This window comes from Roseinatronobacter sp., from assembly GCF_051859525.1.
Taxonomy (GTDB): Bacteria; Pseudomonadota; Alphaproteobacteria; order Rhodobacterales; family Rhodobacteraceae; genus Roseinatronobacter.
In genome coordinates, this window is record NZ_JBHYFM010000012.1 from 1 (window position 1) to 53115 (window position 53115).

Annotated in this window: 64 protein-coding genes and 1 pseudogene (1 of these 65 only partly in view); 49 read left to right on the forward strand and 16 right to left on the reverse strand. The window is 59.4% G+C overall.

Features of this window, described 5'->3' with window-relative positions; translation table 11 throughout:
* The 21 genes and pseudogenes from tuf to rpmD all read left to right on the forward strand — a co-directional run.
* Positions 1–156: pseudogene (gene tuf / locus ACTIE1_RS10500) on the forward strand (elongation factor Tu); the annotation flags it as partial.
* Positions 157–213: 57 nt separating this feature from the next.
* A complete protein-coding gene (gene rpsJ, locus ACTIE1_RS10505; RefSeq protein WP_071469578.1) occupies positions 214–522 on the forward strand; it encodes a 30S ribosomal protein S10 in 309 nt (102 codons plus the stop codon).
* Between the two features lie 12 nt (positions 523–534).
* On the forward strand, positions 535–1371 hold the full coding sequence (gene rplC / locus ACTIE1_RS10510; protein ID WP_439561274.1) for a 50S ribosomal protein L3: 837 nt from the start codon (positions 535–537) through the stop codon (positions 1369–1371).
* 1 nt (position 1372) lies between these two features.
* Positions 1373–1993, forward strand: a complete 621-nt coding sequence (rplD, locus tag ACTIE1_RS10515) for a 50S ribosomal protein L4 (RefSeq protein ID WP_439561273.1) — start codon at positions 1373–1375, stop codon at positions 1991–1993.
* A complete protein-coding gene (locus ACTIE1_RS10520; protein WP_274349941.1) occupies positions 1990–2286 on the forward strand; it encodes a 50S ribosomal protein L23 in 297 nt (98 codons plus the stop codon). The genes rplD and ACTIE1_RS10520 overlap by 4 nt, the downstream gene beginning before the upstream one ends.
* Positions 2287–2409: 123 nt before the next feature.
* Positions 2410–3249 (forward strand): 50S ribosomal protein L2, encoded by an 840-nt coding sequence (rplB, locus tag ACTIE1_RS10525; RefSeq protein ID WP_439561272.1) that lies wholly within the window; start codon positions 2410–2412, stop codon positions 3247–3249.
* A gap of 3 nt (positions 3250–3252) precedes the next feature.
* Positions 3253–3531, forward strand: coding sequence for a 30S ribosomal protein S19 (gene rpsS / locus ACTIE1_RS10530; protein WP_071469573.1), 279 nt, complete (start codon positions 3253–3255; stop codon positions 3529–3531).
* A gap of 3 nt (positions 3532–3534) precedes the next feature.
* Positions 3535–3915: a 50S ribosomal protein L22 gene (gene rplV / locus ACTIE1_RS10535; protein ID WP_277805805.1), complete on the forward strand. Its 381-nt coding sequence runs from the start codon at positions 3535–3537 to the stop codon at positions 3913–3915.
* Positions 3915–4616, forward strand: coding sequence for a 30S ribosomal protein S3 (gene rpsC / locus ACTIE1_RS10540; RefSeq protein WP_439561271.1), 702 nt, complete (start codon positions 3915–3917; stop codon positions 4614–4616). Before rplV ends, rpsC begins: the two co-directional genes overlap by 1 nt.
* Positions 4617–4637: 21 nt before the next feature.
* Positions 4638–5051: a 50S ribosomal protein L16 gene (gene rplP / locus ACTIE1_RS10545; protein ID WP_439561270.1), complete on the forward strand. Its 414-nt coding sequence runs from the start codon at positions 4638–4640 to the stop codon at positions 5049–5051.
* Between the two features lie 202 nt (positions 5052–5253).
* Entirely contained in the window at positions 5254–5457 is a 204-nt protein-coding gene (rpmC, locus tag ACTIE1_RS10550; RefSeq protein ID WP_439561269.1) for a 50S ribosomal protein L29, read from the forward strand.
* Between the two features lie 11 nt (positions 5458–5468).
* On the forward strand, positions 5469–5708 hold the full coding sequence (gene rpsQ, locus ACTIE1_RS10555; RefSeq protein ID WP_439561268.1) for a 30S ribosomal protein S17: 240 nt from the start codon (positions 5469–5471) through the stop codon (positions 5706–5708).
* A gap of 62 nt (positions 5709–5770) precedes the next feature.
* Positions 5771–6139 (forward strand): 50S ribosomal protein L14, encoded by a 369-nt coding sequence (gene rplN, locus ACTIE1_RS10560; RefSeq protein ID WP_439561267.1) that lies wholly within the window; start codon positions 5771–5773, stop codon positions 6137–6139.
* On the forward strand, positions 6139–6444 hold the full coding sequence (rplX, locus tag ACTIE1_RS10565) for a 50S ribosomal protein L24 (protein WP_439561266.1): 306 nt from the start codon (positions 6139–6141) through the stop codon (positions 6442–6444). The genes rplN and rplX overlap by 1 nt, the downstream gene beginning before the upstream one ends.
* Entirely contained in the window at positions 6444–7004 is a 561-nt protein-coding gene (gene rplE, locus ACTIE1_RS10570) for a 50S ribosomal protein L5 (protein WP_439561265.1), read from the forward strand. Before rplX ends, rplE begins: the two co-directional genes overlap by 1 nt.
* A gap of 19 nt (positions 7005–7023) precedes the next feature.
* Positions 7024–7329, forward strand: a complete 306-nt coding sequence (gene rpsN / locus ACTIE1_RS10575; RefSeq protein ID WP_439561264.1) for a 30S ribosomal protein S14 — start codon at positions 7024–7026, stop codon at positions 7327–7329.
* 12 nt (positions 7330–7341) lie between these two features.
* The gene (gene rpsH, locus ACTIE1_RS10580; protein WP_439561263.1) at positions 7342–7740 is read left to right on the forward strand and encodes a 30S ribosomal protein S8; all 399 of its coding nucleotides are present in this window, start codon (positions 7342–7344) and stop codon (positions 7738–7740) included.
* An 11-nt stretch (positions 7741–7751) separates the two neighbouring features.
* Positions 7752–8285 carry a 50S ribosomal protein L6 gene (rplF, locus tag ACTIE1_RS10585; protein WP_439561262.1) on the forward strand — a complete coding sequence of 178 codons (534 nt, stop codon included), beginning with the start codon at positions 7752–7754 and terminating at the stop codon, positions 8283–8285.
* Between the two features lie 11 nt (positions 8286–8296).
* Positions 8297–8656 (forward strand): 50S ribosomal protein L18, encoded by a 360-nt coding sequence (gene rplR, locus ACTIE1_RS10590; RefSeq protein ID WP_439561261.1) that lies wholly within the window; start codon positions 8297–8299, stop codon positions 8654–8656.
* A 10-nt stretch (positions 8657–8666) separates the two neighbouring features.
* On the forward strand, positions 8667–9221 hold the full coding sequence (gene rpsE, locus ACTIE1_RS10595) for a 30S ribosomal protein S5 (RefSeq protein WP_439561260.1): 555 nt from the start codon (positions 8667–8669) through the stop codon (positions 9219–9221).
* Between the two features lie 14 nt (positions 9222–9235).
* The gene (gene rpmD / locus ACTIE1_RS10600) at positions 9236–9424 is read left to right on the forward strand and encodes a 50S ribosomal protein L30 (protein WP_274349956.1); all 189 of its coding nucleotides are present in this window, start codon (positions 9236–9238) and stop codon (positions 9422–9424) included.
* An 87-nt stretch (positions 9425–9511) separates the two neighbouring features.
* On the opposite strand, the gene ACTIE1_RS10605 is transcribed toward rpmD, so the two are convergent.
* The 3 genes from ACTIE1_RS10605 to ACTIE1_RS10615 form a co-directional block, all read right to left on the reverse strand.
* Entirely contained in the window at positions 9512–10045 is a 534-nt protein-coding gene (locus ACTIE1_RS10605; RefSeq protein ID WP_439561259.1) for an acyl-CoA thioesterase, read from the reverse strand.
* Positions 10046–10111: 66 nt separating this feature from the next.
* On the reverse strand, positions 10112–12172 hold the full coding sequence (gene recQ / locus ACTIE1_RS10610; protein ID WP_439561258.1) for a DNA helicase RecQ: 2061 nt from the start codon (positions 12170–12172) through the stop codon (positions 10112–10114).
* Positions 12173–12177: 5 nt separating this feature from the next.
* Entirely contained in the window at positions 12178–12465 is a 288-nt protein-coding gene (locus ACTIE1_RS10615) for a YggT family protein (protein ID WP_439561257.1), read from the reverse strand.
* A 134-nt stretch (positions 12466–12599) separates the two neighbouring features.
* Between ACTIE1_RS10615 and yaaA the strand changes: the two genes are divergently transcribed.
* Positions 12600–13373, forward strand: coding sequence for a peroxide stress protein YaaA (yaaA, locus tag ACTIE1_RS10620; RefSeq protein ID WP_439561256.1), 774 nt, complete (start codon positions 12600–12602; stop codon positions 13371–13373).
* Here yaaA and ACTIE1_RS10625 read toward each other — a convergent pair.
* The gene (locus ACTIE1_RS10625) at positions 13313–15544 is read right to left on the reverse strand and encodes a response regulator (protein ID WP_439561255.1); all 2232 of its coding nucleotides are present in this window, start codon (positions 15542–15544) and stop codon (positions 13313–13315) included. The genes yaaA and ACTIE1_RS10625 overlap by 61 nt on opposite strands.
* Before the next feature lie 194 nt (positions 15545–15738).
* Here ACTIE1_RS10625 and ACTIE1_RS10630 point away from each other — a divergent pair, with 194 nt between their 5' ends.
* Entirely contained in the window at positions 15739–16878 is a 1140-nt protein-coding gene (locus ACTIE1_RS10630; protein ID WP_439561254.1) for an amidohydrolase, read from the forward strand.
* A gap of 64 nt (positions 16879–16942) precedes the next feature.
* On the opposite strand, the gene ACTIE1_RS10635 is transcribed toward ACTIE1_RS10630, so the two are convergent.
* Complete coding sequence (locus ACTIE1_RS10635; RefSeq protein ID WP_439561253.1) at positions 16943–17902, reverse strand: L-threonylcarbamoyladenylate synthase; 960 nt, start codon at positions 17900–17902, stop codon at positions 16943–16945.
* Between the two features lie 129 nt (positions 17903–18031).
* On the opposite strand from ACTIE1_RS10635, the gene ACTIE1_RS10640 reads away from it, so the two are divergent.
* From ACTIE1_RS10640 to ACTIE1_RS10655, 4 genes are all read left to right on the forward strand, one after another.
* Positions 18032–19738: an acyl-CoA dehydrogenase gene (locus tag ACTIE1_RS10640; protein ID WP_439561252.1), complete on the forward strand. Its 1707-nt coding sequence runs from the start codon at positions 18032–18034 to the stop codon at positions 19736–19738.
* On the forward strand, positions 19738–20778 hold the full coding sequence (locus tag ACTIE1_RS10645) for an MBL fold metallo-hydrolase (protein ID WP_439561251.1): 1041 nt from the start codon (positions 19738–19740) through the stop codon (positions 20776–20778). Before ACTIE1_RS10640 ends, ACTIE1_RS10645 begins: the two co-directional genes overlap by 1 nt.
* A 90-nt stretch (positions 20779–20868) precedes the next feature.
* A complete protein-coding gene (locus tag ACTIE1_RS10650) occupies positions 20869–21003 on the forward strand; it encodes an aa3-type cytochrome c oxidase subunit IV (protein ID WP_439561250.1) in 135 nt (44 codons plus the stop codon).
* A gap of 52 nt (positions 21004–21055) precedes the next feature.
* The gene (locus tag ACTIE1_RS10655) at positions 21056–21694 is read left to right on the forward strand and encodes a hypothetical protein (RefSeq protein WP_439561249.1); all 639 of its coding nucleotides are present in this window, start codon (positions 21056–21058) and stop codon (positions 21692–21694) included.
* Here ACTIE1_RS10655 and ACTIE1_RS10660 read toward each other — a convergent pair.
* Entirely contained in the window at positions 21691–22200 is a 510-nt protein-coding gene (locus tag ACTIE1_RS10660; protein ID WP_439561248.1) for a L,D-transpeptidase family protein, read from the reverse strand. The two genes, ACTIE1_RS10655 and ACTIE1_RS10660, sit on opposite strands and share 4 nt — an antisense overlap.
* Positions 22197–23285, reverse strand: a complete 1089-nt coding sequence (gene ribA / locus ACTIE1_RS10665) for a GTP cyclohydrolase II (RefSeq protein ID WP_439561247.1) — start codon at positions 23283–23285, stop codon at positions 22197–22199. Before ribA ends, ACTIE1_RS10660 begins: the two co-directional genes overlap by 4 nt.
* Before the next feature lie 163 nt (positions 23286–23448).
* On the opposite strand from ribA, the gene ACTIE1_RS10670 reads away from it, so the two are divergent.
* Together ACTIE1_RS10670 and ACTIE1_RS10675 are read left to right on the forward strand one after the other, a co-directional pair.
* The gene (locus tag ACTIE1_RS10670) at positions 23449–24135 is read left to right on the forward strand and encodes a response regulator transcription factor (protein ID WP_439561246.1); all 687 of its coding nucleotides are present in this window, start codon (positions 23449–23451) and stop codon (positions 24133–24135) included.
* A gap of 184 nt (positions 24136–24319) precedes the next feature.
* Positions 24320–25108, forward strand: a complete 789-nt coding sequence (locus ACTIE1_RS10675) for an exodeoxyribonuclease III (RefSeq protein WP_439561245.1) — start codon at positions 24320–24322, stop codon at positions 25106–25108.
* A 57-nt stretch (positions 25109–25165) separates the two neighbouring features.
* Here ACTIE1_RS10675 and ACTIE1_RS10680 read toward each other — a convergent pair whose 3' ends face one another.
* The gene (locus tag ACTIE1_RS10680) at positions 25166–25636 is read right to left on the reverse strand and encodes a YbjN domain-containing protein (protein ID WP_439561244.1); all 471 of its coding nucleotides are present in this window, start codon (positions 25634–25636) and stop codon (positions 25166–25168) included.
* Positions 25637–25768: 132 nt separating this feature from the next.
* Here ACTIE1_RS10680 and ACTIE1_RS10685 point away from each other — a divergent pair, with 132 nt between their 5' ends.
* A complete protein-coding gene (locus ACTIE1_RS10685) occupies positions 25769–26419 on the forward strand; it encodes a pseudouridine synthase (protein ID WP_439561243.1) in 651 nt (216 codons plus the stop codon).
* A gap of 89 nt (positions 26420–26508) precedes the next feature.
* Here the strand turns inward: ACTIE1_RS10685 and ACTIE1_RS10690 are convergent, their stop codons facing one another.
* Positions 26509–27846 (reverse strand): DEAD/DEAH box helicase, encoded by a 1338-nt coding sequence (locus ACTIE1_RS10690; RefSeq protein WP_439561242.1) that lies wholly within the window; start codon positions 27844–27846, stop codon positions 26509–26511.
* A gap of 229 nt (positions 27847–28075) precedes the next feature.
* Entirely contained in the window at positions 28076–28432 is a 357-nt protein-coding gene (locus ACTIE1_RS10695; protein ID WP_439561549.1) for a hypothetical protein, read from the reverse strand.
* Positions 28433–28643: 211 nt separating this feature from the next.
* On the opposite strand from ACTIE1_RS10695, the gene ACTIE1_RS10700 reads away from it, so the two are divergent.
* The gene (locus tag ACTIE1_RS10700; protein ID WP_439561241.1) at positions 28644–28850 is read left to right on the forward strand and encodes a cold-shock protein; all 207 of its coding nucleotides are present in this window, start codon (positions 28644–28646) and stop codon (positions 28848–28850) included.
* 45 nt (positions 28851–28895) lie between these two features.
* Here the strand turns inward: ACTIE1_RS10700 and ACTIE1_RS10705 are convergent, their stop codons facing one another.
* The 3 genes from ACTIE1_RS10705 to ACTIE1_RS10715 all read right to left on the reverse strand — a co-directional run bounded on the left by ACTIE1_RS10705 (position 28896) and on the right by ACTIE1_RS10715 (position 30505).
* Positions 28896–29216 (reverse strand): ArsC/Spx/MgsR family protein, encoded by a 321-nt coding sequence (locus ACTIE1_RS10705; RefSeq protein ID WP_439561240.1) that lies wholly within the window; start codon positions 29214–29216, stop codon positions 28896–28898.
* A gap of 62 nt (positions 29217–29278) precedes the next feature.
* Positions 29279–30214, reverse strand: a complete 936-nt coding sequence (locus ACTIE1_RS10710; RefSeq protein WP_439561239.1) for an alpha/beta fold hydrolase — start codon at positions 30212–30214, stop codon at positions 29279–29281.
* Between the two features lie 3 nt (positions 30215–30217).
* Positions 30218–30505, reverse strand: coding sequence for an SCP2 sterol-binding domain-containing protein (locus tag ACTIE1_RS10715; RefSeq protein WP_439561238.1), 288 nt, complete (start codon positions 30503–30505; stop codon positions 30218–30220).
* Positions 30506–30570: 65 nt separating this feature from the next.
* On the opposite strand from ACTIE1_RS10715, the gene ACTIE1_RS10720 reads away from it, so the two are divergent.
* The 6 genes from ACTIE1_RS10720 to ACTIE1_RS10745 all read left to right on the forward strand — a co-directional run bounded on the left by ACTIE1_RS10720 (position 30571) and on the right by ACTIE1_RS10745 (position 36432).
* A complete protein-coding gene (locus tag ACTIE1_RS10720) occupies positions 30571–31128 on the forward strand; it encodes a tetratricopeptide repeat protein (RefSeq protein WP_439563374.1) in 558 nt (185 codons plus the stop codon).
* A 24-nt stretch (positions 31129–31152) separates the two neighbouring features.
* Positions 31153–33993 (forward strand): helicase-related protein, encoded by a 2841-nt coding sequence (locus ACTIE1_RS10725; protein WP_439561236.1) that lies wholly within the window; start codon positions 31153–31155, stop codon positions 33991–33993.
* A gap of 6 nt (positions 33994–33999) precedes the next feature.
* Entirely contained in the window at positions 34000–34383 is a 384-nt protein-coding gene (locus ACTIE1_RS10730) for an RNA-binding S4 domain-containing protein (protein WP_439561235.1), read from the forward strand.
* An 84-nt stretch (positions 34384–34467) separates the two neighbouring features.
* Positions 34468–34806, forward strand: a complete 339-nt coding sequence (gene fdxA, locus ACTIE1_RS10735) for a ferredoxin FdxA (protein ID WP_439561234.1) — start codon at positions 34468–34470, stop codon at positions 34804–34806.
* Between the two features lie 229 nt (positions 34807–35035).
* On the forward strand, positions 35036–35545 hold the full coding sequence (locus tag ACTIE1_RS10740) for a CarD family transcriptional regulator (RefSeq protein WP_277805847.1): 510 nt from the start codon (positions 35036–35038) through the stop codon (positions 35543–35545).
* 146 nt (positions 35546–35691) lie between these two features.
* On the forward strand, positions 35692–36432 hold the full coding sequence (locus ACTIE1_RS10745) for a YebC/PmpR family DNA-binding transcriptional regulator (protein WP_439561233.1): 741 nt from the start codon (positions 35692–35694) through the stop codon (positions 36430–36432).
* Positions 36433–36434: 2 nt separating this feature from the next.
* Here ACTIE1_RS10745 and ACTIE1_RS10750 read toward each other — a convergent pair whose 3' ends face one another.
* Complete coding sequence (locus tag ACTIE1_RS10750) at positions 36435–37358, reverse strand: DMT family transporter (protein WP_439561232.1); 924 nt, start codon at positions 37356–37358, stop codon at positions 36435–36437.
* A gap of 81 nt (positions 37359–37439) precedes the next feature.
* The gene (locus ACTIE1_RS10755; protein WP_439561231.1) at positions 37440–39113 is read right to left on the reverse strand and encodes a cation:proton antiporter; all 1674 of its coding nucleotides are present in this window, start codon (positions 39111–39113) and stop codon (positions 37440–37442) included.
* Positions 39114–39373: 260 nt separating this feature from the next.
* Between ACTIE1_RS10755 and ACTIE1_RS10760 the strand changes: the two genes are divergently transcribed.
* From ACTIE1_RS10760 to ACTIE1_RS10815, 12 genes are all read left to right on the forward strand, one after another.
* Positions 39374–40207, forward strand: a complete 834-nt coding sequence (locus tag ACTIE1_RS10760) for an alpha/beta hydrolase (RefSeq protein ID WP_439561230.1) — start codon at positions 39374–39376, stop codon at positions 40205–40207.
* 106 nt (positions 40208–40313) lie between these two features.
* Positions 40314–41456 carry an ABC transporter substrate-binding protein gene (locus ACTIE1_RS10765; protein WP_439561229.1) on the forward strand — a complete coding sequence of 381 codons (1143 nt, stop codon included), beginning with the start codon at positions 40314–40316 and terminating at the stop codon, positions 41454–41456.
* Positions 41457–41516: 60 nt separating this feature from the next.
* Positions 41517–42434: a branched-chain amino acid ABC transporter permease gene (locus tag ACTIE1_RS10770; RefSeq protein WP_439561228.1), complete on the forward strand. Its 918-nt coding sequence runs from the start codon at positions 41517–41519 to the stop codon at positions 42432–42434.
* Positions 42427–43404, forward strand: a complete 978-nt coding sequence (locus ACTIE1_RS10775) for a branched-chain amino acid ABC transporter permease (RefSeq protein WP_439561227.1) — start codon at positions 42427–42429, stop codon at positions 43402–43404. The genes ACTIE1_RS10770 and ACTIE1_RS10775 overlap by 8 nt, the downstream gene beginning before the upstream one ends.
* Entirely contained in the window at positions 43397–44152 is a 756-nt protein-coding gene (locus ACTIE1_RS10780) for an ABC transporter ATP-binding protein (RefSeq protein WP_439561226.1), read from the forward strand. The genes ACTIE1_RS10775 and ACTIE1_RS10780 overlap by 8 nt, the downstream gene beginning before the upstream one ends.
* Positions 44149–44838: an ABC transporter ATP-binding protein gene (locus ACTIE1_RS10785; protein WP_439561225.1), complete on the forward strand. Its 690-nt coding sequence runs from the start codon at positions 44149–44151 to the stop codon at positions 44836–44838. Before ACTIE1_RS10780 ends, ACTIE1_RS10785 begins: the two co-directional genes overlap by 4 nt.
* 160 nt (positions 44839–44998) lie before the next feature.
* The gene (locus ACTIE1_RS10790; protein ID WP_439561224.1) at positions 44999–46525 is read left to right on the forward strand and encodes an ABC transporter ATP-binding protein; all 1527 of its coding nucleotides are present in this window, start codon (positions 44999–45001) and stop codon (positions 46523–46525) included.
* Positions 46522–47607, forward strand: a complete 1086-nt coding sequence (locus tag ACTIE1_RS10795) for an ABC transporter permease (RefSeq protein WP_439561223.1) — start codon at positions 46522–46524, stop codon at positions 47605–47607. Before ACTIE1_RS10790 ends, ACTIE1_RS10795 begins: the two co-directional genes overlap by 4 nt.
* Positions 47604–48536, forward strand: a complete 933-nt coding sequence (locus ACTIE1_RS10800; RefSeq protein WP_439561222.1) for an ABC transporter permease — start codon at positions 47604–47606, stop codon at positions 48534–48536. The genes ACTIE1_RS10795 and ACTIE1_RS10800 overlap by 4 nt, the downstream gene beginning before the upstream one ends.
* A gap of 36 nt (positions 48537–48572) precedes the next feature.
* Positions 48573–49637 (forward strand): BMP family ABC transporter substrate-binding protein, encoded by a 1065-nt coding sequence (locus ACTIE1_RS10805; protein ID WP_439561221.1) that lies wholly within the window; start codon positions 48573–48575, stop codon positions 49635–49637.
* 203 nt (positions 49638–49840) lie between these two features.
* Positions 49841–50608, forward strand: coding sequence for an SDR family NAD(P)-dependent oxidoreductase (locus ACTIE1_RS10810; RefSeq protein WP_439561220.1), 768 nt, complete (start codon positions 49841–49843; stop codon positions 50606–50608).
* 11 nt (positions 50609–50619) lie between these two features.
* Positions 50620–52224 (forward strand): acyl-CoA dehydrogenase family protein, encoded by a 1605-nt coding sequence (locus ACTIE1_RS10815; RefSeq protein WP_439561219.1) that lies wholly within the window; start codon positions 50620–50622, stop codon positions 52222–52224.
* Positions 52225–52285: 61 nt separating this feature from the next.
* Here the strand turns inward: ACTIE1_RS10815 and pcaQ are convergent, their stop codons facing one another.
* Positions 52286–53115, reverse strand: partial view of a pca operon transcription factor PcaQ gene (gene pcaQ / locus ACTIE1_RS10820; RefSeq protein ID WP_439561218.1) — the 3' portion only. 91 nt of this gene lie beyond the right edge of the window; only the last 830 of its 921 coding nucleotides appear in the window; its start codon lies off the right edge, out of view — the gene reads right to left on this strand; it ends in the stop codon at positions 52286–52288.

Consider the following 53115-nt stretch of genomic DNA (forward strand, 5'->3'; position numbering starts at 1 on the left):
CTGCCCGAAGGCACCGAGATGGTGATGCCCGGCGACAACCTGAAATTCACGGTTGAGCTGATCGCACCGATCGCCATGGAAGAGAAACTGCGCTTCGCCATCCGCGAAGGCGGCCGCACCGTCGGCGCCGGCGTCGTTGCAAAAATCATCGAGTAATCGAAACGCAGGCAGGGTGCACGGGTGACCGTGCCCCTCCCAGCCGAGGACAAGACAATGCAAGGTCAGAATATTCGCATCCGGCTTAAGGCATTCGATTACCGTGTTCTGGACGCCAGCACACAGGAAATCGTCAACACTGCCAAGCGCACGGGCGCACAGGTTCGCGGGCCCATCCCGCTGCCGAACAAGATTGAGAAGTTCACGGTTCTTCGTGGTCCGCATATCGACAAGAAATCGCGCGACCAGTGGGAGATCCGCACACATAAACGTTTGCTCGACATCGTCGATCCGACCCCGCAAACCGTGGACGCGCTGATGAAGCTCGACCTCGCTGCTGGTGTCGATGTCGAGATCAAAGTGTAAGGAGCCAGGACAATGCGCTCTGGAGTTATCGCGAAGAAGCTGGGTATGACCCGGTTGTTTCTGGAGGACGGGCGGCAAGTTCCGGTGACCGTTCTCCAGCTAGACGGTTTGCAAGTGGTGTCACAACGCACCGCTGACAAGGATGGCTATACTGCTGTTCAGCTTGGTGCTGGCGCAGCGAAAGCCAAGCGTGTTTCCGCGCCCATGCGCGGTCATTACGCGAAAGCCAATGTTGCGCCAAAGCGCAAACTGGCCGAGTTCCGTGTCAGTCCCGAGAACTTGATCGAGATCGGTGAGGAGATCACCGCGGATCATTATTTCGAGGGTCAGTTTGTTGACATCGCAGGCACATCGATTGGTAAGGGCTTTGCCGGTGCGATGAAGCGCCACAACTTTGGCGGTCTGCGGGCCAGCCACGGTGTGTCGATCAGTCACCGTTCGCACGGGTCTACCGGTCAGTGTCAGGACCCTGGCAAGGTGTTCAAAGGCAAGAAAATGGCCGGTCACATGGGGGCGGCGCGGATCACCACGCAGAACCTTCAGGTCGTCAAGACCGACAGTGACCGCGGCCTGATCATGGTCAAGGGCGCTGTTCCCGGGTCAAAAGGCGGTTGGGTTACGATCAAGGATGCGGTCAAGAAACCGTTCCCCGAGAACGCAATTCTGCCCGCGGCACTGAAATCAGCCGCTGATGCTGCCCGCAAGGCCGCAGAAGAAGCTGCCGCTGCTGCCGCAGCCGAGGAAGAAGCTGCACGCAAGGCCGCGTTGGAAGCTGAAGCCGCAGAGCAGGAAGCTGCTTTGGAACAGGCTGAAGCTTCTATTGATGCCGATAAGAAGGAAGGCGAGTGAGATGAAACTCGACGTTGTCAATCTGCAGGCAGGCACTGCCGGCGAGGTTGAGCTCAATGAGGCCATTTTTGGCCTGGAGCCACGCGCCGATATCCTGCACCGTGTGGTGCGCTGGCAGCGGGCGAAAGCCCAGGCTGGCACCCACAAGGTCAAAACCCGTTCGGAGACCAGCTACTCCACCAAGAAGATCTATCGCCAGAAGGGCACCGGCGGCGCACGCCACGGTGACCGTAATGCGCCGATCTTCCGTAAGGGTGGTGTGTACAAAGGCCCGACCCCGCGCAGCCATGCGTTCGATCTTCCCAAGAAGATTCGTGCACTTGGCCTGAAGCTGGCACTGTCCGCAAAAGCGGGCAGCGGCAAGCTGGTGGTTCTGGACACAACAGAAATGGCCGAAGCCAAGACCGCGATTCTGGCAAAAGCAATCAAGGATATGGGCTGGAAGAAAGCCCTTGTGATTGATGGCGCAGAGGTGAATGAGAATTTCGCCCGTGCCGCGCGCAACCTTGATGGTGTGGATGTGCTGCCGTCGATGGGCGCGAATGTCTATGACATTCTTCGCCGTGACACGCTGGTCATCACCCGTGCGGGCCTCGAAGCACTGGAGGCTCGACTGGCATGAGCGTGAAAGCAACCCAATACGACGTGATCCGCAAGCCGGTTATCACTGAAAAAGCGACCATGGCATCGGAAGCCAATGCCGTGGTGTTTGAAGTGGCCATTGACGCCAGCAAGCCCCAGATCAAGGACGCTGTCGAAGCGATCTTTGGTGTGAAGGTCAAGGCGGTCAACACCACGATCACCAAAGGCAAGACCAAGCGCTTCCGCGGGATCGCTGGTCGTCGCAAGGACGTAAAGAAGGCATATGTTACCCTCGAAGAGGGAAATGCTATCGACGTCTCGACCGGCCTTTGATAAGAGACTGAACGACTCAGCGGCCCCGACGCATTCGGGGCCGTTGGTTATTTGGCGCGAACCATGCGCCGGATTTACTGAAACCGGACCTTTTTGGTCCAGAGCTGACGGAAGACAGAAAGCATGGCACTCAAGTCGTATAAGCCGACGACGCCGGGCCAGCGTGGGCTGGTTCTGATCGACCGTTCGGAGCTTTGGAAAGGTCGCCCCGTTAAATCCCTTACGCAGGGTTTGACGAAGTCGGGCGGTCGGAACAACACCGGACGGATCACTGCACGCCGCATTGGCGGTGGCGCAAAGCGTCTTTATCGTATCGTGGATTTCAAGCGCAACAAGCTTGATGTTCCGGCTGTTGTGGAACGGATCGAGTATGACCCGAACCGTACCGCCTTCATCGCATTGGTCAAATATGACGATGGCGAGCAGGCCTATATCCTGGCGCCGCAGCGTCTGGCAGTTGGTGACAAGGTTATCGCTTCCGCGAAGGCCGACATCAAGCCCGGCAACGCGATGCTGTTTTCAGGCATGCCCATCGGCACAATCGTTCACAACATCGAAATGAAGCCCGGCAAGGGCGGTCAGATCGCGCGTGCTGCTGGCACCTATGCCCAGTTTGTGGGCCGCGATGGTGGCTACGCACAGATCCGTCTGTCATCGGGCGAATTGCGTCTGGTGCGTCAGGAGTGCTTTGCAACTGTTGGCGCCGTGTCGAACCCCGACAATTCCAACCAGAATTTCGGCAAGGCCGGCCGCACACGCCATCAGGGTAAACGCCCTTCGGTGCGTGGTGTTGCAATGAACCCGATCGATCACCCTCATGGTGGTGGTGAGGGCCGTACCTCGGGTGGCCGTACGCCGGTGACGCCTTGGGGCAAGGACACCAAGGGTCGCAAGACGCGCTCCAACAAGCAGACCGACCAGTATATTCTGCGGTCACGTCACGCGAAGAAGAAGGGTCGCTAATCCATGGCACGTTCAGTTTGGAAGGGCCCTTTCGTTGACGCTTATGTCTTGAAAAAGGCCGAGAAGTCACGCGAGTCGGGTCGTAACGAAGTTATCAAGATCTGGTCCCGCCGTTCCACCATTCTGCCCCAGTTTGTGGGTCTGACATTTGGTGTGTACAACGGCAAGAAGCACATTCCCGTGAATGTGACCGAGGACATGATCGGCCAGAAATTCGGTGAGTATTCACCGACCCGTACCTATTACGGGCATGCGGCCGACAAAAAAGCGAAACGGAAATAAGCCATGGGTAAAGAGAAAAATCCGCGCCGCGTGGCCGAAAACGAGGCCATGGCCAAGTCGCGCATGCTGCGCACATCGCCGCAGAAGCTGAACCTTGTTGCCGCAATGATCCGCGGCAAGAAAGTCGACAAGGCGCTTAGCGATCTGACCTTCTCCAAGAAGCGTATTGCTGGCGACGTCAAGAAATGTCTGCAATCGGCGATTGCCAATGCTGAAAACAACCATGGTCTGGATGTTGACGGTCTGGTTGTTGCAGAAGCCTGGGTCGGCAAGAACCTTGTGATGAAACGCGGTCGTCCGCGTGCACGGGGCCGCTTTGGCAAGATCATGAAGCCGTTTTCAGAGCTGACCATCACGGTTCGCCAGGTCGAGGAGCAAGCATAATGGGTCAGAAGGTTAATCCGATCGGTATGCGCCTTCAGGTGAACCGCACCTGGGACAGCCGTTGGTTCGCTGAAAGCAAGGATTACGGCGATCTGCTGCTTGAGGATCTCAAGATCCGCGACTTCATCAAGGATGAGTGTAAAGCAGCCGGCGTAAGCCGTGTGATCATCGAGCGTCCGCACAAGAAGTGCCGAGTCACGATCCACACAGCGCGTCCCGGCGTCATTATCGGCAAAAAAGGCGCCGATATTGAAACGCTGCGCAAGAAGCTGGCCAATCTGACATCGTCAGACCTGCACCTGAACATTGTCGAGATCCGCAAGCCGGAACTGGACGCTCAGTTGGTTGCAGAAAGCATTTGCCAGCAGCTGGAGCGTCGCGTCAGTTTCCGCCGTGCCATGAAACGGTCCGTGCAGAACGCCATGCGCATGGGTGCGCTTGGTATCCGCGTGAATCTGGCCGGTCGTCTGGGCGGTGCAGAAATTGCGCGGACGGAATGGTATCGTGAAGGGCGGGTTCCGCTGCACACGCTGCGTGCGGATATCGACCACGCGCATTCCGAAGCGCATACCGCGTATGGCATCATCGGTGTGAAGGTCTGGATCTTCAAGGGCGAGATCATGGAGCATGATCCGCAGGCCCGTGACCGCCGGCATCAGGAACTTCAGGACAGCGGCGGCGCACAGCGCCCGCGTCGCTGATCCGACTGAAGGAGAGACACCATGTTGCAACCAAAACGGACCAAGTTCCGCAAACAGCACAAGGGCCGTATCAAGGGTGACGCGAAGGGCGGGTTTGACCTGAACTTTGGCACCTATGGTCTGAAAGCTGTCGAGCCGGAGCGCATTACCGCGCGCCAGATCGAAGCTGCGCGTCGTGCCATGACACGCCACATGAAACGTCAGGGTCGCGTCTGGATCCGGATTTTCCCGGATGTGCCAGTCACCTCCAAGCCCACCGAAGTGCGGATGGGTAAGGGTAAAGGCTCCGTCGATTTCTGGGCAGCCAAGGTCAAACCTGGCCGCGTCATGTTCGAGATCGATGGCGTGAATGACGCCATCGCCCGCGAGGCGCTTCGCCTTGCTGCGATGAAACTGCCAATCAAGACACGCGTTGTCGTGCGCGAAGACTGGTAATTCGGGCCGCACCTTCGGGTGCAGCGCGTAACAATCTTGAAGATGCCCCGGCCCGAATGTGGTCGGGGCGTTTTCTTTCCGGCAAAACCCTTGCCAAAGCCCGCCAAGACGCCTATACGGCACGCTCATCCACCTCCGCCGGGAATCAGGGTGACCCTGTAAAAGGGGGCTCTCCGGTGATTGTTGACTGAAGGAAATGGCCATGAAAGCCGAAGAATTACGTTCCAAGACGCCGGACCAGCTGCGCGACGAATTGGTATCGTTGAAGAAGGAAGCGTTTAACCTGCGCTTCCAGAAGGCGACGAACCAGTTGGACAACACAGCCCGCGTCCGCAAGATCCGTCGTGACGCCGCGCGCGTTTCGACCATCCTCAACGAAAAAGCCCGCGAAGCGGCGGCGAATTAAGGAGCTGGCACATGCCCAAACGCATACTGCAAGGCAAAGTGACGAGCGACAAGAACGACCAGACCGTTACAGTTCTGGTTGAGCGCCGCTTCACGCATCCCGTTATGAAGAAAACGGTTCGTAGCACGAAGAAATATCGCGCGCATGATCCGCTTAACCAGTTCAAGATCGGTGACACTGTTCGCATCAGCGAATGCGCGCCTGTCTCGAAAACCAAGCGCTGGGAGGTTGTGACTGAAGCTTCGGCTTAAATCACACCTCTCCAGACTTATCGAAACCCTGGGTTGAATACCCAAAGGTCGGGAGTAACCAAATGATCCAGATGCAGACCAATCTGGATGTCGCTGACAACTCCGGCGCACGCCGGGTGCAGTGCATCAAGGTTCTGGGTGGTTCCAAGCGACGCTATGCGTCGGTGGGCGACATCATTGTGGTGTCGGTCAAGGAAGCCATCCCGCGGGGCCGCGTTAAGAAAGGCGATGTGCGTAAAGCTGTCGTCGTGCGCACCGCAAAGGAAGTCCGTCGTGAAGACGGCACCGCAATCCGCTTTGACCGCAACGCTGCGGTTATTTTGAACAACGCCAACGAACCAGTCGGCACCCGTATCTTCGGGCCGGTGGTGCGTGAGTTGCGCGCGAAGAACTTCATGAAGATCATCTCGCTCGCGCCGGAGGTATTGTGATGGCTGCCAAACTGAAAAAGGGTGACAAAGTCATCATCCTTACCGGCAAGGACAAGGGCAAGACCGGCGAAATCAGCCGCATCATGCCCAAGGAAGAAAAAGCCGTGATTGATGGCCTGAACATCTCGATCCGGCACACCAAGCAAAGCCAGGAAAGCCAGGGCGGTCGTTTGCCACAAGCAATGCCGATTCACCTGTCCAACCTTGCACTTGTCGATGGCAAAGGTAAGCCAACGCGTGTTGGCTTCCGCATCGAGGACGACAAGAAAGTCCGCTTTGCCAAAACAACCGGGGAGGCGATCTGATGCTTGATCAAGCCAATTACACCCCCCGCCTGAAAACGGTCTATAAGGATCAGGTTCGCGCGGTTCTGAAAGAAGAGTTCGGCTACAAGAACGACATGCAGATTCCCAAGCTCGACAAGATCGTGCTGAACATGGGTATCGGCGAGGCCGTTAAGGACAGCAAGAAGATCAAATCCGCTCAGGCCGATCTGACTGCGATTGCTGGCCAGAAAGCCGTTATCACCAAGGCGCGCAATTCGATCGCGGGTTTCCGCGTTCGTGAAGAAATGCCGCTGGGCGTGAAGGTCACCCTGCGTGGTGAGCGCATGTATGAATTCCTTGACCGCCTTATCACCATCGCCCTGCCGCGCGTGCGCGACTTCCGCGGTGTGAAAGGCACGTCATTTGACGGCCGTGGCAACTATGCCATGGGCATCAAGGAACATATCGTTTTCCCCGAAATCAACTTCGATCAGATTGACGAAGTTTGGGGTATGGACGTTATCATCTGCACCACCGCGAAAACCGACGCTGAAGCAAAGGCATTGTTGAAAGCATTCAACATGCCCTTCAATAGCTGACGCGAAAGGGAGAGAACCAATGGCTAAAAAAGCAATGGTCGAGCGCGAGAAAAAGCGTCAGCGTCTGGTGGCAAAATATGCAACCAAGCGCGCAGAGCTGAAAGCAATCGCCGCCGACGCCGAACGCCCGATGGAAGAGCGTTTCAAGGCAAACCTGAAACTGGCACAACTGCCGCGCAACTCCTCGGAGACGCGCCTGCATAACCGCTGCCAGCTGACAGGTCGTCCGAAGGCCTACTATCGTAAATTGAAACTGTCGCGGATCGCGCTGCGTGATCTGGCCTCCAAGGGTCAGATTCCGGGCATGGTCAAGTCGAGCTGGTAAGGAGATCGCAAGATGTCGATGAACGATCCTCTCGGCGATATGCTGACACGCATCCGCAATGCGCAGATGCGCGGCAAGTCAACTGTCCGCACCCCGGCCTCCAAGCTGCGTGCTTGGGTTCTGGATGTGCTGAAAGATGAAGGCTACATCCGTGGCTATGAGAATGTGACCGCAGACTCCGGGCATGCAGAACTGGAAATCTCGCTGAAATATGCAGATGGCCAGCCTGTTATCCGCGAGTTGAAGCGCATTTCCACGCCCGGCCGTCGCGTTTATTCCGGTGTGCAGAACATCCCTCAGGTCCGTAACGGGCTGGGTATTTCTGTGGTTTCGACGCCCAAAGGTGTCATGTCCGATGCAGCAGCACGGGCCGCCAATGTTGGTGGCGAAGTGCTCTGCCGCGTGTTCTAAGGAGGGCTGAAATGTCTCGTATTGGCAAAAAGCCTGTTGAACTGCCTTCGGGTGTGTCCGCGCAGGTGTCCGGCCAGACTATCGAAGTCAAAGGGCCGAAGGGCACCCGCAGCTTCACCGCTGGTGACGATGTGGATATCATTCTGGATGGCAATGTTGTCACGATCAAACCGCGCGGCCTGTCCAAGCGTGCACGCCAGCAATGGGGTATGACCCGTTCGATGGTTGCAAACCTGGCCGAAGGCGTGACCGGTGGTTTCAAGAAGGAACTGGAACTGGTCGGCGTTGGTTACCGTGCAGCAATGCAGGGCAAGGACCTGAAACTTTCGCTGGGTTACAGCCACGAAGTCATCTTCGAGGTGCCTGCCGGGGTGACAGTGTCCACACCGAAGCAAACCGAAGTCGTGGTTGAAGGTATTGACCAGCAACTGGTCGGTGAAACCGCAGCAAATATCCGCAAGTGGCGTCGTCCCGAACCCTATAAGGGTAAAGGTATCCGCTATAAGGATGAGTATATCTTCCGTAAGGAAGGCAAGAAGAAGTAAGGGCGCGAAAGATGGCGAACACTAAGCTAAAGCTGTTCCAAAAACGCCGCTTGCGCGTTCGGAACAAACTGAAGAAACTGGCCAACGGGCGTCCGCGCCTGACAGTGCACCGTTCAAACAAGAACATCAGCGTTCAGCTGATCGATGATGTGAATGGTGTGACATTGGCTTCGGCCTCGACATTGGAAAAGGATTTCGGTGTCGTGGGTGTCAACAACAAGGACGCTGCTGCCAAGGTTGGTGTTGCGATTGCCGAGCGTGCGAAAGCCGCCGGTATTGAGGAATGCTATTTCGACCGCGGTGGTTTCATCTTTCACGGTAAGGTGAAGGCTTTGGCCGACGCTGCGCGTGAAGGCGGCCTGAAGTTCTGAGGAGACGATTATGGCAGAAAGAGATAACCGCCGGGACCGTCGCGAACGCGAAGAAACCCCGGAATTCGCCGATCGTCTGGTTGCGATCAACCGTGTCTCGAAAACCGTGAAGGGTGGTAAGCGTTTTGGCTTCGCTGCGCTTGTGGTTGTCGGTGACCAACGTGGCCGCGTGGGCTTCGGCAAAGGCAAAGCCAAAGAGGTGCCCGAAGCAATTCGCAAGGCCACCGAACAGGCAAAACGCCAGATGATCCGCGTGCCGTTGCGCGATGGTCGCACCCTGCATCATGACATCGAAGGGCGTCATGGCGCCGGCAAGGTGATCATGCGTCAGGCCGTTCCGGGGACCGGTATCATTGCCGGTGGTCCTATGCGCGCCGTGTTCGAGATGCTGGGCCTTCAGGATGTTGTGGCCAAGTCGCAAGGCAGCCAGAACCCCTATAACATGGTTCGGGCCACATTTGACGCGCTGCGTAATTCCGCAAGCCCGCGTCAGGTGGCACAGCGTCGCGGCAAGAAAGTGGCCGAGATCCTGCGCAAGCCCGAAGCTGAAACCGCAGACGCGTAAGGGGAGCATTGGACATGTCGAAAACGATTGTGGTCAAACAGATCGGGTCCCCGATCCGTCGCCCCGCCGTTCAGCGCGCAACCCTGAAAGGGTTGGGCCTGAACAAGATGCACCGCGTGCGCGAACTTGAAGACACCCCGTCCGTGCGTGGTATGGTCGCCAAGATTCCGCATCTGGTTGAAATCATCGAAGAGCGCGGCTGAAGGCTGTCACGCCTATACGCTGAATAAAAGCCGCCCCGCAGTCATTTGCGGGGCGGCTTTGTTTTGGGCGGCGTCGAATTCCTTGGTTCAATCGCGCGCAGGTGGCCACGGGCGTTCACCGTCTGCCGCAATCCACGCCTGAACCCATGCAGGCAGGGCGGGGCTATCCGTTTCAGGGCTTAGTTCCCGCACGACTTGGGCAGGCGGAATGATGCCCTTGGAACTGGTAAAGGCCGACCGGATCAGAATGTGGTTCGCGCAGATGTCCCCTTTCCACATGCTTTGTTCGACATAGATAAACCGGTCATCCCAGCCGACACAGCGACTGCGCAGTTCAAAGCGTTCAAAGGCGCGAATACGCTGGCGATACCTTGTGCTGTTGCCCGCAACGGTTATGCCCCATCTGTTGCGGCGCAAAATGCGTGTCAGCCCCGTGCGCATGGCCATCGGGATACGCCCCAAATCATATAATGTCAGGGTGCGCCCGTTGTTCAACTCGATCCACGGGTCCAGATCCCACGGCCAGCAGCGATGATAGGACACATGTGTTTCCAACAAGCCCAGCTTGGGGGCGTTGCGATATTTGACAGTCTCTTTGGCGAAGCGCACGAAGGGATACATGTCTGGTGCTCCTTTTGGGGTCAGACCTGACGCGCGACGGGGGCGGGGTCAAGCTGCGCCGTTGCGTCAAAGGGTGTCTATCTGTGTGATAATCGCCTCTCCGAAGCGGGACATGCGCGCCTCGTCCATCCCTTTTATCCGTGAAAGTGTGGCAAGCGTTCGGGGTTTGGCCTCGGCAATCGCGCGTAATGTCGATGGGGACAGCGTCAGCAATTTCCGGGTGCCATCCTCGCCGCGCTCCAGTGATCGTGCCAGTTCGTGCAACGCGTCATAGGTGGCGCCAGCTTCGCGTCCCGCCAGTTTGCGCCGTGTCGGGTGCTGGGGGGCTGGCGCGTTTCCGGTGATTACTGCCAGAAATGCAGCGCCGTAGCGTTCCAGCTTGGTGGCGCCGACGCCTGTGATCTGTGCCATTGCATCCATGGTGTCCGGCCGTTTTTCCGCCATTTCGATCAGGGTTCGGTCGGTGAAAATGACATAGGCAGGCACGCGCGCGGCCTCGGCCAGACTGCGGCGCTTGGCCTTCAATGCGGACAGCAGGGGCGCGTCTTCTTCCGATACCAGCATGCGCAGGGCAGGGCCATCGCGCGCGGTGCTGATACTGTCCTCGCGCAGATGAATTTCCGACTCTCCGCGCAGAATGGGGCGCGCGGCGTCAGTCATGCGCAAGGCGCCGTGGCGTTCGGGGTCGGGGCGCACAAGGTCACGTCCCATCATCTGGCGAAAGACGGCCTGCCATTTTGCACGGCTGAAATCCTTGCCAATGGCAAATGTCGGCAACTGGTCATGCCCGCGATCACGCACTTTGGGCGTGGCTGTGCCGGTCAGGATATCGACCAGATGCCCGACGCCAAAACTTTCGCCGGTGCGCAGAATTGCAGACAACGCCTTGCGGACAGGCGTTGTGGCATCAAACAGCTTCGCGGGGGTGGTGCACAGGTCGCAATTTCCGCAAGGCGGGGACGCTTCGCCAAAATAGGACAGCAACATCTGGCGTCGGCACTGTGCTGCCTCGGCCAGTCCCAGCAGCGCATTCAGGCGGGCATGATCTGCGGCCTTGCGTTCCAGCGGCGCAGGGCTTTCGTCAATCTGGGCACGCCGTAGCCGGATGTCGTCCTGCCCGAAGAGTGTCAGTGTATCGGCGGGCGCGCCATCGCGTCCCGCGCGGCCAATTTCCTGATAATAGGATTCAATGGATTTAGGCAGATCCGCATGCGCCACCCAGCGTATGTCCGGTTTGTCCACGCCCATCCCGAACGCGATGGTGGCAACAACAACCAGATCATCGTCGCGTTGGAACAATTCCTCGACCATGCGGCGTGTATGCGCATCCATCCCGCCATGATAGGCGCGCGCATTATGCCCCGCATCAATCAGGGCCTGCGCAATGGATTCAGTGCGCGCCCGGGTCGCACAATAGACGATGCCCGACTGCCCCTTGCGTGCCTGCGCATAGGTCAGGATCTGGTCGCGCGGCCGGTTCTTGACGGTAAAGCGCAGGTGAATATTGGGGCGGTCAAATCCGCGCAGAAATATGCGTGGTGGGGTTGCACCAAACAGGCGCTTGATAATTTCGGTGCGGGTTTCCGCATCGGCGGTGGCTGTGAATGCGGCCAGCGGCACATCAAGCGCGCGACGCAATTCGCCAATGCGCAGGTAATCGGGCCGGAAATCGTGGCCCCACTGGCTGACGCAATGGGCCTCGTCCACGGCAATCAGGCTACACCCCGCACGGCGCAGCATGTCGATGGTGCCGCCAGATGCCAGACGTTCGGGCGCGACATACAGCAGTTTCAGCGCACCATTCGACAGCGCGGCATAAACAGCGTCCGTTTCGGCATCTGTGTTGCCAGAGGTTAGTGCCCCTGCGGCAACACCGACTTCTTGCAGGCCGCGCACCTGATCGCGCATAAGTGCAATCAAAGGCGAGATCACCAGCGTCAACCCGTCGCGGCACAAGGCAGGCAGTTGATAGCATAGCGATTTGCCGCCGCCAGTTGGCATGATGGCCAGCGTATCCTGACCATGACGCACGGCGTCAACAATTTCTGCCTGACCGGGGCGAAACTCCGGAAATCCGAAAATGCGCGCCAGCAGGGTTTCTGGGGTGTCGCTTATCGGGGCCTGCATATCCGTCAGACAAACATGCCCGCGTTGTTGATCAGGATAATGCGCAGCGCGTAGATGATCAGCAATGCCACAAGCGGCGCCAGATCAATGCCCCCCATATCGGGCAAGAACTGGCGAATGCGCATATAGGCGGGTTCCAGCAAGCGGTTCAACCCGTCCCAGATAGAGCCGACGATAGGGGAATTCAGGCTAAGAACCTGAAAATTGATCAGCCAACTCAGGATGATATGCGCAAGGATCATGAATTGCGCTACGTTCAGAACAAGCAGGATAATCTGGATCAGGGACAGCATTGTTCGCCTCTAGCTATGGGTTGGGGCGAAACTAGGGGTTGGGGCCGCGAAGGGCAACCAATAAGACAATGCTGTCTGGACAAATTCGCACCAGCGGCTAGGTAAGGGGGCGCTGTCTGCTGATAGGGGTTTTCATGCTTGTCGTCTTGTCACCTGCCAAGAAACTGGATTGGTCCGCCACGGGCGAAGGGCGCGCGCTTGGCATGCCCGATTTTCAGGAAAATGCTGTCGAGCTGGCACAGCTGGCCTGTGGTGTGGGGGCAGATGGTTTGAAAAAGCTGATGCATATCAGTGACAAGCTGGCCGCGCTGAACCTTGACCGTTTCAAGGTGTTTTCCGCTGCACCTGAACCGGAAACCACGCGCGCGGCAATCTATGGCTTTGCCGGTGATACATATACCGGACTGGATGCGCGGTCGCTGGACCGTGACGCGCTGGACTGGGCGCAGGGACATCTGCGCATTCTGTCGGGGTTGTATGGGCTGTTGCGCCCTTTCGACGCATTGCAACCCTACAGGCTGGAAATGGGCAGCCGCCTTGCCGGGGATCATGGCAAGAACCTGTATGACTACTGGGGGGACAGGATTTCGCGTGCCTTGAATGATGCGGCCAGTGCCGCCGGTGTGAGTGTGCTGGTCAATTGCGCATCACAGGAATATTTTGGCGCGGTCGACCCTGTTGCCCTGAACCTTCGGGTGGTGACGCCAGTCTTTATGGAATCGCGCGATGGGGCGCCGCCGAAGGTTGTCAGCTTTTATGCAAAGAAGGCACGCGGCGCGATGGCGCGCTATATCGTTGAAAACCGGCTTGTTGACCCGCAATCCTTGCTGGATTTCAATACAGCCGGTTACAAATTCGACCCAGAGATGTCGGACACGGACAGGCCGGTATTCGTGCGTGATATCTGACGGGGTTTTCCCGCACGACCATAGCGCGATATGAGGTCCAGAAGCTGGGCCTTGCGCAGCGGTTTGGTCAGCGTGTCATTCATGCCTGATGCCAGCATCTTTTCGGTTTCTTCCTGCAGGGCATGGGCGGTGAGTGCGACGATGGGAACGCTTGCGCCGTCCTCAAGTGCGCGAATATGGCGTGTGGCTTCGCGCCCGTCCATTTCGGGCATGGATATATCCATGAAAATGATATCGGGGCGGGTGTCGGTGAATTTTTCGATGGCTTCGCGCCCGTTCGTCGCAAAATGCAATTCCAGATCAAGCCCTTGAACCATTTTTGCGAAAACAAGGCGGTTTGTTGCATTGTCTTCGGCGTATAGCACCGTCATCGGTTCGTGCTGGTCTTGTGCGGTCGCAGGCGGGGACATTGGGTCAGAAACAGGGGCAGCGCCAGCCTGTTTCGGGGCCAGCGCCTCCGAGATCGAGATCGCGACATCGCGCCAAAGCAATGGTTTGGGCAGGGCATGGCGTGCATTTCCTGCAAGGACGGCGTTCGAATGATCCGCAAGGGCCGAGCACATCATAATCACCGGACATCCGGGGGCACGCTGTTCCATCAGGCTGACAATTTGTGCTGCATCGTCTGATGTCAGGTCCTGATCGATCAAGACCAGATCGATCTTATGTTGCCCCAACATGCGCAAGGCATGTACGGCCTGCGTTGCTGTCACTGTCTTGACCCGTGCCGATTGGAAATGCCGTTCAAGGATGCCACGGCTGATCAGGTGATCGCTGACAAGCAGCACCCGCTTCAGTGCCGGTGGTAGCGGCGGGGGGAAGCTGTGGCCCGCATCGGCTGCGATTTCCATATTCAGCGAGCAGCCGAAGCAAGACCCTATTCCCGGCTCTGACTCCAGCCAAATGCTGCCACCCATCAGTTCGATGATACGCCGTGAAATTGCAAGCCCAAGGCCGGTTCCCTGAAAACGCCGGTTTGTGGCATCGTCGACTTGCTGGAACTCCGAGAAGATATGTTCACAATGTTCCGGCGCGATTCCAATGCCGGTATCTTCTACCGTGATGTGCACAAGCTGTGTGTCACCGGATTTGTGCACGCCCACCGCGCGCACCAGAACATAGCCTGTTTCCGTGAATTTGACCGCATTGCCGATCAGGTTCGTCAGAACCTGCCGTACCCGGCCGGGGTCCGCCTTGAACTGGCGCGGCAGGAAAATATCGTAATCCAGGATCAGTTCGATGGAATTCCCGCGCGCAGCCGGTGCCAGCAATGTCAGCACTTCGTGGATTGTTTTTTCAAGATCGAAAACTTCGGGATACAGGTCCATCTTGCCCGCATCCATCTTGGAGAAGTCCAGAATGTCATTGATAATGGTAACCAGCGCCTGCCCGCTATTGCGGATGGTTTCGGCATAGATGCGCTGTTCGCTGTCCAGTTTCGTTTCGGCCAGCAGGTCCGCCATACCAACCACGCCATTCATGGGCGTGCGTATTTCATGGCTCATATTCGCCAGAAATGCCGATTTGGCCTGCGCGGCGGCTTCTGCACGCGCCTGTGCGTCAATCAACTGGGCCTGATACCGCAGACTGCGCGTGATATTGCGCACCAGACTGACATAATCGCCATTGGGGACGCGCCGGTCCATCAGCCGGACGCTGATGCCATTGGTGAAATGCATTTCCAGTGGTGTGATTTGCGGGTTTTCCCAGCGCGACAGCATCGACGCCACCCATTCCCCGGCTTCCTTGCCCTGCAGATCGACCAGATCTTCATAGGCGCAGATCTCAAGAATGCGGTTATATCCGATACCCTTGGTAACCTCGGCGAAACCGGCGAATATGCTTAGATAGGCCTGATTTGCCAGAACCAGCGTTTGGTTACTGTCGAAAACCGCGAAACCGTCAGTGATGGTTTCAATGGCCTGCCGCAACCGGATATCTGCAAGATCGGCAGCGGAATGGGCATGCTGCAATTCCTGTGCTGTTTGGGTATTCATGCCTTCCAGTTGCTGCGCAATGCTGCGGATATCCTGCAATTCTGCACGCTGTTCAATGATCTGGTCTGACAGGGTGAACGCATGTTCCTTCAGCCGCGCATTGGCTGCGGTCAGTTCCAGCCTTGCATGGTCCAGCAAACGCTCTGCGCGCAAGCGCGCGCGGCGTTCAAGCATAATCTGATCTGCAACGCGGCTAGGCATGTTGTGTTTACGAACCAGCGTAGAAAACATTCAGAAACACTATCCCGTTCATCCGTGAAGATGCGCTTAACGCCATGTGGTTTGCACAAGCTGGCATCTGGTGGTGTGATCTGGACAAAACTGGCACAATGCACGAAACAGCATCTGTTTTTGTTGAAAGTGCCCAGATGATCGATCCGCTTGTCGCCCTGCGCCATGACCTGCACCGCCACCCTGACCTGTCAGGCCAGGAGGGTGCGACAGCGCGCCGGGTAAGGGCCTATATTGAGCAGACGAACCCTGCTCAGGTGATAGACGGGCTGGGGGGGCATGGTGTCGCTGTGGTATATCACGGGGCACATCACGGGCCGACTGTTCTGTTTCGTGCGGAACTGGATGCGCTGCCCATACAGGAACGCAGCGTTGCCGCCCACCGGTCTGTCAGGGATGGTGTTGCGCATCTGTGTGGACATGACGGGCATATGGCGATTCTGGCCGGTCTTGGTGAAAGCCTGCGCAATCATCCGCCCGTTTCAGGGCGTGTCATTTTGCTGTTCCAACCCGCCGAGGAGACCGGCGAAGGCGCGCGCGCTGTTCTGGCCGACCCGCGTTTTGATGCACTGCGCCCCGATTGGGCATTTGCGCTGCATAACATGCCGGGGGTGGCGCCGGGGCATGTGGCTGTTGGGGCAGGCCCTGCGGCCTGCGCGTCGGTTGGACTGCGGGTCTGCCTGCAAGGGCGCGAAGCCCATGCCGCCCAGCCCGAAACCGGCCAGTCGCCAGCGCCGGTGATGCAGGACTTGCTGGAATGGGTGCAGGCGTTTCAGGGCGCGCACGGGCGCAAGGATGGCTGCCTTGCCACACTCTGCCATCTGAACATGGGCCAGCCTGCTTTCGGGATATCCCCTGCGCAGGCCGAAATCTGGATCACGTTGCGCGCGATTACCGATTGCGCGCTGGGGCAGTTGGAAGGGCAGTTGCGCGATCTGGTCGCGCAGCGTGCCAGCCTGTGCGGGCTGGAGGTGCAGATCAGCCGCCACGACCATTTCAACGCCAGCATCAACGACCCCGACGCGGCCGCCATTGTTGCGCGCGCCGCTGCGGGACTGGGCATGCCTGCGGGGGATTTTGCCCTGCCCATGCGTGCATCCGAAGATTTTGGCGCGTTCAGCGCTGTAACCCGCACGGGGCTGTTTTTTCTGGGGGCGGGGGAAACTGTGCCAAGCCTGCACAACCCCGATTATGATTTTCCTGATACGCTGATTGCGCCTGCTGTGCGTTTGTTCCGCGCCATTCTGGACGACTGCCTGCATGCGCAAGGCGGGTGACACGTCCGGGGGCTGCTGCGCCATGATGTCCCGTCAGGCCACGCAGAACGTGATCCGATCACAGCTATCGCGGGGCTGCCGCGCGGCGCAGCCTGTCGTTGATGGCCAGCCCCAGCCCGTGTTCCGGCACGGGGGCCACGGCAATGGGGCGGCCTGTCGCGTCAGCCAGATGCAGGACTGCAAACAGCTTCGCTGCGGCTTCGGCCAGATCGCCCTTGGGCGACAATGTGAAATCTGCGCCCGTGCAGGCCGCGCCGAAGCCGATCCAGACTTCATGCGCTTCCGGCGCGCTTGCGTTCAGGCGGACAGATGCGCGGGGGGCGTAATGCGATGCAAGCTGTCCGGGGGCTGTGATGGCGGTCGTTTGCGTTGGTGCCGGACTATAGCCCAGCACGCCAGCCATCATCTCGGGACTGATACCACCTGCGCGCAGCACAACCGCGCGGCCGCTGGCATCGGTGCCGATGATGGTTGATTCCACGCCAACCGCGCAGGCCCCACCATCCAGCACAGCGGCAATGCGTCCCGACAGGCCCGCCATGACATGCGCAGGCGTTGTCGGGCTGATCCGTCCCGAGGGGTTGGCTGATGGTGCTGCAACCGGACCGCCGAATTCGGCCAGCAGCGCCTGTGCAGCGGGGTGCGCGGGCATGCGCAGCGCAACCGTGTCCAGTCCCGCAGTCACCGCAGGCGCCAGTCCATGCCCGTCCCGCAAGGGCGCAACCAGTGTCAGTGCGCCGGGCCAGAACGCTTGCGCCAGTTTGCGCGCGGTCGGGTCCAGCTGCGCCAGTTCCAGCGCCGCATCCATATCGGCAACATGAACAATCAGCGGGTTATGCGCGGGCCGCCCCTTGGCCGCGAAAATGGCAGCAACCGCTGCGGGGTTGCGTGCATCGCCTGCCAGCCCGTAGACTGTTTCCGTGGGCAGGGCGACAAGCCCGCCCCTGTGCAAAATTGTGCTGGCACGCGACAGGCCCTTGGGCGTTACGTTCAGTAATTCTGTTTGCGGGGCGTCTGCAGGCATTTTGTGACGTGGCGTCCTTGTTTGGGAATCCGCGTGCGCGGGCTAGAACCTGTTCATAGGGTGGGCGATGCATGTTGCCAAGTGTCGCCGCGCCCGCAACATCGTATCTGCACCTTGTCAGGAGGCCCCATGCCCTACCGCGCCCCGCTTCAGGATTTCGGCTTTTTGCTGGACCATATTGTCGCCTTCGATCAGGTGCGCCAGACCGACCGGTTCGCCGAGGCCACGCCAGACACGACAAACGCCATTCTGACCGAAGCGGCGCGCCTGTGCGAGGAGGTGTTGTACCCGTTGCAGCGCAATGGCGATCTGCACCCCGCGCGGCTGGAAAACGGGATAGTGCGCACAGCACCCGGATATGCGGACGGGTTCCGTGCCATCGCGGACGGGGGCTGGCTGGGCATTGCCGCGGACCCTGAATACGGGGGCATGGGCCTGCCGCAGACCTTGGCGGTTGTTTTGAATGACATGATGTCTTCGGCCTGCTTGTCGCTGGAATTGTGCCCGCTGATGTCGCAAGGCCAGATCGAGGCGCTGGAACATCATGCTGATGACTGGATTAAGGCGGTGTATCTGCCGAAACTGGTTTCCGGTGAATGGACGGGCACCATGAACCTGACCGAGCCACAGGCAGGCAGTGATGTGGGCGCATTGCGCAGCAAGGCCGACCCCCAACCTGATGGCAGTTTCCGTATCACGGGGCAGAAAATCTATATCAGTTGGGGCGACCATGACATGGCCGAAAATGTCTGTCATCTGGTCCTTGCCCGCTTGCCGGATGCCCCGCAGGGCACCAAGGGGATCAGCCTGTTCATGGTGCCGAAATTCATTCCGGATGCGGACGGCAAGCCGGACGCGCAAAACAGCCTGCGTGTTGTATCACTGGAACATAAGTTGGGCCTGCACGGATCGCCTACGGCGGTCATGGAATATGACAATGCCACCGGCTGGATGGTGGGCACCCCCAACAAGGGGATGGCCGCAATGTTCACGATGATGAACAATGCCCGCGTCGGCGTGGGCGTTCAGGGGATCGGGGTCGCCGAAGGCGCTTTCCAGCACGCGCTGGCCTATGCGCGTGACCGCAAGCAGGGCCGCACGCCCTTGAATGCCACAGGCGCGATTATCGAACATGCCGATGTGCGCCGCATGCTGTCCATGATGAAGGCCGAGATTTTTGCCATGCGCGCCATTGCGCTGGCCAATAGCGTGGCCATCGATATGGCCAGCGCCACAGGGTCCGATGAATGGGCCGCGCGTGCGGCCCTGCTGACGCCCATTACCAAGGCACAGGGTACCGATACCGGGATCGAGGTTGCAAGCACCGGCATACAGGTTCATGGTGGCATGGGCTTCATTGAAGAAACCGGCGCGGCGCAGTATCTGCGTGATGTGCGGGTCACCGCAATCTATGAAGGAACGAACGGAATTCAGGCCATGGACCTTGTCGGGCGCAAAATGATGGATGGCGGCGAGGCCGCATTCCGGCTGTTGCAAGAAGTCGAGGATTTCGCCGAATCCGCGCGCGGCCCGTTGCCCGCGCTTGCAGAAGAAGTCTGGCAGGCCGCAGAAACGCTGCGCGAAACGACTGAATGGCTGCTTGCGCAGGAAATGACAGACCGTGCGGCAGGGGCGGTGCCCTATCTGCGCGCTTTTGCCCGTGTATTGGGGGCGCATTACCACCTGAAGGCGGCGATCAAGGGGGATGACGCGCGCAAGGCGCTGGCGCGGGTTTTCATCACACGCCTTTTGCCCGAACATGCGGGGTTGCTGGTGCAGGTGCGCGCAGGTGCGGATGCGCTTTATGCGTTGTCCGATGATGAACTGGCGGCTTGATGGACGGTGCACCCAAATCAGGTTTACGGTATCCTTTCCCTAGCCCGCCCGATGCGGGGCAGGTGGTGGCGGTCGCTGACGGGGTGTTCTGGGCGCGTCTTGCGCTTCCAATGGCGTTGGACCATGTGAATGTTTATGTGCTTGATGATGGTGACGGCTGGACAGTATTTGACACAGGGTTTGACGATCCGGCCACGCGCGATGCATGGACAGCGCTGCTGGCAGGACCGTTGAACGGCAAGCCCGTCCGGCGCGTGATCGCAAGTCACCATCACCCTGATCATATTGGCCTTGCAGGGTGGTTTCAGGCGCAGGGCGCAGAATTGTGGACCACCCGCACAGCATGGCTTATGGCGCGGATGATGGTGCTGGATGAACAGGACCGCCCGAACCGCGAAACGCTGGAATTCTGGCGGCGTTCGGGCATGGACGCCGATATTCTTGCGCAGCGCGCGACAGAACGCCCGTTCAATTTCTGCGACCGCGTTGCCCCTTTGCCCTTGGGGTATCATCGCGTCACAGACGGGGATGTTGTGCATGCGGGCGCGCGCGACTGGGTGGTGCGGCTGGGTCAGGGCCATGCCCCTGACCAGATTACACTTTGGTCAACAAGCTGTAATCTGGTGTTGGGGGCGGATCAGTTGCTGCCATCGATTTCGGCCAATCTGGGGGTTTATGCGACCGAACCGGATGCGGATCCGGTGGCCGAATGGCTGGCCTCTTGTCTGGCGCTTCAGGCATTCGCACAGGATGACCATCTTGTCCTGCCGGGCCACAAACTGCCCTTTACGGGCCTGCCCTTGCGACTGCACCAGATGATCGAGAACCACCATGGAGCCTTGAAGCGGCTGCACCGCCACCTGTCTGAGCCGCATAGGGCGGGGGAGTGTTTTGCGCCACTGTTCAAGCGCGAAATCACCCCAGCCGTTTACGGGCTTGCCCTGGTCGAGGCAGTCGCCCATTTGAACCACCTGACAGCGACAGGCCGCGCGCGGCGGCATATCGATAAGGATGGCGTGTATCTGTGGCAGGCGGTTTAGCAACTTCGCTGTAAAGCCGGTTCAAGCAGGGGTGACAGCGCGCCCGTGATATTATATCCGGATGATGAATCGAACGAACAGGAGTGCCCGATGGCCCAACATGAGCATGGTAAAATGGATATCCGGGAACAGGAAAAAACCTTTGCTGGTTTTATCCGCTATTCGATATGGGTCACTGTGGCGTCGATCGCTGTGCTGATCTTTCTTGCCCTGGCAAATTCCTGATAGCTGCGCGCCAGCTTCCCGCTGGGTGACATGTTCGTAAAAGAGGTTGATCATGCCGGTATTCGTTATGCCCTTGGGCTATGTGCGGGGCATATTGCCTGCTGGTATGTTGCTTGCGGCGTTCCTGTTTCTGACGGCCTGTGCCGGGCAGCAGACATGGGCCAGTGACGAAGCTGTCGCCGCCGCGCGTCACGTTCATGGTGGTGCGCCGGAACTGACGCTTGTTACAATCATGCATCACAGGTCCGGAAACGGGCACCACACGGCGCTGTTCATAAACGGGGCAGAGCGTGTGTTATTCGACCCCGCCGGCAGCTGGCATCTGGATGCCGCGCCCGAACGCAATGACCTGCATTACGGCATGACCTCTGCCGCTGGCGCATCATTTTACCTTAGTCATGTTCGGGAATCGCATTATGCAGTGGTGCAGCGCCTTCGGGTCACGCCCGATGTTGCTGCACAAGCGATGGCACTGGCGCAGCAGGCGGGCCCCGTCGGGCCCGCGCGCTGCGCGATTTCGACATCGGCCCTGTTGCGTGCGCTGCCGGGGTTCGAGGGGATCAGCAGCAACTGGCACCCGCACCGCCTGATGCGGGACTTTGCGCAGCTTCCCGGTGTCATCACGGTTGAATTGCACCATGATGACCCAGATGTTCTGCAAAAGGCGTATCAGGCGCAGGCGCCGCTTTAGCCTGATAACCTCTTGGGGACGATCAGGCGCGTTTCATACCTGATTAGGGGCGCGATCATTTGCAGGCTGGTGCGCGACAGGCCGATGCATCCGGCAGTCGGATAGCCGGGCCTGCGCCATTGATGGATGAAGATGGCAGACCCTTTGCCGCGTTCCGCGCGGGGCCAGTTCCAGTCTGTCAGGATTACCAGATCATATAGCGGGTCCGCACGGCGCAAATGTTCATGGCTGAACGGATAGGGCGCGCGCACCATCAGGTTGTAATCTTCATGCGCCGGATCATCGGACCACAGGTCGCGCGGGCCAATCGGCACGGCCCAATCCGCAGGCTTGGCAATACGGTCGGGCCGGTACAGCATGCCAACCAGCCGGTGCACACCAACGGGTGTTGCGCCGTCACCTTCGCATTTGTCGGCGCGCACGCCGCCGCGCCCGATCGTGCAAGGCCAGACGCGGCCCATGAAGCGCAAACCCCGCCGCGTCAGAACCATGTCAAACCGTGTCATAGAAAATGCCCTGATTTGGCTGCCTTGGTCGCCAGATAGGCGCGGTTCTCGGCGGTTTCGCCCACACGCAGCGGGACACGTTCGGTCACCTCCAAACCGTGATCGTTCAGCATATCCACCTTGCGCGGATTGTTCGTCAGCAACCGCACCTGATGAAACCCCATTTTGCGCAGCAATGCGGCCCCAATGCGGAAATCACGTTCATCATCTTCAAACCCCAGCCGGTGGTTTGCCTCGACCGTGTCAAAACCTTGATCCTGAAGCGAATAGGCACGCATTTTGTTCGCCAGCCCGATCCCGCGCCCTTCCTGGTTCAGATACAGCAACACGCCGGCACCCGCGTCGCCCATCTGCGCCAGCGCGGCCTGAAGCTGCGGCCCGCAATCGCATTTCAGGCTGCCCAGAACATCGCCGGTGAAACAGGCCGAATGCAGGCGTGCCAGCACCGGTGCCGCGCGGTCCGGCTTGCCGATTTCAATGGCATAATGTTCAACCCCGCCATCGGGGGGGCGGAAAATATGCACGCGCCCCGCTTTTGCGGCGGCCATGGGCAGGCGGGCACTGACAACCGGCGACAGTTGCGTTTCGCGCGCCAGTTCGGTGGTCAGGTCGGCAATCGGCAGTTCGGTCAGGTGCGCATCTTCCACCATTTCAGGGTCGTTCAGCGATGCGACCAGTGCAGCGGGCAAAAGCTGCGCTGATTTGGTCAATAGCAGCGCTGCACGATGAAGGTCTGCCGGGCCGGTGCGTTCGCTTGGCAGCGGTCCTTTCATCGGGTGGCGCAGGTCATCGGCCGGGTCGGCCAGCGCGCGCACCCAAGCGACCTGTGCATCTGCGGGCACCAGAACCCGCGCCAGATCGCCATCATAGCTGCGCGCCTTTAGCGTGTCAGCGCGGTGTCGCGTCAATGCCAGCACCAGCTGCGAGTCCAGCCCCTGCAATTCGGCAAGCCGCGCCGGTGTGGCCATTTCAGCGGCCAGAATAACCGCCGTTTGCGACCCGCTGCGCAAGATGACGGGCACACCCAGCCGCAAATCTGCACGGGCGCGGTTGATCAGTTCGACGGGCGTCAGGCCAGATATCATGCGGCAATCCTGCTGGGTTCTTGTCTGTGACATAGACCGATGGCAGGGAAATTGAAACATATTGCCCGCATCCGACACGACCGCGTGAGGGTTTTGTAGCAAATCTTGTTCTGTGCACGCGCCCTCACATTTAAGAGAGAGAGCAAGAACAGGAGTAGTTTCAATGCCCAAGCTGAACAAGGTGCTGTTGGTCGATGATGATGATGACCTGCGCGAAGCGCTGTCAGAACAACTGGTCATGACCGATGAGTTCGACGTGTTCGAGGCCGCAAACGGGGCCGAGGCCATGGAGAAAGTGCGCGCGGGCCAGTTTGATCTGGCGATCCTTGATGTGGGCCTGCCTGACACCGACGGGCGCGAATTGTGCAAACGCATGCGCAAGGCGGGCTTCAAATCGCCGGTCATCATGCTGACGGGACACGATTCGGATGCGGACACCATTCTGGGTCTGGATTCGGGCGCAAATGATTACATCACCAAACCCTTCAAGCTGCCGGTCCTGCTGGCGCGTCTGCGTGCACAACTGCGCCAGCACGAACAATCCGAAAACGCGGTTTTCCAGCTTGGTCCCTATCTGTTCAAACCGGCGCAGAAAATGCTGGTTGACGAAAACGACCGCAAGATCAGACTGACCGAGAAGGAAACCAATATCCTGAAATTCCTGTATCGCGCCCCCGATGGCGTGGTGCCGCGCGATGTGCTGCTGCACGAAGTGTGGGGCTATAATGCAGGTGTCACAACGCATACGCTGGAAACCCATATTTACCGCCTGCGTCAGAAAATTGAACCTGATCCGTCGAATGCAAGCCTGCTGGTGACGGAATCGGGGGGCTATCGTCTGGCCGCGTGAACACCGCGAACCGGCCCTATTGTTGCCAAAATTTGGGGTAATAAGTGAATTAAGAAGCGATTGTTCTTCTTTTCCTCCTCCCCTCCCTTTGGCCCGGACAGTTTGTTCGGGCCTTTTCTTTGCAGATCAGGGTTGTCGCGCGGGCCCGCACTGTGCATGAAGGGCCACCAAGCCGGAGTTTGCCATGCCTTTTACCCTTGCCACCTGGAACATCAATTCCGTTCGTTTGCGCGCCGAACTGGTGCTGAAACTGCTGCGCGAAGAGGCACCGGACGTGTTGTGTTTGCAGGAATGCAAAAGCCCTGTGGACAAAATGCCCTTCGATCTGTTCGCGCAGGCGGGCTATGGCTATTGGGCCGCGCGCGGCCAGAAGGGCTATAACGGTGTTGCCATCCTGTCGCGCCTGCCGCTGGAGGATGCGGGACATATCGACTGGTGCGGGCGCGGGGACGCGCGCCATGTGGCGGCGCGGCTGGAAAACGGGGTTGTCATTCACAACTGTTACATTCCGGCCGGTGGCGATGTGCCGGACCGCAGCGTGAATGAAAAATTCGGCCATAAGCTGGATACGCTGACCGAATTGCGGGACCATTTCGGTGCGAACCGTCCGGAAAAATCGATTCTGGTGGGCGATCTGAACATCGCCCCGCGCGAAGATGATGTCTGGTCACATAAACAGTTGCTGAAGGTCGTCAGCCACACCCCGATCGAGGTGGAGCATCTGGCCGATGCGCAGGATGCAGGCGCATGGGTGGATGTTACGCGCGCGGATATTCCTGACGGGCAGTTATATTCGTGGTGGTCCTACCGTGCGCGCGACTGGGATGCTGCCGACAAGGGCCGCAGGCTGGACCATATCTGGGCCAGCCGCGACATTGCGGCGGCTGGTCACGGGTCGCGCATTCTGCGCGATGCACGCGGGTGGCAGCAACCGTCCGACCACGCGCCGGTATTTGCCAGCTTCGACCTGTAGCCTGCCACCGCGTTTCGTATAGGTCGCGTTGGCGGGGTGCGGCGCGACGATACCTGGTCAGAAATGCTCGGCAGTGAAATCCTGCAGAACAAGACGCCACCAGTCAAATGTATCGTCCAGATTGACCGTGCTGACACCGCCAAACAGGTTCACATCCCATTCGATGACCGGATCTTTTTCCGCGTCCAGATAGGCCTTGCCGAAACGCTTTTCCTGATTCCACAGGTTCATATCATCCAGCGTCAATGATCCCGTGTTCTTCCAGCCTGCCTGAAACTGAAGGGTGGTGCAATCCGCCCCGTTCGTGCAACCATAGAAATTGACTGTGTACAGGATGCCGTTGATCCGCCCCAGAATTTGCGGATCGCCAACGCCGTCGGTCTGGATGGTTGCCGATCCATAGCCGCGCGCGATATTGGCAATAGATTCCACGTCGCCCGCGTCAATCAAGGATTGCGCAAGGGTTGCAGGGGCAAGGGCAAGACTGCCCAGAATTGCCAATACGGGCAGGGTGGCAGTCCGGCGCATGGGGAAATTCCTTTTGTTCGTCAGTATGGCAGAAGTCATGCGCCGTTCTTTTGGCGCGCGCAAGATATAGGTGACGGGCGCTGTGTGGAATGCACTTGTGCTGCCCGTCGCCGCTGCGCCATGGTCCTGCGCATGTCAGATTTCGTTTATGCCCCGCCGACCGACGCCCCTGTGATTCTGTATCAGGATGCGGATATTGTTTTTGTGGACAAGCCGTCAGGGTTGTTGTCCGTGCCCGGCCGTGGTCCGGACAAAACCGATTGCATGATTGCCCGTCTGTCGCGAATTTTTCCGGACATCCTGCTGGTGCACCGGCTGGATCTGGACACGTCAGGTGTGATGGTCTTTGCACGCACACCCGCGGCGCAGCGCAATCTGGGCCAGCAGTTTGAAACGCGCAAGACGCGCAAGCACTATATCGCGCGCGTCGCGGGCCATGTTGAAGGGCGCGAGGGGCGCGTAGATTTGCCCTTGATCGTGGACTGGCCCAACCGCCCGCTGCAAAAGGTCTGCCATGAAACCGGACGGCCCGCGCAGACCGACTGGAAGCTGATCCGCCACGAAGATGGCGCATCGCGCCTGCGTCTTATGCCCGTCACCGGCCGCAGCCACCAGTTGCGCGTTCATATGCTGGCCATTGGCCATGTTATTCTGGGCGACCCGCTATATGCCACGGGGGACGCGTTGGCCTATCCGCGGCTTATGCTGCATGCACAATCCTTGCGGCTGAAACACCCTGTCACGGGGCATGGCATGACCATCGCGGCACCAGTTCCATTCTAGAATATCCCGCTTGATCAAGGCGGATACTCTAAATGCGCTGGACCGGCGCCGGACATAAAAAAAGGGGCGCAGTTGCGCCCCTTGATTGATTATGCCGACCGGCGGTGGCGGTCCTTGCCGCCAGATTGTCCGGCTGGCTTGCCCGAACCCGTGCGTTTGCCAAAGGTTTTCTGGCGGGGTTTGCGGTTTTGTCCGTCGTCATTGTCGCGCGGCGCGCCGGCGCGTTGCTGCGGACGCCCGCCGCCGCGTTGGGGGCCGCGTTTGCGCGCGGCAGCCCGTGCAGGGCCTGCCAGATCGTCGGCCCATGGCGTGCCGCCAGCCACAGCCAGTTCAATGCGCATCAGTTTTTCAATTGCGCGCAGGTCGCCCATTTCGGCGGGCGCACAAAATGCGATTGCGCGGCCGGTCGCACCTGCACGGGCCGTGCGGCCAATGCGGTGGACATAGTTTTCCGGCACTTCCGGCAGATCGTAGTTATAGACATGGCGCATGTCGGGAATATCGATGCCGCGTGCGGCCACATCGGTTGCCACCAATACCTTGACCTTGCCTTCGCGGAAGCCCTGCAAGGTGCGTTCGCGCTGCCCCTGGCTTTTGTTGCCATGGATGGACCCCGCCGGAATGCCCCAGCCGTTCAGCAGTTTCATCAGCTTTTCCGCGCCATGTTTGGTGCGCGAAAATACCAGCGCCAGATCGTCCGGATGCTGCTTAAGGTAGCCTTCCAGCACGCGCGCCTTGTCGCCTTGGGGCACAAAATGCACGGATTGGTCGATCTTGTCGGCAGGTCGCCCCGGTGCAGACACCTGAATGCGTTCCGGCCGGTCCAGATAGGCATCGGCGATTTCGTTCATCTGCTTGTTCATCGTCGCCGAGAACATCAGCGTCTGGCGTTCTTTCGGCAGCAGCGACGCAATTTTGCGAAGTGCATGGATGAAGCCCAGATCAAGCATCTGGTCGGCTTCGTCCAGAACCAGCATCTGGGTGGATTGAAGTGTCAGCGCACGCCGGTCCAGCAGGTCCAGCAAGCGCCCCGGTGTGGCCACCAGAATATCGCAGCCTTTGGCCAGTTTCTGGATTTGCGGGTTCAGGCCCGCGCCGCCGACAACGCGCTGAACCTTCAGCGGTGTCTTGCGGGCGAAATTGTCCAGCGTGGTTGCGATCTGGGTCACCAGTTCGCGTGTGGGCGCAAGGATCAGCGCGCTTGTGGTTTTTGGCGCGGGCCGTTCGCTGCCCAGCAGCGCATGCATGACGGGCAGGCCAAATGCCAGTGTTTTGCCGGTGCCGGTTTGCGCCAGCCCCAGTATGTCGCGGCCTTGCATGATCATCGGGATCGCGCGTGCCTGAATCGGGGTGGGGGTGCCAAAACCTTGGGCCTCAAGGCCGGTCATCAGCACGGGGCGCAGCCCGAACATGGTAAAATCAGTCAAAATAAGTCCTCTCACGGCCTGTCCGCACAGGCGTAGAGCCCCTGACAGGGCAGGGGCGGGTTTGGGGGCGCATGTCGGATGCGCCGCCCCCCACGCGTGATGTCGGGAAGCAATGGTCGGGCCGAATGCCCTGCCCACAACGGATCAAGTGCTCACGCGGCACGTTGTGGATGTCGTCCAGATGGGGGGGATGCACCCGAAAGTCAAGACATTATGCCGCAAAGGCCACTTAATGCGGGTCGGGTTTGCGCGCGGCAAGGGCCAGAATACCGGCAAGCGCACACATGGAAATGGGAAACATGGTGAACACACCGAAGCCGAATGTCGCATACATGCCGATACCGGACGCCAGCAGCAAGACCCCGCCCGCGACATTCGACGACCGCGCCATCGCCCCGCCCGCTATGGCCAGAACGGGGGCAACAAGGCTCATGACGCGGATCAGGCCCATATTGGCAACCCCGCCGGTCACATCGGCAAGTTCAGGGTAGCGAATCAGCAAATCCGTATACCCGAAACTGAAAAAACCGATCAGCATGCCCCAAAGCCCGCCGATAAGCCCCAGCACCAAAGCTGCATTGCGCATGATCAGGCATCCTTCCAAAAAAATGGTCATTTGACCGTCATCCCTGTCACATATACGCAAAACTCTTGCGTTTTAACCCGCATATGGCAGGATCGGATCGGGATGACAGACTTTCTACGACCGCCTCTGTTTTCGCAGCCGGCACTAGAAGAGCTGGCTGAACGACCCGAAGGCAATACCGCCTTGGGGACAGACAATGCGGAGTGAACAGATGCCCACAGGCACAGTCAAATGGTTCAACACCACCAAAGGTTTCGGTTTCATCGCGCCCGATGGCGGCGGCAAGGATGTGTTCGTGCATATCTCGGCGGTGGAACGTGCGGGCCTCACCGGCTTGGCGGACAATCAAAAGATTGCATATGAACTGAGCGCGGGACGCGATGGCCGTGAATCAGCGGGTGATCTGAAACTGCTGTAACGGGATCACGCGCCCCTTTGAAAAGACTGGCAGCAGGTCCAGCGTTCAGACCCCAAGTCGGGACTGAACGTCCTGCTTCCAGCCAAGATAAACTGTATCGCCAGCCTCAATCACCGGACGCTTCATCAGTGTCGGGTGTGCCAGCAACAGTTCGGCGGGCGCGCGTGCGCGGTCTTCCTCGGACAAGGCGCGCCATGTCGTTGATGACTTGTTGACCAGCGCATCGCCAAACGCGCTCAGAAAGCGTGTGATCGTTGCGCTGTCCAGCGGGGTTTCGCGAATGTCATGGAAATGTGCGTCAGGCAGGGCCTTGCGCGCCTTGCGGCATGTGTCGCATGTTTTGATGCCATAGATTACTTGCGTCATGTCGTCCCCCTTTGATGGATGTTTGCCAGATATAGGTTCTGCGTCAGGCAAATGACAACATGTCAGGCTGATGCGGCGTCAAACATTGCACAGGTCCGGTCCAGAAAGGGTGTTCGGGTCTCCGGCCGCTCCATCAGGATTTCGTGCAGGGCACCGTCAAACATGTCCAGCCGTCCATCGGGCCAAATGGACATGCGCGCATGGATCGCCTCGCCCGCAATAATGCGTTCGCGCGTGCCCAATCCGCAATACGCAGGCAGGGCGGGCGAAGGCAGCTTTGCAAGGGCCGCCGTTTCGGCCATTGCCGCCAGCAACCAGCGCAACGATGGTGCCCCCAGTCGCAATTCCGGATGCGCCTGAACCTGCCCTTGCATCCAGTCATAAGTCGGCCGGTCACTTGTCAGGTCATTGTTATCAAAGGGGTTTTCCCAAAGCCGAAACTCGATTCCCGCGCCGGGGACTTCCTGCATGTCCAGTCTGGTCAGCCCCAGCGCAGGCCGCAGCGTTGTCATGGTGCGGCGCAATGCCCCTGTCAGGGGCAGGCCCCACATTGGTGCGCTGAACGCGGCGGCACGCACTGCAAACCCGTTGGTCAGCGCACGCAGGGCAATGCAGCCGCCCATTGAATGGGCCAGCGCAAAACGCGGGACGCCTGCGGCATGCGTGTCCAGCATATGGCCCAATACGGCGACATCGCGCTGGAAATCCGCGAAATCCGGAATGTCACCCAGCAATGGTCTTTTGCTCGACCTATCTGACAGACCTTGTCCGCGCCAGTCGATGACCGCCGCGCCATATCCGCGCGCGGCCAGATCGGCGATGACACGGCCATATTTTTCGATCACTTCTGTCCGGCCGGGGAAGATGACAACCAGTCCCTTGGGACCGGCAGGCCAGATGGCCAGTCGCAGCCGCACCCCGTCGCTGGCCTGCGCCCAGATCACCTGTTCGGGGGCGGGCGCGTCGGCGATATCTGCAAAATACGGGGCGCGGTGCATGGGTTAGCTAAGTGCCGATCCCAGTTTCATGGCCATGCCCATATTCCCTTCGATCTTCAGTTTGCCGGACATGAACGCCATGGTCGGGTTCACATCGCCTTCGATGATGCCCTGAAATGTCTCGGCACTGGCAATCATGGTCACATCTGTATCGCCATCCCCTTCGCGCACACCTGATTCGTCTACGATGATCGTGCCCTCGTCCTCGATCTGGAATTTCGCGCTGCCATCAAACCCGCTTCCAAGTTTTTCTGACAATGCTGCGATTGCGTGGGTCAGGATATCGCTCATGTTGTGCTCCGATTTGTGATCGATGGACAGTGGAATTACCGCCGCGATGCGTTACATTCGACACTATGACCAGTTGGCGCACCATTCTCAATCCTGTCGTTGCGGCATTTCTGCTGATGACACCTGCTGCAATGGCGGAGACACAGGGCAATGATGCCTCCGAATTGCTGGAACAGTTGCGCAAGCCGGACCTTGAAAACTGGCAACGTGTCGAACGCCAGTTGTTCCGCGAATGGTCGCGGTCAGGGTCCGCCAGCGCCGATTTGTTGCTGCAACGTGGTCGCGCTGCGCTTCAACGTGGTGACACCACGGCCGCGATTGACCATTTTTCAGCGCTGATTGACCATGCCCCCGATTTTGCCGAAGGCTGGAATGCGCGCGCAACAGCATGGTTCATGGCGCAAAACTATGGCCTTGCGTTGAACGACATCCGCGAAACCCTTGCCCGTAACCCGAACCATTTTGCGGCACTTATCGGCCTTGGGCGCATCATGGAAGACCTTGAACGCTATGATGACGCGCGGCAGGCATGGACCGCGGCAGCGGCTATACATCCCCATCGGCGTGACGTAAAAGCGGCGCTGGAACGGCTGGACCGGAAGCTACAGGGCACCTCTCTCTGAGGGGGGCAAACAAGGGGATTGCGAATGAATATTCGCGCGAATTCGCGCACGGTTGCCGTGCTTGGCCCCACGAATACCGGCAAGACCCATTATGCGATTGAACGGATGCTGGCGCACAGGACAGGCGTGATCGGCCTGCCGCTGCGGCTGCTTGCACGCGAGGTGTATGACCGCATACTTGCACTGCGCGGCCCTGATTGCGTGGCGCTGGTGACCGGAGAGGAGCGGATCGTTCCCGACCGCACCCAGTACTGGGTTTGCACCGTCGAGGCGATGCCGGTCGAGATTGGTGCCGATTTCGTTGCGGTCGATGAAATCCAGCTATGCGCAGACCCGGACCGCGGGCATGTGTTTACCGACCGTTTGCTGCATGCGCGTGGCCTGCATGAAACCCTGTTCATGGGGTCCGACACAATGCGGTCTGCCATTGCCGCGCTGGTGCCGGGGGTGCATTTCCAGCGCCGCGAACGGCTGTCGCAACTGGCTTACTCGGGGTCCAGGAAAATCAGCCGCATGCCGCCGCGCAGTGCCATTGTCGGTTTCAGTGTCGAAAACGTCTATGCGATTGCGGAACTGATTCGCCGCCAGAAAGGGGGCTGCGCGGTTGTCATGGGCGCATTGTCCCCGCGCACCCGTAACGCGCAGGTGGCGCTGTATCAGAATGGTGATGTCGATTTTCTGGTTGCGACCGATGCCATTGGCATGGGCTTGAATCTGGACATCAAGCATGTGGCGTTTTCGGCCACGCATAAATTCGATGGCCGCCGCATGCGCCCGCTGAACCCCGACGAGCTGGCGCAGATTGCGGGGCGCGCGGGGCGCTATCAGACAAATGGCAGTTTCGGTGTGACAGGCGAAGCGCGGCCGCTGCCCGATGAAGTGATTGCCGCGATCGAGAATCATGAATTCCTGCCTGTGCGCAAATTGCAGTGGCGTAACGGGCGGCTGGAATTCGGCACGGTTGCGCGGCTTATTGCATCGCTTGAACACCAGACACAGGATGACTGGCTGACACGCGCGCGCGACGCGGATGACCTGACGGCGCTGAAGACCCTTGTGGCGCAGCCGGACATATTGGACCGGCTGACCGGCCCGCGTGATGTGCGCCTGTTGTGGGATGTCTGCCGCATTCCGGATTTTCGCGGCATTTCGGGGGCGGAACATGCCGGCCTGTTGGACAGCGTGTTCGCGTTTTTGCAAGGCGCGGGTCGTATTGAAACAGACTGGCTGGCGCGGAACATCCAGCGCATTGACCGCGTTGACGGTGACATTGATGCGTTGTCTCGTCGACTGGCGTATATTCGCACATGGACATATATTGCGCAGCGCAAGGGCTGGGTTGATGACGAAAAGCATTGGCGCGGCGCGACGCGCGCTGTAGAAGACCGCTTGTCGGATGCATTGCATGACCGGCTGACACAGCGATTTGTTGACCGGCGCACCTCGGTGCTGATGCGGCGGTTGAAGCAGAAGGAGAGCCTTGTGGCTGACGTGAACGACAAGGGCGAAGTGACTGTTGAGGGCGAACTGATCGGGCGGCTGGAAGGTTTCCGGTTCCGGCAGGACAAGACCGACAGCGCGGATGAGGCAAAGACACTGCGTCAGGCGTCGATTTCCGCGCTTGTGCCGTTGTTCCACCTGCGGGCTGACAAATTCTACAACGCCCCCGATACGGAGTTCGATTTCACCGAACAGGGCGGGTTGATGTGGGGCGACACGGCTATCGGCAAGCTGGTCAAGGGTGACGATTCCATGCGCCCGCAGATCACGGCGTTTGTCGATGATGAGGCAGGCCATGACGTTGCCGAAAAGGTGCGCCGCCGCCTTCAGCATTTCATGGACCGCAAGATTGCTGCGCTGTTTGAACCGCTTTTGAACATGTCACGCGATGAAACCCTGTCGGGCCTTGCGCGCGGTGTCGCGTTTCAACTGGTCGAGGCGATGGGCGTGATCCCGCGTGAACAGATCGCGCAGGACATCAAGGCGCTGGATCAGGACGCGCGCGCAATGTTGCGCAAGCATGGCGTGCGGTTCGGGCAGTATACGGTGTTCCTGCCGCTGCTGTTGAAGCCTGCACCGACACGCCTGCGTCTGGTGCTGAAATCCCTTGCCGACGGGCTGGATGAATTCCCCGAAAGCCCGCCCGCCGGTCTGGTAACAATCCCGCATCTGCCCGAAATTCCCTCGGCGCATTACATCATGTCCGGGTATCGCCCGGCAGGCGCGCGCGCGATTCGCATCGACATGCTGGAACGGTTGGCAGATCTGCTGCGCGGCTGCGACAGTCGCGCAGGGTTCGAGGCAACGCCCGACATGCTGTCGATCACGGGCACCACGCTGGAACAATTCGCGGATATTATGCAGGGGCTGGGCTATGCCGCTGCAAAAGGTGAACGCGCCAAGGTGAAGGCCGAGGCGCCGCAGCCGCCCGCCGATGGCACCGCCGACGCCGCCCCGGCAGATGCGCAGGCAGACACGCCAGACGGGCATGAACACACGGACACCGCGCCGCCCGCTGACAGCAGTGCCCCCGCTGATGCCATCGGCGATGCGCCGCAGGCTGATGGGGCACCCTCAAGCCCGACAGACGCCGACAAACCCGATGAGCCGCAGGTTGAGTTGTTTTACACCTTTACCTGGGCACCGCGCCCGCGCCGCGATGCGCGCCCTGCACGCAAGCCGCAGCAGGATGCACGCGGGGACCAGCGCAAAGGGCAGGGGCAAAAGCCCAAAGGTGGCAAGCCAAAGGGTAAGAAACCCGAGAACAAGCCCCGCGATTACAGCGCCGGCCCGCGCAAGTCCGACCGCATTGACCCCGACAACCCCTTTGCAGCCGCACTTATGGGGCTGAAGACCAAAGGGTGATTACGGGTGTCTGATCCGGCGTCCCGCGAAACCATTCGTCTGGACAAATGGCTGTGGCATGCGCGTTTTGTTAAAACACGGTCGCTTGCCGCGAAACTTGTCTCCGGGTCGGGGGTGCGGATCAATTCCTTGCCGGTGTCCAAACCCGCCGCGCAGGTGGGCGCGGGCGATGTGCTGACCTTCGCATTGGGGGCGCGCGTCATGGTTGTGCGGGTGTTGGCATGCGGTATGCGACGTGGCCCTGCCCCAGAAGCGCAGGCGCTTTATGAAGATATGTCGCCCCCACCCCCGCCCAAGGATTTATCGCGCCCCGTGCCTGTTGCAGGCGGGCGGCCTGACAAACGTGACCGTCGCCGATTTGCCGCATCTGCCCCGGACCGGCTTGATTGATCGCATGTGCTGGATTATGTCCCCATCGACAGCTTGCAGGCCTGACCTGACAAGCATGGAATTCAGACAGAAGGACCGGATCTGATGACATATGTGGTGATCGACAACTGCATTGCGTGCAAATACACCGATTGCGTGGAAGTTTGCCCGGTCGATTGCTTCTATGAGGGTGAGAATATGTTGGTCATCCATCCGGATGAATGCATTGATTGTGGGGTTTGCGAACCGGAATGCCCCGCAGATGCAATTCGCCCCGATACTGAACCGGATATGGAAGACTGGGTTGAATTCAACCGCAAGTATTCGGAAATGTGGCCGGTTATCATTACCAAAAAAGACCCTTTGCCCGATGCCGAGGATCGAGATGGTGAAACCGACAAGCGGACGAAGTATTTTTCTGAAAACCCCGGTGAGGGCGGCTGACAGCGCGGTCGTGATCGCAGCCTGTTTACCTGATGTTGACGCGTTTCGGATCAAGCCACTTTGATTCGTGGCAATTTTGTGATATAGAATCATTTAAGATGAAACCGTCCCGATCCGGCAGGGCTGTCACCTGCCGTTTTTTTGTCCGCAAGTTGCAGATGCTTCAGGAAGAATTTTCCTGACGTGTTGTTTTTTGCGCGATGCACAGGGGCCTGAAGGGGAATGCTGAATGTCCAAAGCCAAAAAGTCCGAGTTTCGCCCGAATGAATATGTGGTCTATCCTGCCCATGGGGTCGGCCAGATCGTTTCGATTGAGGAACAGGAAATTGCCGGTCTGAAACTGGAACTTTTCGTCATTTCCTTCGAGAAGGAAAAGATGACGTTGCGCGTGCCGACGAACAAGGCTGCAACAGTTGGCATGCGCTCGCTGTCGTCGCCGGAAATCGTGGACAAGGCGCTTGCGACCCTGAAGGGCAAGGCGCGTGTGAAGCGTGCCATGTGGTCGCGCCGTGCGCAGGAATATGAACAGAAAATCAATTCCGGTGACCTGCTGGCCATTGCAGAAGTGGTGCGTGACCTGCACCGCAATGATGACCAGCGCGAGCAATCCTATTCTGAGCGGCAGTTGTATGAAGCCGCGCTTGAACGGCTGACCCGCGAAGTCGCCGCCGTTGCTGGCGGGGATGAGGCGATTGCACAAAAGCAGGTTAGCGACGTTCTGGTATCGCGCGCCGCATAACTGCCTGACACTGCCATGAAAGCGCCCGCATCTGCGGGCGTTTTTATTGCGCGGGCCACTCCTTCATAACCCAGTGCAGGGCTTGCCTAGCCCCCGCACACTGGATTATGAAACCCCGACAACCAGCATAATACCGGAGTTCACAGATGGCAGGCCATTCCAAATGGGCCAATATCCAGCATCGCAAGGGCCGTCAGGATGCGGTGCGTGCGAAACTTTTTTCCAAACTGTCCAAGGAAATTACCGTGGCCGCCAAGATGGGCGACCCGGACCCTGACAAGAACCCGCGCCTGCGTCTGGCTGTGAAAGAGGCCAAGGCCGTGTCCATGCCCAAGGACAATATCGAACGCGCGATCAAGAAGTCGCAAGGCGGCGATGCGGAAAACTATGACGAGATCCGCTATGAAGGCTATGGCCCGAACGGTGTTGCAATCATTGTCGAGGCGATGACCGACAACCGCAATCGCACTGCGTCGAACGTGCGGTCCACATTCTCCAAGAATGGCGGGAATCTGGGTGAAACCGGATCAGTCGCCTTCATGTTCGACCGCAAGGGCCAGATTGTATATCCGGCAAGTGTGGGGGATGCGGATACTGTCTTGCTGGCTGCAATTGATGCCGGTGCGGAAGATGTCGAAAGTGGCGAGGACGGGCATGTAATCTGGTGCGCCGATACCGACCTTGCGGCTGTATCCGCAGCGCTGGACGATGCGCTGGGCGAGTCGGAAAGCACCAAACTTGTCTGGAAGCCGCAAACCACAACCGAGCTGGACCTGGATGGCGCGCGGTCGCTGATGAAGCTGATTGACGCGCTGGAAGATGATGATGACGTCCAGAACGTGACCGCGAATTTCGAGATTTCGGACGAGGTGATGGCCGAATTGTAAGATTATTGCACGCCTGTCCCGGGTGGGGCGGGCGTGCGGATTGCGCGACTGGCTTGCTGGCGTAACTGTGCCTCGCGCAAGGTGATAAACAGCACCGACCCCATGATCACGCCGCCCCCAAGGATCACGAACAGGTCCACCGCCTCGCCGAAGGCCAGCGCCCCCAACAGCACAGCCCAGACAAGCTGCAGGAATGTGACCGGCTGTGTCACGGTTATAGGCGCTGCGGCGAATGCCAGTGTCATGGCGAAATGTCCGCCGGTCGCAAAGGCCGCGACCCAAAACAGCCAGAAGATCTGGGTCCATGTCGGCGGCACCCAGACAGCCCATGCAAACGGTGCCAGAAACACAGTGACCGTGATGGACAGCATGCCCACGACAACGGCGGCATTGACCTGCCCCGACATGCGTTTCGCCATCAGATAGGATATTGCAAACAGGATGGCCGTGCCGATCATGGCAACATGCCCGCTGGACACTTCGCGCAGGCCGGGCCGCAGGATGATCAGCGCCCCCACAAATGCAACCAGCACGGCCAATATGCGCCGCATGGCCAGTTTTTCACCCAGAAACAGCGCCGCGCCCAAGGTGACATATATGGGCGACAGGTAGTTCATGGCCGTCACTTCCGCCAGTGGAATGCGCGTCATGGCATAGAACCACAGGATCACGCCAAGGGCGTGCAGGAAACCGCGCAGTGTGAATGCGGTCATGTTCTGGCGTGTCATGGTCAGGGCGCGCAGGGAGGGCAGCATTGGCAGCAGAAAGATCAGCCCCAGCGCATAGCGCAGAAATGCCGATTGTGCGGCAGGCATGTCATCGCCCAGATATTTGACCAATGCGGTGACCGCGACAAAACAAACGCCGGTTACCAGCATCCAGAAAATGCCAAGCAGCGGGCGGGATGGGACAGGGGTATTTAGCATGTGCAATATCTTGCACGCTGCGCCGGTGCTGACAAGGAAAATGGGCGGGGTGCCGACCCGCGCCACGGCTTGCACAGCAGGTCAGGATTCTGCTTTGGTCAGTTGTCGCACAGCGTAATCCGCGGCATCATCAAAGGGCTTCAGAATAACGCTTGCCCCGCGTTGCAGCAGATCGTCGGCTTCTGCCATTTGCTGGACCGACAGAAATACCTTGCCGGTGTAGTTGGCGGATTTCAGGCCATGCAGCAACGCAAGTTGCGGGTCTGCCTCTGTCAGGCTGCCGCGTTCGCGCGGGACCGCCGAAACAACTGCCCGAACGGCACCAAGGTCCAGATGCGCGACAAATTCCGGGTCAGTTGCATCGCCGAAGGCTGCGGACAGGCCCATTTTGCGCCAGTTGGTCAAGGCTTCGGGGTCAAAATCAATGCCCAGAACCTTGAAACCCTGTTCGTGCAGGCGCTGGCCGATACGGCAGCCATAGCGCCCAAGGCCAAAAATCACGAAATCATAATTCCGGTCCAGGTCGCCGCCTTCGGTGTCCTCGGTTTCGCGGTGGGCATTGCGCCGCTCGAATATGCCCAGCCAGGGTTCACAAATCTCGAACAGTTTGTGCGACCATGTGATCATGTAGACGGATAGCGCTATGGTCACCAGCCCCACAAGGGTGACCAGCCCCATCGCATCTTGCCCGACATGGCCGATGGTGATCCCCATCGCCATGAAAATAAGCGAAAACTCGGATATTTGCGCCACAGTCAGACCGGCCAGAAACCCGGTGCGTTTACGGTAGCCCATATAGCCCATGATCGCCAGAACGATCAGCGGGTTGCCGATCAGCACAAACAGCGACAGCACGATGGCCGGTCCGATCTGGTCGCCCAGCGTAGACAGGTCCAGCGACGCGCCCAGATTGATAAAGAAAAACAGCAGCAGGAAATCACGCAGACTGGCAAGGCGGGAACTTATCGCTTCGCGGTATTGCGTCGACGCCAGCGAAACCCCCGCCAGCAAGCCGCCCAATTCCTTGCCGAAGCCCAGCATGTCACCTGCCGCTGCAAGGCTGGCCGCCCAGCCCACGGCAAAAATGACCATCAACTCCGGTGATCGGGAAATCAGGTTCAAAAGCGGCTCGGCAGCGTAGCGGATGAACAGCACCACAAATGCGACCATGCCCGCACCGCCCACGAAGACAAGCGCAATATCCGCGATCGAGCCCGCCTCGTCGCCCATGCCGACACCAAGGGCGGACAGCGTTACCATGGCAAGGACAACAAAAATATCCTGCACAATCAGGAACCCCAGGGCGATCTTGCCGTGCAACGCGCCGATTTCCTGCTTATCTGACAACAGCTTGACGATGATAATCGTGGATGAAAACGTCAGCGCGATTGCAATATACAGCGACGTCACCGGATCCAGCCCAAGGGCAAGGCAAATCAGGAACCCGAAAAACGCTGTAAACGTCACCTGCCCAAGCCCCGTGGCCACTGCAACCTTGCCCAGATTGCGCACAAGGCTAAGGTCCAGTTTCAGGCCAACCAGAAACAGCAGCACGGCAATGGAAATCTGGCTAAGGGTTTCGATAAAATCGGTGGATGACACCAGACCCAAGGCATCCGGCCCTGCCAGCACGCCAACTGCAATAAACGCCACGACCAATGGCTGCCGCGCCAGCAGGCCGAAAAAGCCCATGACAGCGGCAAGCAGCACAAGCATGGCTATTTCATAGAAGATCGAGGCAAAGCTGGTGTCCATGAAGGAAGTGTCCTGTGGGGCAAGGAATTTTATCAGGGCAAGGATGCGTTCGAGCGCATAATGGAAAAAAGGGAAAAGAAAGCGTAGCGGCTTCCGGTTGAAGGTTCAACAGGTCATGGGGGCAAGTGCTGCCAGCACAATAGTTGCCACATTGCGCCCCAATTGGCCGGTGACCGGTGATCCCCAAGGCTTGTGCTGCCTGACGGCTTCGCGGTAGCGTGCCGGACGTATATTTTTGTATGGCAAGAAGAGGATAGGGCATGCATGAGCACGCAGGTATCGACTGGGATGATGCATTTGCAAACCGTCCCTATATTCCGCGTGGTGACGGGTATCCGGATGCGTGGGCCAGTGCGGCGCAACTGTTTCGTGACACTGCGCAGGGTGCCCGCCTGAATATTCCTTACGGCCCCCACCCGCGAGAGGTGTTTGACCTGTTCCTGCCGGTGCATACCCCGCCCAAAGGGTTGGTTGTCTTCGTGCATGGCGGCTACTGGATGGCGTTTGACAGGACATGGTGGTCCCACCTTGCGCAAGGGCCGCTGGCGCATGGTTGGGCCGTGGCGGTGGTGCAATATACGCTTGCACCCGACGCCCGCCTTGACCAGATGACAGACCAGATCGGCCGCGCCATTTCAGCGGCTGCGCAACATGCCTCGGGTCCGGTCATGCTGGCAGGGCATTCCGCAGGCGGCCATCTGGTGACGCGCATGATATGCGAAGGCTCGCCCCTGCCGCCCGCGTTGCGCACGCGCCTGCATCACGTTGTATCGATTTCCGGCCTGCATGATCTGCGGCCGCTGCGCCTGACGGCCATGAATGCCACATTGGGCATAACGGAACAGATTGCGCACAGCGAAAGCGCGGCGCTGCTGCGCCCGTTGGGGGATGTCGCGGTCACCGCTTGGGTCGGCGGGCATGAACGGCCGGAATTCTTGCGCCAATCCGCACTTTTGCGCGAAGCATGGGCGCAATGTGGAACGCCCGTACGTCTGGTCGTGGCCGAGGGGGCGCACCATTTCAATGTTATTGACGGGCTTGAAACTGCGGACAGCATGCTGACCCGCGCCCTGCTGCAACTGCCCGATGAATAATGGCGGGGCAGGTGAAATTGTATCAATACGGCCGTGGAACTTTACTTTCCCGAAACCTTGCGCAAGATTGTCGTCAAAGAACACAAAATCAGGGAGATGGGGACAGATGAAGGGAATTCAACGCGCGGCGCTTGCCGCAACGCTGGCGCTGGGGGCTGCGTCGGTCGCGCAGGCGGACACGGTCAGTGTCGGCATGATCACGACGCTTTCGGGCGGTGGCGCGGGTTTGGGTGTCGATGTGCGCGACGGGTTCCAACTGGCGCTGGACATGGCCGGTGACCATAATATCCGGCTGGTGATTGAAGATGATGCGCAGCGCCCCGAACTGGCTGTGCAGATCGCCGAACGCATGATCCAGTCAGAACGTGTGGACATCCTGACCGGCATCATCTGGTCGAACCTTGCGATGGCCGTGGTGCCGTCTGCTGTGGCGCAGGATATCCTTTATCTGTCGCCGAATGCCGGCCCGTCCGCACTGGCGGGCGCGAATTGTCACCCCAATTACTTTAATGTCGCGTGGCAAAACGACATGCTGCACGAAGGGGCCGGGGCCTATGCCAATGAGCTGGGTTATGAAAACACATTCATCATGGCCCCGAATTATCCCGCAGGCACGGATGCGCTGAACGGGTTCAAGCGCTACTATGACGGGGAACTGGCGGGTGAACTGTTCACGCAAGTGGGCCAGACGGATTATGCCGCGGAAATAGCACAGATCAGGGCCTCTGGTGCGGATTCGATTTTCATTTTCCTGCCCGGTGGCATGGGCATCAGTTTCATGCGTCAATACGAACAATCCGGCCTTGACCTGCCGATTGTTTCGGCAGCGTTTACATTCAGTCAGGACATGTTGCCCGCTGTCGGCGCCGCCGCGCTGGGCGTGTTCAATGCAAGCCAGTGGTCACCCGATCTGGACAACGACGCCAATCAGGAATTTGTCGCGGCCTTTCGTGCGGAATTCGGGCGGATTCCGTCGCTTTACGCCAGTCAGGGGTTTGATACGGCCAACCTGATCCTGTCTGCGGCCGCCAAGGCGGATGTCAGCGATCGTGCTGCCTTCCGCCAAGCCCTGCTGGAGGCGGAGTTCGACTCCGTGCGCGGTAAGTTTGCATGGGGACCGAACCAGCATCCGATCCAGCGCGTCTATATCCGCGAAGTCATCGAGGTTGATGGCGAGATCACCAACCGCATCATTGGCACCGCCTTTGAAGCGCATTCTGACGTGCACGGTGAAAACTGCGCTATGTAACGGCTGCAACAGGACCCCGATGCCGGTCGGGGCCCTTTGCCCACTTGCAAAAGGCTTTCCATGACACTCGCGCTGATGCTCGAGCAACTGCTCAACGGTGTGCAATTCGGGCTGATGCTGTTTCTTATGTCAGCTGGCCTGACACTGGTATTCGGGGTCATGGGGCTGATCAATCTGGCGCATGGGTCTTTGTATATGATCGGTGCGTTCCTGTGCGCAGCGGTTGCCGGTGCGACGGGCAATTTCTGGCTGGGATTGGGGGCCGGTATTGCGGCGGCGGCTGCCGCAGGCGCATTGATCGAGATGGTTGTAATCCGCAGGCTGTATGACCGCGACCATCTGGATCAGGTTCTGGCCACATTCGCATTGATACTGATCCTGTCCGAAGGGGTGCGCATGGTGTTCGGCCCCTTCCCCTTATATCTGAACGTGCCGGATGCGCTGCGCGGCACGGTCAGTCTGGGGGTTGTTGATTATTCGCTCTATCGTCTGGCGCTGATTGGCTTCGGGTTGGCCGTGGCGATCGGCCTGTGGGCGCTGATTGCGAAAACCCGACTGGGCATTCGTATTCGCGCCGGTGAATCGGACCGCGAAATGATTGCTGCGCTGGGGGTCAATATCCGCGTGCTGTATACTGTGGTTTTCGCGCTTGGGGCCGCGCTGGCTGGGCTGGCGGGTGCGCTTGTGGGGGCTATCCAGTCGGTGCAGGTGGGGATGGGGGAACCTGTGTTGATCCTTGCCTTCGTCGTGATTGTGATCGGCGGGATCGGGTCCATCAAGGGGGCGATGGTCGGTGCGCTGCTGGTGGGGGTGATTGACACGATGGGGCGCTTCCTGCTGCCGCGCGTCTTTGCCCTGTTTATGGACACATCGCAGGCCATGGGGGTGGGGGCTGCGCTGGCGTCGATGCTGATTTACCTGTTGATGGCGCTGATCCTGATTTTCCGGCCCAAAGGACTGTTCCCCGCACATGGATGACACGCACAAGGAATGGGTATTGAACGCCTTGCTGGCGCTGGCGCTGTTTGCCGTGCCGCTTTGGGCATGGGTGGCGGGTGAGCCGTTCATCATTACCCTTGCCACGCGCGTGGCCATTCTGGCGATTGCCGCCGTTGGGCTGAATATTGCGCTGGGGCTGGGGGGCATGGTGTCGTTTGGCCATGCGCTGTATTTGGGCATTGGCGGCTATGTCGCGGGAATTGCAGCACATCATGCGTTCAATGGCACGCCCGTTCTGGGGCTGTCCGGCACCAACCAGATGCTGCCGATCTGGGCGCTGGCCATGCTGCTGTCGGGGGCGGTCGCGGGCGTTGTGGGGGCGTTGTCGCTGCGCACATCGGGCATTTTCTTCATTATGATTACGCTGGCCTTCGCGCAGATGGGTTTTTTCTTTGCGCTGTCATGGCCCGCATATGGCGGCGAGGATGGCCTGCCGATTTTCATGCGCAACCAGTTCCCGGGGCTGAACACCAACCGGCCATGGGACTTATTCATCATCGCCTATGGCGTGTTGATGCTGGCGCTGCTGGTCTTTGCCCTGCTGCGCGAGGCGCGGTTTGGTGCGGCGCTTATGGCCATCCGGCAAAACCCTGACCGCGCCGCCGCAATCGGAATTTCGCCCTTCGGTATCAAGCTGACCGCGTTTGTGCTGTCGGGCATGTTGACCGGACTTGCGGGCGCTATGATGGCAGATTTGACGCGTTTCGTCAGTCCGGCGATGATGGCATGGACGATGTCGGGCGAATTGATCGTTATCATCATTCTGGGCGGGGTTGGCCGGCTGTTCGGCCCTGTTGCGGGCGCGGCCATTCTGGTCGGGTTCGAGGTATTTTTCGGCGGCCTGACCGAGCATTGGAAGCTGTGGTTGGGTCTGGTTCTGCTGGCAGTTGTGCTGTTTGCGCGTGGCGGGCTGATCGGGCTGATAGCAGGGCGGGCGCGGCATGGATAATCCGGTTCTGGGCCTGCGCGGCCTGTGCCGCAGCTTTGGCGCGCTGAAGGCCACCGACGATGTATCATTGACACTGAAGCGGGGCGAGATTCATGCGCTGATTGGTCCCAATGGTGCGGGCAAATCCACGCTTATGGGGCTTATCGCGGGCCAGATTGCGCCTGATGCGGGCAGTGTATGGCTGGCCGGTCAGGATATCACGCGCCTGTCCATGGCCAGACGTGCCCGTCTGGGGCTGGCACGCAGTTTTCAGGTGTCGTCCCTGATCGCGGAGTATTCGGCGCGGCGCAATGTTATGCTGGCCCTTCAGGCGAGAGAGGGGCACAGCTACCGGTTCATCCGTCCGGTTGCGTTTGATCGTGGTTTGCGGAGGGCCGCGCATGATATTCTGGCGCGCGTGGGGCTGGATGCGCGTGCCTCGGTCGAGGCGGCATTCCTAAGCCATGGTGAACGACGGTTGCTGGAAATCGCGGTCGCACTTGCGCTGAAGCCGCAATGTTTCTTGCTGGATGAACCGATGGCAGGGCTGGGGCTGGAGGGTACCGCGCGGTTGATCACCTTTTTGCAAGACCTGAAGCAGCAGGCGCCGATCTTGCTGGTGGAACATGACATGGATGCGGTGTTCAAGCTGGCAGACCGCATTTCGGTGCTTGTCTATGGCCGTATCATCGCCACCGGCCCTGTTGACGAAATCCGCGCGAACCCTGCCGTGCGCGCCGCCTATCTGGGGGAGGAGGCAGAGCTGTGAGCGCGCTTTTGCAACTGGACGGGCTGAATGTATTCTACGGCGCATCGCAAGCGCTGGACGCGGTGTCGTTGCAGGTGGATGAAGGGCAGGCGGTTGCGCTGATGGGGCGCAATGGCATGGGCAAAACAACCACCATTTCCGCCGCCTGCCGTCTGCTGCCCTTGCGCAAGGGGCGGGTTGTTTTTGCGGGCCAGGATATCAGTGCATGGCCATCCTTTCGCGCTGCACGTCTGGGCATTGGGCTGGTGCCCGAAGGGCGGCGGTGCTTTCCGAACCTGACGGTGCACGAAAACCTGATTGCGGCTGCGCGCAGCGGATACTGGACCTTAGAGCGTGTCCAGCAAATGTTCCCGCGCCTTCAGGAACGCAGGGATCAATATGCGATCAGTCTGTCGGGGGGGGAACAGCAAATGCTGGCGATCGGGCGCGCATTAATGACAAACCCGCGTTTGTTGATCCTTGACGAGGCGACCGAAGGGCTGGCCCCCGTTATCCGCCGTGAAATATGGGCGGCAATCACGCGGCTGCGCACCGAAGGGCTGTCCATCCTGCTGGTTGACAAAACCTTGTCGGAAATTCTGCCATTTGCGGATAGCTGCGTTATTCTTGACCGTGGCCGCGTCGTCTGGCAAGGGCATCCCGAAGGGTTGGATGCAGACATCCAGCAAGCCTATCTGGGGGTGTGAGCCGGCAGGGCGTGCCCCGTTGATTATATATGTAGCATTGAAGCAGTTTCGACAGATGTAGCATAGTTTGCACTTGCCTCGTCCCGGACTTGCCGCTTTGCTTTGACTACGGAAAATGCGGGAACACGCATTCCGCCAACACGGGAAGGAGAGACTGGCAATGCGCGTGCCTTTGCTGCAGCTTGAGGGGCTAACCAAGGCTTATCCGGGCGTTGTTGCCAATGATGATGTTTCCTTCGATATTGGCGAAGGGCAGATGCACGCGCTTCTGGGCGAAAACGGTGCGGGTAAATCCACCCTTGTCAAAATGATCTATGGCCTTGTCAAACCTGACAAAGGGCAAATGACCTTGCGCGGGCAGCCCTTCGCGCCCGCACAGCCATCGCAGGCGCGGCGCAATGGCGTCGCCATGGTTTTTCAGCATTTCAGCCTGTTTGACGCGCTGGACGTGGCCGAAAACGTGGCGTTGGGCATGGAAAACCCGCCCCCCCTGCGTGATCTGGCACGGCGCATCCGTGATGTGTCGGAAGAATACGGCCTGCCGCTTGACCCTGCACGCTGGGTGGGCGAGTTGTCGGCAGGCGAGCGGCAGCGCGTTGAGATCGTGCGTTGCCTGTTGCAAGATCCCAAGCTGCTGATCATGGATGAGCCGACATCGGTTCTGACCCCGCAGGAAGTGGATATCCTGTTTCTGACATTGCGCAAACTTGCTGCCGAAGGGACGGCGATTCTGTATATCTCGCACAAGCTGGAGGAAATTCGGGCACTGTGTGACGAAGCAACGATTTTGCGCGGCGGGCGCAAGGTCGCCACCTGTGACCCGCGCGAGAGAACGGCGCGCGAGTTGGCAGAACTTATGGTCGGGCAACTGCTGACCCCGCCCGAACGCCCCGCCAAGCCCAAGGGCGATATTGTGCTGGAAGTGGACAACCTGTCGCTTGCGTCCAACAATCCATTTGGCACATCCTTGAAGAATATCACCTTCAGCCTGCGCAAGGGCGAGGTGCTGGGAATTGCAGGTGTGGCGGGCAATGGTCAGGATGAACTGCTGTTGATGCTGTCGGGCGAACTGCCCGCCCCGTCCGCGCAGGTGAAGCTGAAGGGCCAGCCTGTCGGGCATCTGGGGCCGAACGGGCGGCGCGCGCGCGGGCTTGTTGCCGCGCCTGAAGAACGCCTTGGACATGCTGCCGCGCCGGATATGAGTTTGACGGAAAACGCGCTGCTGTCGGCAGCACGTCGCAAGGGGCTTGCCTGGCAGGGGTTCATTGACTGGCGCAAATCCGATGCTTTCGCGCGTGACATCATCGCGCGTTTTGATGTGCGCACGCCGGGGCCGCATGTTCTGGCGCGGGCCTTGTCGGGCGGGAACTTGCAGAAATTCGTCATTGGCCGCGAAATTGAACTGGACCCCGATGTGATCATCGTGAACCAGCCGACATGGGGCGTGGATGCGGCGGCGGCGTCCACCATCCGGCAGGCGCTTCTGGATCTGGCGGGCAAGGGGGCAGGGGTGCTGGTCATCAGTCAGGATCTGGATGAACTGCTGGAAATTTCCGACAGGTTTGCGGCCCTGAATGAAGGGCGCCTGTCCGAGACGCGCCCCGCCAAAGGGCTGAGTGTTGAAGATATCGGGCTGATGATGGGGGGCGCAGGCGATATGCATGTCGCACATGAGGCAAGCGCATGATCCGGCTGGAAAAACGCAAAGAACCGTCGAAATTCTGGCGCATTGCCAACCCGTTTCTGGCCGTCGCGCTTACGATGGTCGCGGGGGCGGTCATGTTTGCGATGCTGGGCAAGGATCCGTTGGTCGCCATCCGCCTGATTTTCTTCGACCCGATCTTCTCGGAGACATTCGGCAGCTATTCGCGCCCGCAACTGCTTATAAAATCCGCGCCCCTGATCCTGATTGCTGTGGGGCTGGCCATAGGCTTCAAGGCGAATATCTGGAATATTGGCGCAGAAGGGCAGTATATCATGGGCGCGCTGTTCGGGGCAGGTGTCGCGCTGGCCTTCTTTCCTGCGCCGGGGTGGTATATTTTCCCGCTGATGGTGCTTGCGGGCGCGTTTGGCGGGTTTTTATGGGCGATGATACCGGCCATTCTGAAAACGCGGTTCAACACCAACGAAATTCTTGTATCGCTGCTGCTGGTCTATGTCGCCGAGAAGATTCTGGCGGCCATGGCGCTGGGCCTGATGCGCAATCCCGATATTGCAGGTTTTCCCGGCTCGCGCGATTTGCGCCGCTATGATGCCGCGCATAACGCCGAACTGTTTGCCAATACCGGCGTTCATTGGGGGGTGGTCGCGGCGTTGATTGCGGTCATCTTTGCCTATGTGATGATGACGCGGCATATGCTGGGTTTTCATGTCAAGCTGGCCGGTCAGGCCCCAAGGGCCGCGCGGTTTGCCGGTGTGGCCCCTGCGCGTCTGGTCATTGTGTGTCTGGGCATTTCAGGGGCGCTTGCAGGGCTTGCCGGTATGTTCGAAGTCTCTGGTCCCGGTGGGCAGGTGCGCATTGAATTTGCCACCGGATACGGGTTTACCGCGATCATCGTGGCCTTTCTTGGGCGGTTGAACCCGCTGGGCATTGTGCTGGCTGGGTTGCTGCTGGGCCTGACCTATATCGGGGGCGAGTTGGGCCAGATGATGCTGCAACTGCCCGGCGCGGCGATTCAGGTTTTTCAGGGGATGTTGTTGTTTTTCCTGCTGGCGCTGGATTTCCAGACGAATTACCGGCTACGGCTGACGCGGGGGGCGCGGGCATGATATTGGGATCAATCAATCCGGCCGTTTTGCTGGCTGCCCTGATGGTGGCCGCGACGCCTATTCTGCTGGCAGCCATCGGCGAATTGGTGGTCGAGAAGGCGGGCGTCCTGAATCTGGGCGTCGAAGGGATGATGATCATCGGGGCTGTGACGGGGTTCATCGTGGCGGTGAACTCGGGCAGCCCGCTTCTGGGGTTCATCGGCGCTGCATTGGGCGGGATGGCCCTGTCGCTGGTCTTTGCGTTGCTGACACAGGCGCTGATGACCAATCAGGTGGCCTCGGGGCTTGCGCTGACATTGTTCGGATTGGGGTTGTCTGCGCTGATCGGGCAAAAGTATGTGGGCATCACCCCGCCACGCACCCCGAAACTGGATCTGGGGGTGCTGTCGGATATTCCGTTTGTGGGGCGCGCCGTGTTTACACATGACATCGTGGTTTACCTGACCATTGCGCTGGTCGCTGCGGTCTGGTGGTTCCTGAAATACAGCCGTGCGGGTATGATCTTGCGGGCGGTGGGGGAAAACCATGACGCGGCGCATGCGTTGGGGTATCATGTCAAGCGCGTGCGGGTGCTGGCCATCATGTTCGGGGGCGCTTGTGCGGGGCTGGGGGGCGCGTATCTGTCGCTGATCCGCGTGCCGCAATGGACCGAAGGCATGACCGTGGGCGCGGGCTGGATTGCACTGGCGCTGGTTGTGTTCGCAAGCTGGCGGCCATGGCGGGCCATGGCGGGGGCGTATCTTTTTGGCGGTGTGGTCGTGCTACAGTTGAATTTGCAGGCAGCCGGTGTGCGAATCCCCGTGGAGTACTTGTCAATGTCGCCCTACCTGATAACCATCGCTGTGCTGGTCATCATTTCCTCCGGCAAGGCACGCGGGAGCCTGAATGCCCCCGGATCGCTGAACCGGCCTTTCCACGCCTCTAACTGAGGTTATAACTTTGCTGCCAACAGGGAGATCCCGAGAATGAAAAAACTTCTGACCGCCACAGTGCTGGGCGCAACCCTTGCCCTGCCTGCTTTTGCCGATACCACCAAGGTCGGTTTTGTCTATATCGGTCCGGTGGGTGACCATGGCTGGACCTATACACATGATGTGGCGCGTCTTGCGCTTGAGGAAGAATTCGGTGACGCGATCGAGACAACCTATGTCGAGAACGTCGATTATGGTGCAGATGCTGAACGCGTGATGACGCAGATGGCGCTGTCGGGCACCGACCTTATTTTCGCAACCTCTTTCGGGTATGGCCCCGATATGAATACGGTTGCCGCACGCTTTCCAGATGTGAAGTTCGAGCATGCGACCGGCTATATTCAGGAAACCGACAATGTCAGCCTGTATAACGCGCGTTTCTACGAAGGGCGTGCGGTTATTGGCCATATTGCGGGCAAGATGACCCAGACCAACCGGATCGGCTATATCGCGTCCTTCCCCATCCCCGAAGTGATCATGGGTATCAATTCGGCCTATCTGCACGCCAAGGCCGTGAACCCTGATGTGGAATTCAATGTCGTGTGGGCCTATAGCTGGTATGACCCTGCACAAGAAGCTGCCGCCGCTGAAGCGCTGATTGAACAGGGTGCAGATATCATTATGCAGCATACCGATTCCACCGCGCCGCTGACTGTCGCGCAGGATGCAGGTATTTTTGCATTCGGTCAGGCGTCCGATATGTCGGCCTTCGCACCAGAGGCGCATTTGACCGGCATTCTGGATGTGTGGGCGCCATATTACATTGAACGTGTTCAGGCCGTGATCGACGGCACCTGGGAAGCGGGCGATGTTTGGCATGGTATTGTTGACGGCATGGTCGGTTTCGCACCCATGAGCGAGCTGATCCCCGAAGATGTGCGCGCCGAAGCAGAAGGCATGATCGAAGCCATTGCGGCAGGCGAATACCACCCCTTCACCGGCCCGATCAACCGTCAGGATGGCAGCGCATGGCTGGCCGATGGCGAAGTTGCATCTGATGGTGACCTGCTGACCATGGATTTCTATGTCGAAGGGATCACCGCAGAGATTCCGAACTGATCTGACACAAGATTACAGCTTCAGGCCCCCGATGGAATGTCGGGGGCCTTTTTTGTGCCTGATCCCGTTTCGAACGGATTGGTATTGCGTGAAACTTGCCCCGCTGATAGTTACTGTAGGTAACAGTTAATTAGGTGACGTTCTTTTCGGGTCACGGGCCGGATCTGTCACTTTTTTGGCTTTGGGCAGGTCTTGGGGGTGCAATGGACATTCTGAATACAATCGCGTTGGTCACGGGTGGTGGCAGCGGTCTGGGCGCGGCGACCGCGCGCAGGCTGGCTGCGGCAGGGGCAAGGGTCGCGGTGCTTGACCGCAGCATGGACGCCGCAAGCAGTGTTGCGACTGACATTGACGGGCTGGCACTGGACGCCGATGTGTCCGATACTGCCAGCGTCGCCGCAGCCTTTGACGCAACGCAGGCCGCGTTTGGTGCGGCCCCGCGCATCGTTGTGAATTGCGCGGGCATTGGCACTGCGTCGCGCATATTGCCGCGCGATGGTGACCTGCCGATTGCATTGTTTGAACGCACGCTGCGTGTAAATCTGCTGGGCACCTATATCGTGTTGTCGCATGCCGCGAAGGGGATGGCCGCCATGGACCCCGTTGACAGCGATGGTGCACGCGGTGTGATCGTCAACACCACATCGGTTGCATGGCAGGACGGGCAGATCGGGCAGGCGGCCTATGCCGCGTCCAAGGGCGGCGTGGCGTCCCTGACCTTGCCTGCCGCGCGTGAACTGGCGCGCTCCGGCATTCGGGTCATGGCTGTTGCGCCGGGCCTGTTTGAAACGGGCATGAGCGCGGGACTGACGCCGGAAATCCGCGCATCGCTGGAATCAAGCCTGCCCTTCCCGCAGCGCCTTGGTCACCCTGATGAATTTGCGATGCTGGTCCAGCAAATCGTCGAGAACCCGATCCTGAATGGCGAGGTGATCCGTCTGGACAGTGCCGTTCGTCTGGCCCCCAAGTAAGGACATTCTGCATGCTTCCGTTTTCAGCCCCTGTTGATGATATCCTGTGGTCACTGGAATTTGCAGGTGCATCCGGCATTCCGGACTGGGACCGCGACCTGACCGCCGAGATTGTGCAGCATTTCGCGGCATTTGCCCAAGGGCGCATTGCGCCGCTGGATGAAGCGGGTGACAAACAGGGGTGCCGTTTGCAAAACGGGCGCGTTGTTATGCCTGACGGGTTTGATGCGGTGTTTCGGGAACTGGCCTGCGGGGGCTGGCAAGGGCTAAGTGCGCCCGAAGAATTTGGCGGGCAGGGCATGGGGGGCGCGGTCCATGCCGCGATTTCGGAAATATTTTCGGGGGCGTGCCATTCGCTGCAGATGGTCACAGGGCTGGTTCCGGGGGCTGTCCGTCTGCTGATGCAATATGGCACCGACGATCAAAAGGCGCGCTTCATTCCGCCCTTGGTGTCGGGCGACTGGCTGGCAACGATGTGCCTGACGGAACCGGGCGCAGGGTCTGATTTGTCGGCCATTCGCACAAAGGCCGAGGGTGCGGGGCAAAGCTGGCAGATCACCGGCGAGAAGATCTTTATCTCCGGCGGGGACCATAACCTGAGTGACAATATCCTGCATCTGGTTCTGGCGCGGACCGGGCCTGAGGGGGTGAAGGGGCTTAGCCTGTTTGCCTGTCCCGCCGTGCTGGACGGGGGCGCGCGCAACGCGGTCACCGTCACCCGGATAGAGGAAAAGATGGGCTTGCATGCCTCGCCGACATGCCAGATGGCGTTTGACGGCGCGCAGGGCGAATTGATTGGCGCGCCGGGGCAAGGGCTGGCCGCCATGTTCACCTTGATGAACCATGCGCGCCTTGATGTTGCCTTGCAAGGCGTGGCGCATGCCACGCGGGCCTATGCCGTTGCGTCGGCCTATGCGGCGGATCGGGTGCAGGGGCGCGGGGCTGACGGGCAACCCGTCACACTGGACCGGCATGCCGATGTGCGCCGCATGATCGACCGTGCCGACGCGCTGGCCCTGTCCGCGCGCGCAATCAGTCACAGCGCCTTGGTGGCGCTTGAGACGGGCAACCAGCCCTTGGCGGATTTTCTGACCCCCATGGCCAAGGTGTGCGGTTCGGATGCTGGAACACAGGCGGCGGAACTGGCCATGCAGGTTCTGGGCGGTTATGGCTATTTACACGAATACCGCGTTGAACAGACCTACCGCGATGCGCGCATCTGCGCGATCTATGAAGGAACCAACGGTATTCATGCAACGACCATTGCCACGCGCGGATTGTCCTATGATGGCGGGGCGCAGGCGGATGCGTTCGCGGCTTGGATTGACCAGATCGCAGATGCGCAGAACGCCTGCTGCCTGCGAAATGCCTTGCAGGAGTGGACGGATCTACGGGATGTAACCCGCGCCGCGCCGAGAGAGTTGGCACATATTTTCATGCAGGTGAGTATTGCACTGGCTGATCTGGGCTTCTGGGTGCGGGTTCGCGGCTCCGATTCTGCCCCTTCGCGTATGCAGGCGCTTGCCAGGGAACGCTGCGCCTTGCTGCCCGGGCAAGTTAGTCATCTGACGGCGCAAGCGCGCGTTATGGCGGAACTGGCGGCCAATGCCCAATGACTGCTGTAGCCCCGAACGACCCGGCCCTGCCGTTCCAATCCCCGTGATTGCGCGCCATGCGCTAGCCAGACCCCGCGCCCTGCACCTCAAGCACATCGTGCAAGGCGCGGATCATTGCGCTGCTTTCAGGGGTCGGGGGGGTATCCGCGCGGGTGCAAATACCCACTGGTCCGGCCATAAGACTGGTGCCCAGTTCCAGCGCGCATAAGCTGCCCTGTTTGATTTCATCATCCACAACACCGGCCGAGATGAACCAGACGGCATCTGACAATTGCACCACCTTACGCCCGAAAGCCAGCGAGACACTTTCAAAAGCGGCAGGCTGGTGCTGCAAGCCTATGCTTAGCAAATAGGATTGCACCGCAGGGGCGATGACAGCGCCGCTTGGCGGCAGCAAAAGCGGGAAACTCCCCAAATTCTCGGGCACGGCGCCTGTTCGGGTCAGCGGATGGTCGGGGCGCACCACAAGCACCACCTGTTCCGCATAAAGCTGCTGGAACGCCAGCCCTGTCATCTGTTCGGGGTTGGGCATGCGACCAATCGTCAGATCCAGTGACCCTTCGCGCAGTTGCGACAGCAACAACCAGTTTGGCCCCGTGGACACGCGCAAGGTGCAATTCGGCATGCTATCGTGAAAGGCCAGCGCCGCGCGCGGAAATACATCGGTTGCCACAGTGGGCAGAATGCCGACGACCAGTTTTGTGACACGTTCCGGCGCGCCCCGCGCAAGGCGTTGCGCGCGTTCCAGCGCCAGCATGGCCCCGCCTGCATGTTGCTGGAACAGCTTGCCGGACGGTGTCAGCGCAAGCCTGCGCCCTGTTCGGTCAAACAGTGAAACACCAAGAATGTCCTCCAGCTCGCGGATGGTTTTTGATGCCGCTGGCTGGGACA

Bases quoted from the DNA above. Each gene is read 5' to 3' on its own strand.
- rplN (WP_439561267.1), top strand. From the start codon at position 5,771: ATGATCCAGATGCAGACCAATCTGGATGTCGCTGACAACTCCGGCGCA.
- ACTIE1_RS10685 (WP_439561243.1), top strand. From the start codon at position 25,769: ATGTCAGATTTCGTTTATGCCCCGCCGACCGACGCCCCTGTGATTCTG.
- ACTIE1_RS10800 (WP_439561222.1), top strand. From the start codon at position 47,604: ATGATATTGGGATCAATCAATCCGGCCGTTTTGCTGGCTGCCCTGATG.
- rplE (WP_439561265.1), top strand. From the start codon at position 6,444: ATGCTTGATCAAGCCAATTACACCCCCCGCCTGAAAACGGTCTATAAG.
- ACTIE1_RS10795 (WP_439561223.1), top strand. From the start codon at position 46,522: ATGATCCGGCTGGAAAAACGCAAAGAACCGTCGAAATTCTGGCGCATT.
- rplD (WP_439561273.1), top strand. From the start codon at position 1,373: ATGAAACTCGACGTTGTCAATCTGCAGGCAGGCACTGCCGGCGAGGTT.
- ACTIE1_RS10630 (WP_439561254.1), top strand. From the start codon at position 15,739: ATGATCGATCCGCTTGTCGCCCTGCGCCATGACCTGCACCGCCACCCT.
- rpsH (WP_439561263.1), top strand. From the start codon at position 7,342: ATGTCGATGAACGATCCTCTCGGCGATATGCTGACACGCATCCGCAAT.
- ACTIE1_RS10745 (WP_439561233.1), top strand. From the start codon at position 35,692: ATGGCAGGCCATTCCAAATGGGCCAATATCCAGCATCGCAAGGGCCGT.
- ACTIE1_RS10635 (WP_439561253.1), bottom strand. From the start codon at position 17,902: ATGCCTGCAGACGCCCCGCAAACAGAATTACTGAACGTAACGCCCAAG.
- rplB (WP_439561272.1), top strand. From the start codon at position 2,410: ATGGCACTCAAGTCGTATAAGCCGACGACGCCGGGCCAGCGTGGGCTG.
- fdxA (WP_439561234.1), top strand. From the start codon at position 34,468: ATGACATATGTGGTGATCGACAACTGCATTGCGTGCAAATACACCGAT.
- ACTIE1_RS10815 (WP_439561219.1), top strand. From the start codon at position 50,620: ATGCTTCCGTTTTCAGCCCCTGTTGATGATATCCTGTGGTCACTGGAA.
- ACTIE1_RS10615 (WP_439561257.1), bottom strand. From the start codon at position 12,465: ATGCTGTCCCTGATCCAGATTATCCTGCTTGTTCTGAACGTAGCGCAA.
- ACTIE1_RS10675 (WP_439561245.1), top strand. From the start codon at position 24,320: ATGCCTTTTACCCTTGCCACCTGGAACATCAATTCCGTTCGTTTGCGC.
- ACTIE1_RS10710 (WP_439561239.1), bottom strand. From the start codon at position 30,214: ATGCACCGCGCCCCGTATTTTGCAGATATCGCCGACGCGCCCGCCCCC.
- ACTIE1_RS10790 (WP_439561224.1), top strand. From the start codon at position 44,999: ATGCGCGTGCCTTTGCTGCAGCTTGAGGGGCTAACCAAGGCTTATCCG.
- rpsJ (WP_071469578.1), top strand. From the start codon at position 214: ATGCAAGGTCAGAATATTCGCATCCGGCTTAAGGCATTCGATTACCGT.
- ACTIE1_RS10770 (WP_439561228.1), top strand. From the start codon at position 41,517: ATGACACTCGCGCTGATGCTCGAGCAACTGCTCAACGGTGTGCAATTC.
- rplX (WP_439561266.1), top strand. From the start codon at position 6,139: ATGGCTGCCAAACTGAAAAAGGGTGACAAAGTCATCATCCTTACCGGC.
- ACTIE1_RS10660 (WP_439561248.1), bottom strand. From the start codon at position 22,200: ATGACACGGTTTGACATGGTTCTGACGCGGCGGGGTTTGCGCTTCATG.
- yaaA (WP_439561256.1), top strand. From the start codon at position 12,600: ATGCTTGTCGTCTTGTCACCTGCCAAGAAACTGGATTGGTCCGCCACG.
- rpsC (WP_439561271.1), top strand. From the start codon at position 3,915: ATGGGTCAGAAGGTTAATCCGATCGGTATGCGCCTTCAGGTGAACCGC.
- ACTIE1_RS10695 (WP_439561549.1), bottom strand. From the start codon at position 28,432: ATGCGCAATGCAGCTTTGGTGCTGGGGCTTATCGGCGGGCTTTGGGGC.
- ACTIE1_RS10705 (WP_439561240.1), bottom strand. From the start codon at position 29,216: ATGACGCAAGTAATCTATGGCATCAAAACATGCGACACATGCCGCAAG.
- ACTIE1_RS10650 (WP_439561250.1), top strand. From the start codon at position 20,869: ATGGCCCAACATGAGCATGGTAAAATGGATATCCGGGAACAGGAAAAA.
- rpsS (WP_071469573.1), top strand. From the start codon at position 3,253: ATGGCACGTTCAGTTTGGAAGGGCCCTTTCGTTGACGCTTATGTCTTG.
- ACTIE1_RS10670 (WP_439561246.1), top strand. From the start codon at position 23,449: ATGCCCAAGCTGAACAAGGTGCTGTTGGTCGATGATGATGATGACCTG.
- rplF (WP_439561262.1), top strand. From the start codon at position 7,752: ATGTCTCGTATTGGCAAAAAGCCTGTTGAACTGCCTTCGGGTGTGTCC.
- rplC (WP_439561274.1), top strand. From the start codon at position 535: ATGCGCTCTGGAGTTATCGCGAAGAAGCTGGGTATGACCCGGTTGTTT.
- ACTIE1_RS10605 (WP_439561259.1), bottom strand. From the start codon at position 10,045: ATGTATCCCTTCGTGCGCTTCGCCAAAGAGACTGTCAAATATCGCAAC.
- ACTIE1_RS10775 (WP_439561227.1), top strand. From the start codon at position 42,427: ATGGATGACACGCACAAGGAATGGGTATTGAACGCCTTGCTGGCGCTG.
- ACTIE1_RS10780 (WP_439561226.1), top strand. From the start codon at position 43,397: ATGGATAATCCGGTTCTGGGCCTGCGCGGCCTGTGCCGCAGCTTTGGC.
- ACTIE1_RS10765 (WP_439561229.1), top strand. From the start codon at position 40,314: ATGAAGGGAATTCAACGCGCGGCGCTTGCCGCAACGCTGGCGCTGGGG.
- rpsQ (WP_439561268.1), top strand. From the start codon at position 5,469: ATGCCCAAACGCATACTGCAAGGCAAAGTGACGAGCGACAAGAACGAC.
- rpsE (WP_439561260.1), top strand. From the start codon at position 8,667: ATGGCAGAAAGAGATAACCGCCGGGACCGTCGCGAACGCGAAGAAACC.
- ACTIE1_RS10700 (WP_439561241.1), top strand. From the start codon at position 28,644: ATGCCCACAGGCACAGTCAAATGGTTCAACACCACCAAAGGTTTCGGT.
- ACTIE1_RS10805 (WP_439561221.1), top strand. From the start codon at position 48,573: ATGAAAAAACTTCTGACCGCCACAGTGCTGGGCGCAACCCTTGCCCTG.
- ACTIE1_RS10680 (WP_439561244.1), bottom strand. From the start codon at position 25,636: ATGCGCCGGACTGCCACCCTGCCCGTATTGGCAATTCTGGGCAGTCTT.
- ACTIE1_RS10520 (WP_274349941.1), top strand. From the start codon at position 1,990: ATGAGCGTGAAAGCAACCCAATACGACGTGATCCGCAAGCCGGTTATC.
- rplR (WP_439561261.1), top strand. From the start codon at position 8,297: ATGGCGAACACTAAGCTAAAGCTGTTCCAAAAACGCCGCTTGCGCGTT.
- rplP (WP_439561270.1), top strand. From the start codon at position 4,638: ATGTTGCAACCAAAACGGACCAAGTTCCGCAAACAGCACAAGGGCCGT.
- rpsN (WP_439561264.1), top strand. From the start codon at position 7,024: ATGGCTAAAAAAGCAATGGTCGAGCGCGAGAAAAAGCGTCAGCGTCTG.
- ACTIE1_RS10810 (WP_439561220.1), top strand. From the start codon at position 49,841: ATGGACATTCTGAATACAATCGCGTTGGTCACGGGTGGTGGCAGCGGT.
- ACTIE1_RS10625 (WP_439561255.1), bottom strand. From the start codon at position 15,544: ATGCTTGAACGCCGCGCGCGCTTGCGCGCAGAGCGTTTGCTGGACCAT.
- ACTIE1_RS10640 (WP_439561252.1), top strand. From the start codon at position 18,032: ATGCCCTACCGCGCCCCGCTTCAGGATTTCGGCTTTTTGCTGGACCAT.
- ACTIE1_RS10750 (WP_439561232.1), bottom strand. From the start codon at position 37,358: ATGCTAAATACCCCTGTCCCATCCCGCCCGCTGCTTGGCATTTTCTGG.
- ACTIE1_RS10655 (WP_439561249.1), top strand. From the start codon at position 21,056: ATGCCGGTATTCGTTATGCCCTTGGGCTATGTGCGGGGCATATTGCCT.
- ACTIE1_RS10715 (WP_439561238.1), bottom strand. From the start codon at position 30,505: ATGAGCGATATCCTGACCCACGCAATCGCAGCATTGTCAGAAAAACTT.
- ACTIE1_RS10740 (WP_277805847.1), top strand. From the start codon at position 35,036: ATGTCCAAAGCCAAAAAGTCCGAGTTTCGCCCGAATGAATATGTGGTC.
- ACTIE1_RS10725 (WP_439561236.1), top strand. From the start codon at position 31,153: ATGAATATTCGCGCGAATTCGCGCACGGTTGCCGTGCTTGGCCCCACG.
- rpmC (WP_439561269.1), top strand. From the start codon at position 5,254: ATGAAAGCCGAAGAATTACGTTCCAAGACGCCGGACCAGCTGCGCGAC.
- ACTIE1_RS10720 (WP_439563374.1), top strand. From the start codon at position 30,571: ATGACCAGTTGGCGCACCATTCTCAATCCTGTCGTTGCGGCATTTCTG.
- ribA (WP_439561247.1), bottom strand. From the start codon at position 23,285: ATGATATCTGGCCTGACGCCCGTCGAACTGATCAACCGCGCCCGTGCA.
- ACTIE1_RS10755 (WP_439561231.1), bottom strand. From the start codon at position 39,113: ATGGACACCAGCTTTGCCTCGATCTTCTATGAAATAGCCATGCTTGTG.
- rplV (WP_277805805.1), top strand. From the start codon at position 3,535: ATGGGTAAAGAGAAAAATCCGCGCCGCGTGGCCGAAAACGAGGCCATG.
- recQ (WP_439561258.1), bottom strand. From the start codon at position 12,172: ATGCAGGCCCCGATAAGCGACACCCCAGAAACCCTGCTGGCGCGCATT.
- ACTIE1_RS10760 (WP_439561230.1), top strand. From the start codon at position 39,374: ATGCATGAGCACGCAGGTATCGACTGGGATGATGCATTTGCAAACCGT.
- ACTIE1_RS10645 (WP_439561251.1), top strand. From the start codon at position 19,738: ATGGACGGTGCACCCAAATCAGGTTTACGGTATCCTTTCCCTAGCCCG.
- rpmD (WP_274349956.1), top strand. From the start codon at position 9,236: ATGTCGAAAACGATTGTGGTCAAACAGATCGGGTCCCCGATCCGTCGC.